General features: G+C 52.4%; 48 protein-coding genes and 1 pseudogene (1 of these 49 running past the window's edge). 21 read left to right on the plus strand and 28 right to left on the minus strand.

Annotated elements, in window-relative coordinates:
- The 8 genes from D6029_RS03035 to mdtH form a co-directional block, all read right to left on the minus strand.
- A partial coding sequence (locus D6029_RS03035; RefSeq protein WP_147365216.1) for a helix-turn-helix domain-containing protein occupies positions 1–324 on the minus strand: 324 nt, incomplete at its 3' end.
- A gap of 102 nt (positions 325–426) precedes the next feature.
- Positions 427–1,551 (minus strand): N-methyl-L-tryptophan oxidase, encoded by a 1,125-nt coding sequence (gene solA / locus D6029_RS03040; protein ID WP_120063355.1) that lies wholly within the window; start codon positions 1,549–1,551, stop codon positions 427–429.
- 144 nt (positions 1,552–1,695) lie between these two features.
- A complete protein-coding gene (gene bssS / locus D6029_RS03045; protein WP_120063356.1) occupies positions 1,696–1,950 on the minus strand; it encodes a biofilm formation regulator BssS in 255 nt (84 codons plus the stop codon).
- Positions 1,951–2,304: 354 nt separating this feature from the next.
- The gene (dinI, locus tag D6029_RS03050) at positions 2,305–2,550 is read right to left on the minus strand and encodes a DNA damage-inducible protein I (protein ID WP_120063357.1); all 246 of its coding nucleotides are present in this window, start codon (positions 2,548–2,550) and stop codon (positions 2,305–2,307) included.
- Between the two features lie 199 nt (positions 2,551–2,749).
- Entirely contained in the window at positions 2,750–3,796 is a 1,047-nt protein-coding gene (gene pyrC, locus D6029_RS03055) for a dihydroorotase (RefSeq protein WP_120063358.1), read from the minus strand.
- 136 nt (positions 3,797–3,932) lie between these two features.
- Complete coding sequence (locus D6029_RS03060; RefSeq protein WP_120063359.1) at positions 3,933–4,493, minus strand: lipoprotein; 561 nt, start codon at positions 4,491–4,493, stop codon at positions 3,933–3,935.
- A 169-nt stretch (positions 4,494–4,662) separates the two neighbouring features.
- Positions 4,663–5,310 (minus strand): glutaredoxin 2, encoded by a 648-nt coding sequence (gene grxB / locus D6029_RS03065; protein WP_120063360.1) that lies wholly within the window; start codon positions 5,308–5,310, stop codon positions 4,663–4,665.
- A 75-nt stretch (positions 5,311–5,385) separates the two neighbouring features.
- Positions 5,386–6,594, minus strand: a complete 1,209-nt coding sequence (gene mdtH, locus D6029_RS03070; RefSeq protein WP_120063361.1) for a multidrug efflux MFS transporter MdtH — start codon at positions 6,592–6,594, stop codon at positions 5,386–5,388.
- Between the two features lie 242 nt (positions 6,595–6,836).
- Between mdtH and rimJ the strand changes: the two genes are divergently transcribed.
- From rimJ to D6029_RS03100, 5 genes are all read left to right on the plus strand, one after another.
- Positions 6,837–7,421, plus strand: a complete 585-nt coding sequence (rimJ, locus tag D6029_RS03080) for a ribosomal protein S5-alanine N-acetyltransferase (RefSeq protein ID WP_115629602.1) — start codon at positions 6,837–6,839, stop codon at positions 7,419–7,421.
- A gap of 9 nt (positions 7,422–7,430) precedes the next feature.
- The gene (locus tag D6029_RS03085) at positions 7,431–8,081 is read left to right on the plus strand and encodes a YceH family protein (RefSeq protein WP_120063363.1); all 651 of its coding nucleotides are present in this window, start codon (positions 7,431–7,433) and stop codon (positions 8,079–8,081) included.
- A gap of 3 nt (positions 8,082–8,084) precedes the next feature.
- On the plus strand, positions 8,085–9,008 hold the full coding sequence (locus D6029_RS03090) for a Gfo/Idh/MocA family protein (protein WP_120063364.1): 924 nt from the start codon (positions 8,085–8,087) through the stop codon (positions 9,006–9,008).
- Positions 9,009–9,199: 191 nt separating this feature from the next.
- Positions 9,200–10,735, plus strand: coding sequence for a murein biosynthesis integral membrane protein MurJ (gene murJ / locus D6029_RS03095; RefSeq protein WP_120063365.1), 1,536 nt, complete (start codon positions 9,200–9,202; stop codon positions 10,733–10,735).
- 82 nt (positions 10,736–10,817) lie between these two features.
- Positions 10,818–11,306, plus strand: a complete 489-nt coding sequence (locus D6029_RS03100) for a cold shock domain-containing protein (RefSeq protein ID WP_120063366.1) — start codon at positions 10,818–10,820, stop codon at positions 11,304–11,306.
- A 69-nt stretch (positions 11,307–11,375) separates the two neighbouring features.
- Here D6029_RS03100 and D6029_RS03105 read toward each other — a convergent pair.
- Positions 11,376–12,698, minus strand: a pseudogene (locus tag D6029_RS03105) (nucleobase:cation symporter-2 family protein); the annotation flags it as partial.
- Positions 12,699–13,091: 393 nt separating this feature from the next.
- Here D6029_RS03105 and D6029_RS03110 point away from each other — a divergent pair.
- Together D6029_RS03110 and D6029_RS03115 are read left to right on the plus strand one after the other, a co-directional pair.
- Positions 13,092–15,035 carry an FAD-dependent oxidoreductase gene (locus tag D6029_RS03110; RefSeq protein WP_120063368.1) on the plus strand — a complete coding sequence of 648 codons (1,944 nt, stop codon included), beginning with the start codon at positions 13,092–13,094 and terminating at the stop codon, positions 15,033–15,035.
- A complete protein-coding gene (locus D6029_RS03115) occupies positions 15,035–15,535 on the plus strand; it encodes a 4Fe-4S dicluster domain-containing protein (RefSeq protein WP_120063369.1) in 501 nt (166 codons plus the stop codon). Before D6029_RS03110 ends, D6029_RS03115 begins: the two co-directional genes overlap by 1 nt.
- A 38-nt stretch (positions 15,536–15,573) precedes the next feature.
- Here the strand turns inward: D6029_RS03115 and D6029_RS03120 are convergent, their stop codons facing one another.
- From D6029_RS03120 to ygfK, 7 genes are all read right to left on the minus strand, one after another.
- Positions 15,574–16,941, minus strand: a complete 1,368-nt coding sequence (locus D6029_RS03120; RefSeq protein WP_120063370.1) for an NCS2 family permease — start codon at positions 16,939–16,941, stop codon at positions 15,574–15,576.
- A gap of 67 nt (positions 16,942–17,008) precedes the next feature.
- Positions 17,009–18,325 carry a guanine deaminase gene (gene guaD / locus D6029_RS03125; RefSeq protein WP_120063371.1) on the minus strand — a complete coding sequence of 439 codons (1,317 nt, stop codon included), beginning with the start codon at positions 18,323–18,325 and terminating at the stop codon, positions 17,009–17,011.
- A gap of 26 nt (positions 18,326–18,351) precedes the next feature.
- The gene (locus D6029_RS03130) at positions 18,352–19,746 is read right to left on the minus strand and encodes a nucleobase:cation symporter-2 family protein (RefSeq protein WP_120063372.1); all 1,395 of its coding nucleotides are present in this window, start codon (positions 19,744–19,746) and stop codon (positions 18,352–18,354) included.
- A gap of 113 nt (positions 19,747–19,859) precedes the next feature.
- Positions 19,860–22,727: a molybdopterin-dependent oxidoreductase Mo/Fe-S-binding subunit gene (locus tag D6029_RS03135; RefSeq protein WP_120063373.1), complete on the minus strand. Its 2,868-nt coding sequence runs from the start codon at positions 22,725–22,727 to the stop codon at positions 19,860–19,862.
- Positions 22,724–23,503, minus strand: a complete 780-nt coding sequence (gene ygfM, locus D6029_RS03140) for a molybdopterin-dependent oxidoreductase FAD-binding subunit (RefSeq protein ID WP_120063374.1) — start codon at positions 23,501–23,503, stop codon at positions 22,724–22,726. The genes D6029_RS03135 and ygfM overlap by 4 nt, the downstream gene beginning before the upstream one ends.
- Before the next feature lie 27 nt (positions 23,504–23,530).
- Positions 23,531–24,859 (minus strand): putative aminohydrolase SsnA, encoded by a 1,329-nt coding sequence (ssnA, locus tag D6029_RS03145; RefSeq protein WP_120063375.1) that lies wholly within the window; start codon positions 24,857–24,859, stop codon positions 23,531–23,533.
- A gap of 2 nt (positions 24,860–24,861) precedes the next feature.
- Positions 24,862–27,972: a putative selenate reductase subunit YgfK gene (gene ygfK / locus D6029_RS03150; RefSeq protein WP_120063376.1), complete on the minus strand. Its 3,111-nt coding sequence runs from the start codon at positions 27,970–27,972 to the stop codon at positions 24,862–24,864.
- Positions 27,973–28,336: 364 nt separating this feature from the next.
- Between ygfK and yqeC the strand changes: the two genes are divergently transcribed.
- A complete protein-coding gene (gene yqeC / locus D6029_RS03155) occupies positions 28,337–29,074 on the plus strand; it encodes a selenium cofactor biosynthesis protein YqeC (RefSeq protein ID WP_244212366.1) in 738 nt (245 codons plus the stop codon).
- Between the two features lie 2 nt (positions 29,075–29,076).
- The gene (yqeB, locus tag D6029_RS03160) at positions 29,077–30,714 is read left to right on the plus strand and encodes a selenium-dependent molybdenum cofactor biosynthesis protein YqeB (protein ID WP_120063378.1); all 1,638 of its coding nucleotides are present in this window, start codon (positions 29,077–29,079) and stop codon (positions 30,712–30,714) included.
- Between the two features lie 96 nt (positions 30,715–30,810).
- Here yqeB and arcC read toward each other — a convergent pair whose 3' ends face one another.
- The 5 genes from arcC to ygeW form a co-directional block, all read right to left on the minus strand.
- Entirely contained in the window at positions 30,811–31,743 is a 933-nt protein-coding gene (arcC, locus tag D6029_RS03165; protein WP_120063379.1) for a carbamate kinase, read from the minus strand.
- Positions 31,744–31,761: 18 nt separating this feature from the next.
- Entirely contained in the window at positions 31,762–33,153 is a 1,392-nt protein-coding gene (gene hydA / locus D6029_RS03170; RefSeq protein WP_120063380.1) for a dihydropyrimidinase, read from the minus strand.
- Between the two features lie 53 nt (positions 33,154–33,206).
- Positions 33,207–34,424, minus strand: coding sequence for a YgeY family selenium metabolism-linked hydrolase (locus tag D6029_RS03175; RefSeq protein ID WP_120063381.1), 1,218 nt, complete (start codon positions 34,422–34,424; stop codon positions 33,207–33,209).
- 44 nt (positions 34,425–34,468) lie between these two features.
- Positions 34,469–35,668: a diaminopropionate ammonia-lyase gene (gene dpaL / locus D6029_RS03180; protein WP_120063382.1), complete on the minus strand. Its 1,200-nt coding sequence runs from the start codon at positions 35,666–35,668 to the stop codon at positions 34,469–34,471.
- A gap of 67 nt (positions 35,669–35,735) precedes the next feature.
- Entirely contained in the window at positions 35,736–36,923 is a 1,188-nt protein-coding gene (ygeW, locus tag D6029_RS03185) for a knotted carbamoyltransferase YgeW (protein WP_147365217.1), read from the minus strand.
- Between the two features lie 497 nt (positions 36,924–37,420).
- Between ygeW and D6029_RS03190 the strand changes: the two genes are divergently transcribed.
- Positions 37,421–39,208: a sigma-54 interaction domain-containing protein gene (locus D6029_RS03190; RefSeq protein WP_120063384.1), complete on the plus strand. Its 1,788-nt coding sequence runs from the start codon at positions 37,421–37,423 to the stop codon at positions 39,206–39,208.
- A 63-nt stretch (positions 39,209–39,271) separates the two neighbouring features.
- On the opposite strand, the gene xdhC is transcribed toward D6029_RS03190, so the two are convergent.
- From xdhC to flgA, 6 genes are all read right to left on the minus strand, one after another.
- Positions 39,272–39,754, minus strand: coding sequence for a xanthine dehydrogenase iron sulfur-binding subunit XdhC (xdhC, locus tag D6029_RS03195; protein ID WP_244212367.1), 483 nt, complete (start codon positions 39,752–39,754; stop codon positions 39,272–39,274).
- Positions 39,751–40,629 carry a xanthine dehydrogenase FAD-binding subunit XdhB gene (gene xdhB, locus D6029_RS03200; protein ID WP_120063385.1) on the minus strand — a complete coding sequence of 293 codons (879 nt, stop codon included), beginning with the start codon at positions 40,627–40,629 and terminating at the stop codon, positions 39,751–39,753. Before xdhB ends, xdhC begins: the two co-directional genes overlap by 4 nt.
- 4 nt (positions 40,630–40,633) lie before the next feature.
- The gene (gene xdhA, locus D6029_RS03205; RefSeq protein WP_244212370.1) at positions 40,634–42,928 is read right to left on the minus strand and encodes a xanthine dehydrogenase molybdenum-binding subunit XdhA; all 2,295 of its coding nucleotides are present in this window, start codon (positions 42,926–42,928) and stop codon (positions 40,634–40,636) included.
- Positions 42,929–43,209: 281 nt separating this feature from the next.
- Positions 43,210–43,635, minus strand: coding sequence for a flagella biosynthesis chaperone FlgN (gene flgN, locus D6029_RS03210; protein ID WP_120063387.1), 426 nt, complete (start codon positions 43,633–43,635; stop codon positions 43,210–43,212).
- Positions 43,636–43,639: 4 nt separating this feature from the next.
- A complete protein-coding gene (gene flgM / locus D6029_RS03215) occupies positions 43,640–43,933 on the minus strand; it encodes a flagellar biosynthesis anti-sigma factor FlgM (protein ID WP_120063388.1) in 294 nt (97 codons plus the stop codon).
- A 98-nt stretch (positions 43,934–44,031) separates the two neighbouring features.
- Positions 44,032–44,691 carry a flagellar basal body P-ring formation chaperone FlgA gene (gene flgA / locus D6029_RS03220; RefSeq protein ID WP_120063389.1) on the minus strand — a complete coding sequence of 220 codons (660 nt, stop codon included), beginning with the start codon at positions 44,689–44,691 and terminating at the stop codon, positions 44,032–44,034.
- 152 nt (positions 44,692–44,843) lie between these two features.
- Here flgA and flgB point away from each other — a divergent pair, with 152 nt between their 5' ends.
- The 11 genes from flgB (at position 44,844) to flgL (ending at position 54,797) form a co-directional block, all read left to right on the plus strand.
- Complete coding sequence (flgB, locus tag D6029_RS03230; RefSeq protein WP_120063390.1) at positions 44,844–45,260, plus strand: flagellar basal body rod protein FlgB; 417 nt, start codon at positions 44,844–44,846, stop codon at positions 45,258–45,260.
- Between the two features lie 3 nt (positions 45,261–45,263).
- Positions 45,264–45,668, plus strand: coding sequence for a flagellar basal body rod protein FlgC (flgC, locus tag D6029_RS03235; protein ID WP_120063391.1), 405 nt, complete (start codon positions 45,264–45,266; stop codon positions 45,666–45,668).
- An 11-nt stretch (positions 45,669–45,679) separates the two neighbouring features.
- Positions 45,680–46,357, plus strand: coding sequence for a flagellar hook assembly protein FlgD (flgD, locus tag D6029_RS03240; protein WP_120063392.1), 678 nt, complete (start codon positions 45,680–45,682; stop codon positions 46,355–46,357).
- Positions 46,358–46,385: 28 nt separating this feature from the next.
- A complete protein-coding gene (flgE, locus tag D6029_RS03245; protein ID WP_120063393.1) occupies positions 46,386–47,639 on the plus strand; it encodes a flagellar hook protein FlgE in 1,254 nt (417 codons plus the stop codon).
- A 19-nt stretch (positions 47,640–47,658) separates the two neighbouring features.
- Complete coding sequence (locus tag D6029_RS03250; RefSeq protein ID WP_120063394.1) at positions 47,659–48,414, plus strand: flagellar basal body rod protein FlgF; 756 nt, start codon at positions 47,659–47,661, stop codon at positions 48,412–48,414.
- A gap of 78 nt (positions 48,415–48,492) precedes the next feature.
- Positions 48,493–49,275, plus strand: coding sequence for a flagellar basal-body rod protein FlgG (gene flgG / locus D6029_RS03255; RefSeq protein ID WP_034494519.1), 783 nt, complete (start codon positions 48,493–48,495; stop codon positions 49,273–49,275).
- A gap of 63 nt (positions 49,276–49,338) precedes the next feature.
- On the plus strand, positions 49,339–50,034 hold the full coding sequence (gene flgH / locus D6029_RS03260; RefSeq protein ID WP_120063747.1) for a flagellar basal body L-ring protein FlgH: 696 nt from the start codon (positions 49,339–49,341) through the stop codon (positions 50,032–50,034).
- A gap of 11 nt (positions 50,035–50,045) precedes the next feature.
- Positions 50,046–51,140, plus strand: a complete 1,095-nt coding sequence (locus D6029_RS03265) for a flagellar basal body P-ring protein FlgI (RefSeq protein WP_120063395.1) — start codon at positions 50,046–50,048, stop codon at positions 51,138–51,140.
- Positions 51,140–52,081 (plus strand): flagellar assembly peptidoglycan hydrolase FlgJ, encoded by a 942-nt coding sequence (flgJ, locus tag D6029_RS03270; protein ID WP_120063396.1) that lies wholly within the window; start codon positions 51,140–51,142, stop codon positions 52,079–52,081. The genes D6029_RS03265 and flgJ overlap by 1 nt, the downstream gene beginning before the upstream one ends.
- A gap of 84 nt (positions 52,082–52,165) precedes the next feature.
- On the plus strand, positions 52,166–53,830 hold the full coding sequence (gene flgK / locus D6029_RS03275; RefSeq protein WP_120063397.1) for a flagellar hook-associated protein FlgK: 1,665 nt from the start codon (positions 52,166–52,168) through the stop codon (positions 53,828–53,830).
- A 16-nt stretch (positions 53,831–53,846) separates the two neighbouring features.
- Positions 53,847–54,797 carry a flagellar hook-associated protein FlgL gene (gene flgL / locus D6029_RS03280; protein ID WP_120063398.1) on the plus strand — a complete coding sequence of 317 codons (951 nt, stop codon included), beginning with the start codon at positions 53,847–53,849 and terminating at the stop codon, positions 54,795–54,797.
- Between the two features lie 190 nt (positions 54,798–54,987).
- Here the strand turns inward: flgL and rne are convergent, their stop codons facing one another.
- Positions 54,988–57,671, minus strand: partial view of a ribonuclease E gene (rne, locus tag D6029_RS03285; RefSeq protein WP_120063399.1) — the 3' portion only. The gene runs 670 nt beyond the window's last position; the window shows 2,684 of its 3,354 coding nt (coding positions 671–3,354); its start codon lies off the right edge, out of view — the gene reads right to left on this strand; it ends in the stop codon at positions 54,988–54,990.

Below are 57,671 nucleotides of genomic sequence, written 5' to 3' on the forward strand. Positions count from 1 at the left end.
GCTGGCGGCCGGCACATCAAATGACGCCTGATGATTAATCAGCCAGGCGCGGATTTTTTTCGGCCCCCAGTCGGGGTGCTGTACGCGCATATCGATGAGCTGCTGAACAATCCCGGCAGGCAGGCGTTCATCATGCGTGAGGCGGGCGCGGGGCTGGTCAAAAAGAGAGGCCGGGTCGTCGGGGTTAAAGCGCTGCAGCCATTTATAACCGGTTTTGCGGCTGATACCGAAGTGGCGGCACAGTTCGGAAACAGGAGCCGTGCCTGCGTGGCAGGCACGGATGAAATCAAGACGTTGCATGGGTCGGGTCTCAGTCCAGGGCATAGTGAGTCTCCTCTGCTATGCCGTTTATAACTGTTACCCATGTGTCCGGTCTAAAGTGTTACCCATGTGTCCGGTTTGTACCGCAGCGTCATCCGACATCACTCAAGACTCGTTAAATCGTGAAAGCGAAAAAGGCGTCAGGTCGAAACTCGACTCTTTGCCGAGCGCAAACTGGCAGGCAATTTCCCCCAACACCGAAGCAAATTTAAAACCGTGTCCGCTTAAGCCGGTGATGACCATCGTGTTGTCATGGCCGAGCAGGGTATCAATAATAAAATCTTCATCTGGCGACATATCGTAAGTGCACGCCGCTCCATGCATACAAACTCCCACGCCGGGCATAATCTGGCGTAAGAAGCTGAACACTTCGCTGCCGTCGGTGGCGATTGCGCCAAACGGTTTACGTTGTTCTGGCTCGCTGATGACTTGCCCACCATCATGTTTGCCGAGTTTTAACTCGTTATCTTCGCCTGCCGGGAAGCCGTAATATTGGCTGCCGTCAGGCAACTCAGCGGTGAAAGCCGGGAAATGATTTTTTTCGCTATAACGCCCATCAGCCTGGTGCCAGCTAAAGATTTTACGCACTGGCGTAACAGGCAGCTCAGGCAGTAGTTTTGTGACCCAGGTTCCGGCACTGACCAGCAGTTTATCCGCAGTAAATGTGCCTTCAGGAGTTTCCACTTCCACGCCATCAGCGGTATGGCGAATATCTGTAACCGGGCAATTAAACAGTTGCCCGCAACCGCCCTGGTTTGCCAGGCGAATATAGGTTTCCACCGCCAGTTCACTGCGTAACACGCCTGAATCTGGCTCAAACAAGCCAAGGTAGTTTTCAGGAACGGTGATTTGCGGCCAACGCGTCATCACTTCTTCAGCCGTGAGTGTTTCGAGCGGCAGCGACCAGTTTTGCGCACTGCTTTGCACCGTAGAGATAAACGCTGAATCTGCCGGGCCGAGATTAATCACGCCTGTGCGGTGGAACACTTTCTCGCCACTGATTTCCTGCAACGCATCCCAAAGTTTTTGCGCACGTAACACCAGCGGGACATATTTTTCCCCTTCGCCATAAGCGTGGCGCATCAGGCGTGTATCGCCATGATGGCTACCTTGCTGGTGGGGAGGATGGTTGCTGTCAATCATGAGCACGTTCAAACCGGAGTGGGTGGCATAGCACCCGGCGGCGGCACCCACAGAGCCACTACCGACAATGATAAGGTCATAATGCATGGTGCTTTTCTTTCCCCTCTGGCTGGCAAAAATTAAATTATATAGCAGAGTAATTAAATCCCCGCTGGCTGACAATTAAGCGAGGCCTGAATAATAAAAAAGGCACCTCTACGGTGCCTTGCGTTATTTGGGCAGCATCGGCAATCAATGCTTACGATAATCGTTTACCTGGTAATCACTAGATTCAATCTTAGCAATGCCGGCTTCTAAAATGGATATAAATTGCCGGGCAACATCCGTGGTCAGCCATAAAGTTTGACCGATTTCAGTTTCGTCGTTCTTTTGCGTACTTGAGGTCAGGTAGTGCAGGCGAAGCATCAGCGCATCGTAGCTATCTACGGTGCTGATGTCCCATCCGACTAAGGGATGGGTCTGGATAACATCACTATTTTTTTCCATCATAACCCCTTTTATACGTGTATTTAAGACAACGGTTCGCGAGGTTTAATGCTTGTTTAATGTGAAGCCAGTTAAGTATATCAATGATTAAGCGATTTCGACGGAGAAATAAATACCCTGCAACACATTTTTCACATAAAGCCGCTTAATTGGGTGATTTTTAAACAGGTCGGGTTAATTAATATCAGTGAAATCTGAGTTATAAGATTAAAAGTGGAAAGATTAAAAGAGTGAAATTTAAACAATAAAAAAGCCGGATGGCGACACCCGGCATAAAAAACAACGAGGGAATTATTTTGGAGATATGAAAGGGATGGCGGCTGAATGAACCATCAGCCCTTTCATAATGAGTTTTTAATCCGCGGCAAACCAGTCGTCAGCGCTTTCCCAGGTCTCTTGCAAAATTTCGCTGATACGATCGCGAGTTTCTTTGCTGGCCCCTAATACCGAAAGGTTGTTAGCGGCGGCATAACGTACCTGAACGTGGCTTTCGTCTTCAGGATAATATTGAGTAATACGGCGTGAGAGTTCAGTGGCAAGCGCATCAACAGCGCCTGGCGGCAGAGATGTAGTTTTGGCAATAGTGACTTCAATACGCATAACAGCCCCCTGTAGAACCCGTCATACTTCAAGTTGCACCTTTGTTGGCTGCGTTCACTCACACGAATCACTTACTTATGTAAGCTCATCGTGATTCGTTCTCTTGCCGCCGTGATGCAACTCGAATTATTTAGGGTTAATAATATACTGGATATTTATACAGTCATGTTCTTAAGTATGCAACAGGGGGCGTGAAAAATTATGCTTTTACAGACCAGTTAACTTGCTCACCGGCAAGGAATGGCACGATGCTGTCGTCGCTGGTTTCGATGATTTCTGGCATTTGTACCGCAGTACGCACCAGTTCGATGGTTTTTTCGTTAACCGGCAAGCCGTAGAAACGTGGGCCGTTGAGCGAGGTAAAGGCTTCAAAGTGCTGCATCGCATTCAATTCTTCGAACACGGTCGCATAAGCGCCCAGTGCGGAAGGGGCGTTAAAGCAGCCTGCGCAGCCACAACTGGCTTCTTTACGATGGCGTGCATGTGGCGCGGAGTCGGTGCCGAGGAACACGCGGTCGCATCCGCTGGCAACCAGCTCACGTAACGCTTCCTGATGAACACTGCGCTTTAAAATCGGCAGGCAGTACAGGTGAGGGCGCACACCGCCAACCAGCATATGATTGCGGTTAAACATCAGGTGTTGTGGAGTGATGGTTGCACCTAACAGCGAGTTTCCTTCCTTCACATATTGCGCGGCATCTTTCGTCGTGATGTGTTCAAACACCACTTTCAGTTCCGGCAATTGCTGGCGCAAAGGTTCCATAACGGTTTCGATAAAACGCGCTTCGCGGTCGAAAATGTCGATGTCCGCATGAGTCACTTCGCCGTGAATAAGCAGCGGCATACCGATTTTTTGCATACGCTCAAGCACCGGTAAAATCGCGGCGGTGCTGGTCACGCCATGGCTTGAGTTGGTGGTCGCATTGGCTGGATAGAGTTTTGCTGCGGTGAACACACCTTCATTGAATCCGCGCTCAACTTCGTTTGGATCAAGTGAGTCGGTCAGGTAGCAGGTCATCAACGGCTCGAAATGATGCCCTTGTGGCACGGCATCCAGAATGCGCTGGCGATAAGCTACGGCGGCTTCAACCGTGGTGACTGGCGGTGCCAGGTTTGGCATCACAATCGCGCGACCATAAATTTCGCTGGTATAAGGCACAACCGTTTTTAACATGTCACCATCACGAAGATGAACATGCCAGTCGTCTGGGCGGCGAATTTTTAATACCTGAGGTAATACGGTCATGAAAGTGCTCCGGCGTAGGAAGGAAATAACGATGATTTATGCCGGGCACTAAGGATAAGCGCAAACGTTTCGCTTTGCACCATTTTCGTTGAGAATTTCATTCGGGGAGCGGGTGTTCTCCCCGAATGAAGCCAGATTACTCGGTGAGAGGAATCACGATTTCGCCAGGTTTAACTTCAATTCCTTTGGCATATCGCTTCGCCAGTTTTTCACCCGCGCTGTTGTCTTCGCTCAACACATAAGCAGGCTGCTGGTTAAAGTAATTACGCAGTGACTGGTTCAGATAAGGAATGATGGTCTGCACAATAGTCTTCATTTTTTCTGGCTCAACGGTGGCGTCCACCACTTCCATTTCCTGCAAATAAATCGCACCTTGCTCTTTATTGAAGGTCGGCAGAGCTTTCAGTTTCAGCTTAATGTTGGCTTTCTGATTACCGAAAAGCGAGGTCATATCCAGACTCGCATCGCCCGTTAGCGTGATTTTGTTCGGCTCTTCGCGGCCAATCGCACTGGCTAAATTTGTCAAAACAATATGAGCATCGGCAACGCCTGGCAGGCCAATGTCTTTAGAGAAATTATTGCGTTTATGCAGCGCCTGGTTGATTTCCTGCTCGCTGACGGTGTATTGCGTTAGCTGGTTACAACCCACCACTAATCCGCTCAGCATCAATGCTGCGGCTAACAATATCTTTTTCATGGAATTCCTTAACATGCGGCTTTGGTCACAGATCCTGACATAAAGCATGATGCTTCACCAGTGCAGGCTGTGCTACAGGAAAAGGCTTAAAGTTGTTCTTTGAACAGAATGATTTTTGATTCGGGAATAGCGACGGGCAACTCACCCGCCGCAGAACGATGAGCCGTTTTTAAATCGCGTGGGATGAAAGCAGATTAATTTGCGTCTGTTTAGCCATGTTATCGCGATAGGCCGCGACCCGGCTTGGCCAGTCAATTCCGGCCACCAGCGTCAAGTTACGCAGCAGCGGGAACAGATGAATATCATCTTCCGACAGCTCGCCGTTAACCGCATTAGGTTGCACAATCAGCTTATCGAGCTTGCGCAAGTCATCGCTGATTTTCTTAATAAGGCCCGGTGAATGCGCGAGATGATCGGCAAACGAACCAATCATCGCCTCTTTCTTATTAGTGAAATAAGCACGCGCCTCAGGCGTGGCAAACTCATCGAATGGCGCTTTGGCAATACGTGGGATCGTCAATTGCTGGACATAACTCTGCACGTGGCGCAGCCAGTCAGCAATAGCGGCGTTGGTGCTGCCAGTGATTAACGGTTCGCCATCGAGTTTATCGACGTAATGCACGATATCCATGCTTTCTGGTAGATAACGGCTATCGTCTTTTTGCAAGATTGGCGCCATTTTCTTGCCAATCATTTTCGTTGGGGTCGCTTCGTCGTCGTTGAGCAGGACAATAAGCTCGATAGGAATGTTCTTTAAGCCAAAAATCATGCGTGCTTTCAGGCAGAACGGGCAGTGATCGTAGATATAAAGCTTCACGTTACTCCTCCATATCAATCTTCGGGAAAAATCCGTCAATTTTTGAGTATGGAGGAGAATACCAGGGGCTGCAAACTAGTTACCCGGTTCAAGCATCGAGGGTTCAACGGGTTTAGCACTGAATTGCCACCACAGCGCGATAAGCGTGATCATGCCGACAATGCTTAACATTACCCATGGAAGTTCCGGCTGGTTAATGCTTTTCCCGGCGTCAAAAAGCCAACCGCCACCGGCGTAACCGAACGCGCCGCCAATCGCTAAACCTAAACGGCTGAATCCCATATAACTGCCGCGCGCACGGGAATCGGCAAGCGATGCGCCCAGTGTTTCACGGGCGGGTTCAGCAATAATTGAGCCGATATAAAACACGCAAATCAGAGTAAACAGTTGCTGGAGATTGTTGGTTAAGCCAATCGGGAACATCGCCAGCGTCATCAGGAACAAACCGGCCATCAGGCGCTGCTCAAGGCGAAAACGTTTTTCGCTCCAGCGGGCAATGGGGTACAGCAATGTTAACGACAGCGCCGCTTCAATGGCGTACATCCACTTCACGGCGGCAGGCGTACCGGCAATTTCGTTGACCATAATTGGTAGCATCAACATCACCTGCACCGCCAGCATGTAATAACCGGCAAGCGTGAGCACGTAGGTGACGAAGCGTTTATCGCGCAGCACGTGGCCCATACCTTCAAGCATCGGGGTGCGAATAGTAGAAAGTTTATAAGCCGGTAGCAGCCAGGCGTTGACCCCGGCGCAAATCACAAACATCACCGCCCCGGCACCACAAACCAGACGGAAATCATATTGCAGCAACCAACTGCCGAGCAGTGCGCCGATGACCGCGCCAGCACTGTCTTGCATCATTAATATCGAGAAGAAACGGCCACGTTGATGAGGGCGCACCAGTTTTACCACCAGCGCCGCACGTGGCGGGTCGAATAACGTGCCGCCGATGGCGGAAATAAAACACGACAGCCACAGAACCCAAGGCTCATGCGCGATGCCCATCAGCGCAAAACCGACGGCGCGCAGTAACATGCCGGTGACGATCATCGGCTTCGCGCCTAGCTTGTCAGCGATAGCGCCACCAAAAATCCCCAGCCCTTGCTGCGTAAGTTGGCGCAGGCCGAGCGCAATACCGACCATCAACGCCGCCCAACCCATCTGGTCGACAAAGCGAATGGAAATAAGAGGGAAAACCACGAAGAAGCCTAATACCACTAACATGTTATCGAGCAATAAGAAGTATTTACCCAGGCTCCTGGCCTGCGCGACCCGTGACATCTCCCCTCCAGGGAACTTTAAAAGTGTGACAAAGTTCTATTCTCTACTGCTCTCAGGGTTTTTCACAGGGTGCCACGCGACAATATTTTTTTATCAATCTGGCGCTTTGATTGAACTCATTAATCGAAAAAAGTATGACCTGATGAAAAATCTGCATGTTGTTGTTTTCCTTCCGCCGCCAGGCGCAGGTATAGTAATTACGAAGGCTCAGAAAAATATGGGATGTGAGGAGTAGGGTGAACATGTTTGGCTACCGCAGTAACCTGCCGAAAGTACGCTTAACCACCGACCGATTAGTCGTGCGTCTGGTGTATGAGCGAGATGCCTGGCGCCTGGCTGATTATTACGCCGAAAACCGCCAGTTCCTGAAACCGTGGGAGCCGATTCGTGACGACAGCCATTGCTACCCATCTGGCTGGCAGGCGCGGCTGGGCATGATCGGTGAAATGCACAAAACGGGTAGCGCCTATTACTTCGCGCTGCTGGATCCAGAAGAAAAAGAAATTCGTGGCGTGGCTAATTTCTCCAACGTGGTGCGCGGCTCTTTTCACGCCTGTTATCTCGGCTACTCGCTGGGCGAGAAATGGCAAGGGCAGGGCATGATGTTTGAAGCGCTGACCACCGCGATTCGTTACATGCAGCGCAGCCAGCATATTCACCGCATCATGGCGAACTATATGCCGCACAACCAGCGCAGCGGCGATCTCCTTGCCCGCCTTGGTTTTGAAAAAGAAGGCTATGCCAAAGAGTATTTACTGATTGATGGCGTCTGGCGCGATCACGTGTTGACCGCGCTGACCACCAAAGAATGGACCCCTGGCCGTTAAGGATAAGAAATGAAATATCAGTTAACTGCGGTTGAAGCGCGCGTGGTCGGTAGCCTGATGGAAAAGCAGGTGACCACGCCCGAACAATATCCGATGTCGGTCAATGGCGTCGTGACGGCATGTAACCAGAAAACCAACCGTGAACCGGTCATGGATCTGAAAGAGCACGACGTTCAGGACACGCTGGATTCCCTGGTCAAACGCCACTTTTTGCGCACGCTTAGCGGCTTTGGCAACCGAGTCACCAAATACGAGCAGCGTTTCTGCAATTCGGAATTTGGCAACCTCAAACTCTCCGCTGCCGAAGTCGCCGTGGTAACAACGCTGCTGCTGCGCGGGGCGCAAACGCCGGGCGAATTACGCACCCGCGCCGCCAGAATGTTTGAGTTCACCGACATGGCGCAGGTTGAAGCGACGCTTGAAACCCTGGCTAATCGCGAAGATGGCCCGTTTGTGGTGCGTTTACCGCGCGAGCCGGGCAAGCGTGAAAGCCGCTACATGCATCTTTTCAGTGGCGAGGTTGATGCTTCCGCATTGGCTGCGCCGCAAAATTCTGCGCCACCGGCAGAAGATTTAACCGCTCGCGTCGAACAGCTTGAAAACGAAGTTGCCGAGCTGAAGCAACGCCTGGATTCACTGCTCGCACATCTCGGGGATTAATTGATGACTAAACTTCGCGTCGGCGTGGTCGGTTTGGGGGGCATTGCGCAAAAAGCGTGGTTGCCGGTATTAACTGAAGCGCGTGACTGGACATTTCAGGGGGCTTTTTCCCCCACTCAGGCGAAAGCGCAAAAGGTTTGCGATGCGTATCGCATTCCTTACGTTTCCTCGATTGCGGAACTGGCCGCGCAGTGTGACGCAGTATTCGTTCATAGCGCCACCAGCAGCCATTACGCCGTGGTCAGCGAATTATTGCAGGCGGGTGTGAATGTTTGTGTTGATAAACCGCTGGCCGAAAATCTTTCTGATGCGGAACGTTTAGTCGAATTGGCGCACCGCCAAAAACGCACCTTGATGGTGGGTTTTAACCGCCGTTTCTCACCGCTGTATCAGGATTTGAAAGCGAAGCTCGTCAATGGCGCATCGTTGCGCATGGATAAACATCGTGCCGACAGCGTTGGGCCAAACGACCTGCGCTTCACTTTGCTGGATGATTATTTGCACGTCGTGGATACCGCGCTTTGGCTGGGCGGGGGCAAAGCACAGCTCGAGAGCGGAACCTTGCAAACCAACGACCAGGGGCAAATGTTGTTTGCTGAGCATCATTTTTCCGCGGGTAATCTGCAAATCACCACCAGCATGCATCGCCGCGCGGGAAGCCAACGCGAGTGGGTGCAAGCGGTGACAGACGGCGGTTTATTTGATGTGACCGATATGCGCGAATGGCGTGAAGAGTGCGGCAATGGCGTGGTAAATCGTCCGATTCCTGGCTGGCAAACCACCCTGGAACAGCGTGGGTTTGCCGGTTGTGCGCGCCATTTCCTTGATTGTGTGGCAAATCAGACGGTTCCTGAAACCTCCGGTGAGCAAGCCCTGATGGCGCAGCGCGTGGTTGAGAAACTGTGGCGCGATGCGATGAGCGAATAACAAAGTAGTAATTCAGCACTGAATCAGTAGACTAAGCGCCGCACCAGGCATAGATAGTTGGTGGATGACGCTTTGCTTAGGCTTTTCGTAGGTCGGATAAGCGAAGCGTCATCCGACATTTATTCGAAGTAATTGCTGTTAACATCAACGCCTGCCTTGCAGGCGTTGATGTTTGTGGAACCACATAATAAATGAATCTTTTAAAATCGCTGGCAGCCGTCAGCTCGATGACGATGTTTTCTCGCGTGCTCGGATTTGCACGTGACGCCATTGTGGCACGAGTTTTCGGGGCAGGAATGGCGACGGATGCCTTCTTTGTTGCCTTCAAATTACCGAACTTACTGCGTCGTATTTTTGCCGAAGGTGCATTCTCGCAAGCCTTTGTCCCAATTCTGGCTGAATACAAAAGTAAGCAGGGCGAAGATGCTACCCGCGTGTTTGTCTCTTACGTCTCCGGGTTACTGACGCTGGCGCTGGCTGTCGTCACCGTGATCGGCATGATTGCCGCGCCGTGGGTGATTCTTGTCACCGCACCGGGATTTGCCGACACCGCCGATAAATTTGCGCTGACCTCCAGCCTGCTGCGCATCACCTTCCCGTATATCTTCCTGATTTCGCTGGCATCGTTGTGCGGCGCGATCCTGAACACCTGGAACCGCTTCTCTGTTCCGGCGTTTGCACCGACCTTTTTAAACCTCAGCATGATCGGTTTTGCGCTGTTTGCCGCACCGCACTTTAACCCGCCAATTCTGGCGCTGGCCTGGGCGGTTACTGTTGGCGGTGTCTTGCAACTGGCGTATCAGCTACCGCATCTGAAAAAGATTGGCATGCTTGTGCTGCCGCGTGTGAATCTCAAAGACGCAGGCGCAATGCGCGTGATTAAGCAGATGGGGCCAGCCATTCTGGGTGTTTCCGTCAGCCAGATTTCATTAATCATCAACACCATTTTTGCCTCGTTCCTCGCGTCCGGTTCGGTTTCCTGGATGTACTACGCAGACCGTTTGATGGAGTTCCCATCCGGCGTGTTGGGCGTGGCGTTAGGCACCATTTTGCTGCCGTCACTGGCGAGAAGTTTTGCCAGCGGCAATCACGACGAATACTCGCGCCTGATGGATTGGGGTTTGCGTTTATGTTTCCTGCTGGCGCTGCCAAGCGCTGTGGCGCTGGGGATTCTGGCAAAACCGCTGACGGTTTCACTGTTCCAGTACGGTAAATTCACGGCGTTTGATGCGGCCATGACGCAACGTGCGCTGGTGGCGTATTCCGTCGGGTTGATGGGGCTGATCGTGGTGAAAGTGTTGGCTCCGGGTTTCTACTCGCGCCAGGACATCAAAACGCCAGTTAAAATTGCTATTGTGACGCTGATTATGACGCAGGTGATGAACCTCGCGTTTATCGGCCCGCTCAAGCATGCCGGGCTGTCGCTGTCGATTGGCCTCGGGGCTTGCCTGAATGCCAGCCTGCTATACTGGCAACTACGTAAACGCGATATTTTCCACCCGCAGCCGGGTTGGGCAGGATTCCTGTGGCGCTTGTTTGCCGGTGTAATTGTGATGGCGGCGGTGCTGGTTGGCATGATGCACATTATGCCTGCATGGGATATCGGCACGATGCCGTTCCGTTTACTGCGCTTAATGGCGGTGGTGGTTGGGGGCATTGCGGCGTATTTCGCCACCCTTACGGTGCTTGGGTTCCGGGTGAAAGATTTCGCCCGCCGAACCATTTAGTAAACGGGCTATGTAGCAAAGGCGTTCTGCATTAAACTGCGCGCTGCAAAATTTGACATATTGAACGATTAATTAGGCGGTAATAGCGATGCACGGAACAATCACAACCTGGTTTGAAGACAAAGGTTTCGGTTTTATCAAAGATGAAAATGGCGACAACCGTTATTTTCATGTGATTAAGGTCGCCAATCCAGATCTGATTAAGAAAGATGCTTCGGTGACTTTCGAGCCAACGACCAACAACAAAGGCCTGTCGGCGTTTGCGGTAAAAGTTGAGCCAGACAGCAAGTACATCTACATCGCGGGCGAGCGCATTAAAATCACCGCGATTAAATCTTTCCTGGTTTACAGCGAAGAAGTCCCGGCTGAAACCAAGATTGATAAAGAGAACGCGGTGCTTTCTGTTGGCGCACTGATGAACAGCATTCGCCCGAAGGCTGACCCTAAACCTGGTGAAATGCGTACGCTGAAAAAGCTGGCAGTCACCACGTTCCAGGGTTCGACGTTAATCTTCTCGGAAGATGAAATTGACGTTGAAGCCACCATGAAAGTCCTTAACGGGCTGAAATAAGCGTGTTGTAAAGCTCAGCCTGGCTGGGCTTTACACCGTTTTCTTCTCGGGAGTTTTATCAACCGCGTTGTAGCCATTAAAGAACAAATTCAAAATCACCGAACTCGCCGTCGCCAGCATGATGCCGCTATGCAGTAACGGCTGCAGCATCGCCGGGAACTGCGAAAAGAAACCATGAGACAGTGTCGGCGTCATGCCCATCCCAAGACTAATGGCGACGATATATAAGTTGTAGCGATTGGTGGTGTAGTTGGCGCGGGCCAGAATCCGAATCCCGGTTGCCAGCACCATTCCGAACATCACAAGCCCCGCACCACCCAATACAAACTGTGGAATTGAAGCCACCAGCACCGCCATTTTTGGCACCATTCCAAACACAATCAGAATGCCCCCAGCGGCGACACAAACCCAGCGGCTATGTACCCGCGTGACGCTAACCAGTCCGACGTTTTGTGAGAATGACGTATGCGGGAAACTGTTAAATAAGCCGCCAATAAACGTGCCAATGCCGTCGACGCGTAAGCCTCGAACAATGTCTTGTTGGGTCAGTTTCACCCCGACAATATCGCCGAGCGCAAGAAACATCCCCATCGATTCAATAAACACAATAATCAGCACGGCGGTGAGCGTCAGAATGGCTACCGGGTCAAAGGTGGGAGTGCCCAGAGCCATTGGCGTGACCACCGCAAACCACTTTGCCTCTCCAAGCCCGGAAAGGCTGACCTCGTTCATCATGTATGCCAGCAAAAAACCAAAAGCAATGCCCAGCAACACCGCTATGTTTGAAAAAAACCCCCTGGCGTAACGGGTGATTAGCAGAATAAAAAGCAACACCGCCGAGGCAATACAAATATAAATAGGATCGCCGTAGCGGGGATTCCCGGCGCCGCCCGCCGCCCAATCAATGCCGACCTGAATGATGCTCAAGCCAATCGACGTAATCACAATTCCGGTCACTAAAGGAGGAAACAGCGGCATCAGTCGGCTCACTAGCGGGGCGAGCAGGGTGGTTATCAGGCCCGCCACCATGGTTGCGCCGAAAATACCGGTCAGCCCTATTTCTGGATTGGAGCCAATCGCAATCATTGGCGTCACGGCAGCAAACGTCACCGACATAATCACCGGCAGTCGGATCCCAATAAATTTGCCAATTCCCAGACATTGAATCAGCGTCACGACGCCACAGCAGAAAAGATCGCAGCTAATCAAAAGCGAAACGACTTCTTTGCTCAGGCCAAGTCGGTCGCCAATCATCAGGGGCACGGCCACCGCACCGGCATACATCACCAGCACGTGTTGCAGGCCTAAAATCAGTAATTTCCCTGGCGGCAGCATTTTGTCGACTTCATTGGATGAGGTATCGGGTGAAATATCCGTAGCACTATTTTCCATGATTTCTTCCCCTGTATGGCGGCGGTTTGGCAATCTCTGTTTTGCCAATCACATAAGCATCAGTGAATGCATGCGTAACTGATGCCAGGTTCTGGAAGAGGGGGAATTTGATTGCATTAGTGTGAAAAACATCACGTAACTGATTGTAATGACTGCGGAGCGCTAAATATTTCCCCTGAGTCATTTTATCAGTTTGATGTTTATCGTCTCAGTTTGATAAGCCAGGCCTCACTTTGCGTAGCCTGGCGCAGGCAGGATGTTTGTGTCGCCTCAATCGTGGGCGACATTCTTTGCAGTCGATCACAAATTTAGATTTAGTCTGGTTTTCGCCAACAAAATGTCCCTGTTTTTGCATTGCTGCAGATGAGTTCTGGCTTTCAAAAAGGGATGTGAATGAATAAATTTATCGCTGTTGATGCACAGGAGTGCATTGGGTGCCACGTCTGTGAAATTGCTTGCGCCGTGGCACACAATTCGCAGAGCTGGCCAGAGTCGATTGCCGCTTTTCACCCACGCATTGACGTTATTTCCCACCAGCAAAATCATGTTGCTGTCACTTGCCATCATTGCAATAACGCTCCTTGTGTCAGCAGTTGCCCGGTTGGATCATTAACTTACAAAGACAGCCAGGTTCACCTGAACGCCGCGCGTTGCATTGGGTGTAAAAACTGCGTGCTGGCTTGCCCTTTTGGGGCAATAGAAATGGTGAACGCCGGCAATGACGCCATTTATCTGGCGCAAAAATGCGACTTGTGTGAACAAAGCGAAACCGGGCAACCCGCCTGCGTGGCTCATTGCCCGACGAATGCACTAAAACTAATGGATGATCGTGAACTAAAAGACCTGCGATTGCGCCGACAACATTTGACGGTAAGCGGGGGGGCGGCACCTGTTCGTCGCCAGAATCTGTTAGACAAACCCGCCCGTAAAGGGGCCGAAAAGCTCCCCGCTGCACAACGCAAAATACACTTCCAGGAAATTTATCAAGGGTTGTCCAACCTTGATGCCATTAACGAAAGCCAGCGTAGTCTCCATTGCGCGCAAAAAGCGCACTGCAACTGGACGTGTCCGCTGCATAACGCCATTCCTGAACTGTTGCGTTTAGTGGCAGAAGGCAAAATTATCGAAGCGGCGGAATTAAGCCATCAGAGCAGTTCGCTGCCAGAAATTTGCGGGCGAGTCTGCCCGCAAGAGCGGTTGTGCGAAGGAGCATGTACATTAAAGCCACACGCTGGAGCGGTCGCTATCGGCAATATCGAACGTTACATTACAGATACCGCGCTGGCTCAAGGCTGGTGGCCTAAAGTGTCATCAGAAATGAAGACACGTAAAGAGCGGGTGGCTGTGATTGGTGCGGGCCCGGCAGGATTAGGATGCGCCGATATTCTGGCGCGCAGTGGAATTCAGGTCGATGTCTATGACCGCTATCCTGAAATCGGCGGATTGCTCACCTTCGGCATTCCTCCTTTCAAGCTCGACAAACAGTTGCTCGCCACGCGGCGTGAAATCTTTAATTCGATGGGCATTGAGTTTCATCTCAACTGTGAAATAGGGCGCGACATTGCATTTAGCGAACTGCTGTCAAACTACCAGGCCGTGTTTTTAGGGGTTGGCACCTACGATTTAATGCGCGCCGGGCTTGAGCACGAAGATTCACCAGGCGTTGTGCAGGCGCTACCGTTACTGACCGCCAGCGCACGCAGAGTGATGGGGCTTGATGACGATGCCGCCACGCCGTGGATTGAGCTGGAAGGAATGCGGGTGGTGGTGCTCGGGGGTGGTGATACGGCGATGGACTGTTTGCGTACTTCGATACGCCTGTCGGCGGCGAGTGTGACTTGCGCTTATCGTCGCGATGAAGCCAGTATGCCAGGCTCGAAAAAAGAAGTGGTGAATGCCAGGGAAGAAGGCGTGGAGTTTTTGTTTAACGTGCAGCCGCAATTCATTCAACGTAATGACGCTGGTGAAGTGACCGGCATTGGGTTGATTCGCACGCAAATGGGCGAACCCGGTAGCGATGGGCGGCGTCGCCCACAGCCGGTTGCCGGTTCAGAATTTGTGCTTCCCGCCGATGTGCTGGTCATGGCATTTGGTTTCCAGCCACACGCGATGCCATGGCTACAGGCGCACCAGGTGACCTTCGATAAATATGGCCTGATTGAAACCGGACTGGCAGGGCGGTTACCCACTCAAACTCAGCACCCGAAAATATTCGCCGGTGGTGATGCGGTACACGGTGCTGATTTGGTCGTCACGGCTATGGTTGCCGGGCGGCAAGCGGCCCGGGATATTCTGACCACGCTTGAGGACTCTCCCGCCTGCCAGGAGCCATTGTGATGACACAGTTTATTCACGTTAAACCCGAGAGCTGCATTGGTTGCCGCACTTGCGAAATCGCCTGCGACCTGGCACACGGTGAACATCATTCATCGAATGAGCGCTATTTTCACCCCAGGTTACAAGTGATTAAGCTCAGTTCATCAACGCAACCGGTGATGTGCCACCAGTGTGAAAATGCTCCGTGTGTGGCGGTTTGCCCGGTGCGCGCTTTGGTTCAGGAGCAGGGATGCGTGGCCGCTCATGAGGCGTTATGTATCGGCTGTAAAAACTGTGTGATGGCGTGCCCGTTCGGCGCAATCGATATTTCCCTGACGCCTGAAGCAAAGATACACATTGTGAAATGTGATCTTTGCCAGCAGCGCGAAGGTGGCCCGGAATGTGTGAGGGTATGCCCGACGGCGGCACTGGAGAAAACAGATAGTCACGCGGTGGAACAGCAAGCCAGTGCGCGACGTCATGCGGTTGCGTTACAAAGTGCGTTCTTGTCATTGAAATAGCTAAACAAGCGGCCCGATTGCCGAGCCGCTTGTTTCATTCAGATTGCCCATCCACCCGCGTAGAAAATGACTAACACCAGTGCAATCACAACGGTGCCAATATTTAACCGACGCCACTCATTAGAGCACACGCGCCCAACGACCAACGTCACGAATCCCAGCATAATGCCGGTGACAATATTGCAGGTCAGCACGATAAACACGGCGCAAACCAACCCCGACATCGCATCCACAAAGTCATCGAAATCCAGTTTTGCCACATTGCTAAGCATCAACAATCCGACATACATCAGCGCGGGGGCGGTGGCATAGCCGGGGATCAAGAAAGCCAGTGGCGAAAGGAACAGGACGACTAAAAATAGTGCGCCAACCACCACGGCGGTTAGCCCTGTTTTCCCTCCCGCCGCGGTGCCTGCCGCAGATTCGATATAAACCGCCGCAGGAGATGCGCCCACCAACCCGGATAAAATTGAGCTGACGGAGTCTGCGGTTAACGCTTTGCCACCATTGATAATCTGGTTGTTTTCATCCAGCAGATTTGCCTGCCCGGCCACGGCGCGTATCGTCCCGGTGGCATCAAAAACAGCCGTCATCACCAACGCCAGTACGCTTGGCAACACCATCGGTTGTAACGCGCCCATAATGTCGAGGCTAAAAATGAGTGACTTGCCGTCCTCTCCGCTCAGGCTGGGTAACGCGACCAGACCGTGATATTGAACGGCGGGGTCAAAAATCAGGCCGATAATAGAAATGGCGATGATGACCAGTAAAATCCCGCCGGGAACACGCAGTTTTTCAAGCCCCAAAATAACGGCCAGACCGAGTAACGTCATAATGACAGGGAAGGTAGTGAACCCACCGAGTGCCACAGGCAGGCCTTCAATCGGGTTTTTGATCACCAGCCCCACGCCACTGGCGGCAATTAACAACAAAAACAGGCCAATCCCAATGCCTGTCCCGTGAGCAATCCCCATCGGTAGATTACGCAACAGCCAGGTTCGCACCCCCGTTACGGAAATGGCAGTAAACAGCACCCCCATCAGGAACACGGCACCCAAAGCAACGGGAACGCTAATGTGTTGCCCTAATACCAGACTGAATGCCGTAAAGGCGGTGAGTGAAATTGCACAGCCGATCGCCATCGGCAAATTGGCCCACAGCCCCATTAATAATGAGCCGAACCCCGCTATCAGGCAGGTTGCGACAAAGACCGCGCCTGGGGGAAACCCGGCTTTCCCCAACATGCCCGGGACGACTATCACTGAATAAACCATGGCTAAAAATGTAGTGGTGCCTGCCAGCAACTCCTGGCGAACACTGCTGCCGCGCTTTGAAATGCAGAAATAGCGGTCGAGTGCCCCTTTTTCCTGCATTGTTGCTGGTGCATCTGATGAATCGGTCGACATAATTCTTTCCTTATCAATGGTGTAGCAAATAGTTGGAAAGCGTTTCGCTGACGGTTTGTGCTGCTGGCTATGTTCGTTCGTATACCAGTTGACCATCGATGTAAGTGCGATAAATCGAGCGGTCATCGCCCAGCGTTATCATCACGAACAGTTTGTCCATCAGTGAGACGGAGTTGTCATAACGCAGTTGCTGCAACGGCGTGGCGGTTGGCTCGAGTACCACAAAGTCAGCCTCTTTGCCGATGTCGAAATTGCCAATATAACTATCAAGTCCTAATGAATGCGCCCCGCCCAGGGTGGCAAGATAGAAGGCTTCATATGCCGAAAGCCGGTAGCCTTGCAACTGCATCACTTTGTAGGCTTCATTGAGGGTTTGCAGCATATTGAAGGTGGTGCCAGCGCCAATATCGGTGCCAATACCCACCTTGATTTTCTTGCGCCAGGCTTTTTGCAGATTGAATAAACCGCTGCCGAGATACAGGTTGGAGGTTGGGCAGAAAGCAATGGTGGAATCCGTGTCATGCAGACAATCCCATTCCTCTTCCTCGAGGTGAATACAGTGGGCAAAGACGCTGTTTTTACCGGTCAAACCATAGTGATGGTAAACATCGAGGTAGTTTTTGCGCTCCGGGAACAGCTCTTTTACCCAGGCGATTTCGTCTTTGTTTTCACATAAATGGGTGTGAACCCAGGTATCGGGATATTCCTGGCGCAAACGCTGCGCCATCGCCAGTTGTTCAGGCGTTGAGGTCGGCGCAAAACGCGGTGTGATGGCGTACAGAAGGCGGCGATTTTTATGCCAGCGCTCGATTAACGCCTTACTTTCCAGATAGCTACTTTCTGCATCATCAAGCAACCATTCGGGCGCATTCCTGTCCATCATCACCTTACCGGCAATCATGCGCATGTTGATATTGCTTGCGGCTTCAAACAACGCATTGGCGGATTCCGGGTGAACGGTGCCAAACACCAGCGCGGTTGTCGTGCCATTACGCAGAAGTTGCTTAAGGAAAAACGAGGCCATCTCGCGTGCGTATTCCGGGTCTTTATAACGTCGTTCGGTAGGGAAAGTGTGCTTGTTGAGCCACTCAAGCAGTTGTTCGCCATAGGCGCCAACCATTTCACTTTGTGGGTAATGAATATGGGTGTCGATAAAGCCTGGTACGATAAGTTTGCCGCGATAATCACGCACGCGGATTGTTTCCGGGATGCGGGATTTCCCTTCTTCCCAGCTACCAAACCACACCACTTTACCTTCGCTGATTAACAGCAAACCATCTTCAATAAACCGCAGCGCTGACTCAATTTCTTCAGGGTGCGAAATGGTGCGTGTGACATCCAGGAAGTTCCCGCGCACGGCCTTCAGATTTTGTACACCAGTCATTTTTAATCCTTTGTCATTCATTGCAATTATTCCGATTCTTCGCTTACGACCGGGTTTGCATTGCTCTCTTTTTGTCTTAAAGGGATAAGCAAATTCAGGATGATGGCCGTCAGACCACCGGCGCAGATGGGGTTTTCTACCAGCACGAATAGCGATGGCGGCAAAATGCGGAAAACGTCTGGATCGTAGGAAACGCCAAGCCCCAGCCCCAGTGACGTGGCAACAATCAAGGTTTCACGCCGCCGTAGGCCGTTTGAAATGATGATGCGTATCCCGGCGATGGCGATCATCGAGAACATTAGCGTCATCGCACCACCCAATACGGGGGCTGGAATAGTGGTAAAAAAGCGCCCGATAACCGGGAAGAAACCCAGCACAATAAGGATGATGGCAATCACGCGCCCGACATATCGCGACGCGACGCCGGTCATTTGGATAACGCCATTATTTTGCGAAAAGGTGGTTAGCGGCAGTGAACCCAGTGCCGAGGCGATAACTGACACCAGGCCATCGGCCAGCACGCCACCTTTCAGGCGAGACTGGTATTCATCGCCTTCAATGGGCTGGTTTGAAACCATGGCGGTGGCGGTAATTGAGCCTACCGCCTCCAGCACACTGAGGAGGTAAATAGTCCCAACCACCAAAAACTGGGCGATATCAAAGGTAAAACCGAACTTGAAGGGGACAGGTACGGTAATCAGAGGCAGATTATGCATGTTGCTAAAATCCACCATTCCGAGGCACAGCGCGGTGACATACCCGACAATCAACCCAACCGCGATTCCGACCATCCGTAACAGCGGGCTTCGGCAACAGTTAAAGCCAATCACCACTACCAACACCAGCAACCCGACACCAATGTTTTTGTAGTTACCAAAAGTGCCGCTGTGCTTGGCCGAGAACCCGCCACCAAAATCAATAATGCCGACTTTGATCAGGCTTAGACCAATCATCAACACCACGATTCCGCTGACCGTAGGCGTGATGACGCGGCGCAAGGAAGGCAAAATAAATGACGAGCCGACGACCAGAAAGGCACCGACAAAAGAAACCGCCATCATTGAAGAAAGGATCAGCTCCTCATGAAAACCATCTTTCTTCATGGCGCTGCCGAGGGCAATCATGACGGTGACAAAAGAAAAATTAACTGACTGGATAGATAGCAAGCCCGAGCCAATCGGGCCATAGCGATTGACCTGAAGCCAGGTGCCAATACCTGAGGCGATCATTGCCATCGAAACCAGGTAAGTGGTGGTCGCGGTTGAAAGCTGCAATGAGGTGCCGACGATAAGCGCGGGCGTGACCATCGGCACAAAGATAGCTAGCAGGTGCGTGATGGCTCCCACAAAAGATTGGTAAAAGGGAGGTTTATCTTCCAGCGCATAAACCAGTTCAGAGTCGGTATTGCTGATATCAGACATCCGGACACTCCTGTCTCTACAGGTGATGGTGGATGTCGCTTGCGCGAGTCCACCTTTGAACATCAAAACCGAAAGTCGGATAAGCGCCAGCGCCATCCGACACAATGACTGGCTTACAGCCTCCCTAAGGCATGCAATATTTTCTCAGGGGTGAAATGCCATTCTCGTAGCCACACTTTGCAGGCATCGTGAATGGCTATCGCAATAGCGGGAGCGGCACCGTTGACGCCAATTTCTGAGATAGATTTGGCACCGTATGGCCCAACATGGTCCTCGCTCGGCACGAGGAACGCGCGGAAATCACGGGGGATATCGCCGATCATCGGCGCGCCATAAGTGCGAAGGTCGCGCGTCAGTGGGATACCGTTCCCATCATATTGAATCTCTTCAGTCAGGCTGTGCCCGATGGCGCGCATTGATGCGCCATAGATTTGCCCTAAAGCCAGGTCCGGGTTGATTGGCGTTCCACAATCGAGCAAGGCATAAAACTTGTTGAGTTTGATTTCACCGGTTCGCGTGTTGACGGCAACTTCCGCAAAGTTCGCCCCAAACGGGAAGGCGAAGTTAGGCGTGATGTAACTGGCGGTGGCGACCAATGTCCCAAACCCGGTTCCGGTTTCTGCTTTGTGGGCGATTTGCGCAAAACTGACTTCGCCCTGCTTACCTTTCACTATTCCCGGTGCAATCACTTGCACATCTTCCAGCGGTTCTCCCAACATCTGCGCGCCGTGGAAGAGTATTTTCTCGCGTAAATTTTCAGCGGCATTTTTCGCCGCATTACCGGAGAAACAGGTGCCCGAAGAGGCGTAAGCGCCTTTATCAAACAGGGAATGGTCGGTGTCGCCGGAAATAACGTGAACATCCGACAGCGGGCAACACAACACTTCAGCGGAAAGTTTACCGACAACGGTATCAAGCCCGGTTCCGATATCTGCGCCACCAGAGTGAACGATAAACGTCCCGTCCGATTCCAGTTTGATCATGCAGTTGGCCTGGTCAATATCTGGAATACCGGATTTCTGCATAATAATTGCCACGCCGCGCCCGGTGTGCCAGTCGCCGTTGACCGGTTTTGGTGAATCCCATTCGATGAGCTGGCGGCCTTTGCGTAAAATAGGTTCCAGTGCGCAACTGGCGGCGGTTGGAGTGGAAGTCGGCATTTTCCCTTCGCCAATTGCGCCGAGGATTTTCAGTTCCTGGCCTTCGCGTACCCGGTTAATTTCCACCATATCTAACTGGTCAATACCCAGTTTTTCAGCCAGTTCGGCCATCGCCATCGTCAGCGCAAAATTCCCTTTTGGTGCGCCATAGCCTTGATATGCCCCGGTTGGGCAAATATTGCTGTAGTAAGTGGTGACCTGGAAATCAACGTTGTCGCACGGATAGAGCGGCAGCGATAGCGCTGGCCCGTTACATGGCACTGTAAGCGCATGGTTGCCGTAAGGCCCTGTATTGGCTCTGAAATCCATCTTGATAGCGGTCAGGCGGCCATCTTTGGTCGCGCCCATTTTCACCGTAACTTTGGCGACGTGGCGTGAAGTGTTAGCGATGAACTCTTCTTCGCGGGTGTAGTGGAAATACACCGGACGCCCGGTGACGCAGGTCGCCCAGGCACAAACCTCTTCCAGTAAAATGTCCTGCTTAGACCCGAAGCCACCGCCGACGCGCTCTTTGATGACATGGACTTTATGTTGTTTTAACCCCACTAAACGCGCGACCTGGCGGCGCAAGTGCCACGGAACCTGGGTTGAGGCGTGGATAACCAGGCGGTCGCCCTCCATGTAGGTGTAGCAAACGTGGGTTTCTGTCGGGCACTGCTGCACCTGTTTTGACTCATAGGTGCGTTCGATAATCACGTCGGCATCGGCAAAGCCTTTTTCTACGTCACCAATGCGCCCGTGAATGCTGGCGGCGATGTTTTTTTCCGGGCGAGCACCAATAGGGAAATTGATAATCATGTGTTCGTCACGCCCGGCGGCCTGGCGGTTCTGCGCTTCCAGGTCTGCTGGCGCACCGTTCACGTAAACTACTTTTTCGTCATGAACACGTGGGGCATTTTCTGCCATCGCTTCGTCAATCGACATCACCGGTTTTAACACCTGGTATTCAACGTCAATTAACTTGAGGGCGGCGAGGGCTGTCTCTTCGTTTTCGGCGACCACCGCGGCAACGCGATCGCCAACGTGGCGCAGTTTCAGTCCAAACATTCTGCGGTCAAGCGGCGACGGTTCCGGCGCACTTTGCCCGCCAGGCGTGTAGTAAATATCCGGGCAGTTTTTGTGTGTGATGACATGAACCACACCCGGCAACGCCTCCGCTTTGCTGACATCCAGATGGGTAATTAACGCGTGCGGATGCGGGCTGCGCAGCATCTTCACCACACAGGCATTTTCAGGAACACGGTCTTCTACATAACAAGGTTTAGCTTGCACCATGTTTGCCGCATCTGTTTTAGGATGCCTTTTACCAATAACAGCGAGGTCATGGCGGAAGGTAGGAACGGCTGTTGATTGATGGGTGGGGTCAGTCAAACGTGCTTTTGCCAGCTCTATCACTTCATAGAATTGCTGGTAACCGGCATCCCGGCTGAAGAGTCCGGAGAGCGCATCATCAATATCTTCACGTGTGGGTGACGCAATACGTTCCAGTAAATCGGTCAGAATTAGCGCGGCGGCAGGATCGTTGTAGCCTGATTGCACAACGCCGGTATCCACCATCGCTTGTTGCACAAGGCTTAACTCATTCCAGCGGCCAAGAGATTCGGCGGTTTTTATCTCACAGCCTTCGAGTTGACCGGCAATCAATAGCGAGGCGTTAACAATGACCCCATTGCACAAAATGGCATCGGAACCGGCAAAGCCAAAACCGTCATCACTATTGCGCACCGAGTGCATACCCAGCCCGAACAATAGCTTCTGCACATTTTGCCCAACACATTCAATTTCGCGGGGTATTCCGTTGAGTGTAAAGTGAATCATCATTTCATTACCTCATCTTCCTGCTGGCAGTCGGTAAGCAGATCGGCGACCAAAACGCCGGCAATATGACGTTTAAACGCTTCGCTACCGGATAAATCTGCGCGTGGGTAAATTGCCTCGCTCACGGCTTTTTCCAGTGCATGACCTTCCAGTGCCAGCGATTCGACGTCGCGCAACCTGATGGGCTTTTCAGCCACGCCATCCAGGGCGATACGGATTTCTTCATTTTCAGTGATGGCAACGGCGGCGGTCACCACCGCCCAGCCACCGGCAGAACGGCTGAATTTACGTGTGGCGCAGCGACGGAAAGGATCGTGAATAATCACTTCGACCAATAAGCGATCGCCGGGCGTTTGCAAATACTCTTCCAGCGTTAAGAATTCGCCATCGGCAAACAGCAGCTCAGTCTCTAGCACCAGCAACAGCGGAATAAGCACCGATTCGGCCTGACGTGCGGCAATTTCGCCGCCCAACGTTGCCTGGTTACGAACGTGGCGGGAATAGACAAATCCCAGTGCGTCGTGCAGCGCTTGTGGAATAAACACGGTGTCGCGCAGTTTTTGCAGAGTGATCAGCGAGCCAATACGCAACGTGCCGTTGTCCCAGTCAACTTCGTCGAGCGGCAGACCCTGCAAGGAAATGGCCACGCAGCATTCTGTGCGCGTGGGCGTGGCATTAAGTTTGCTGCCGCCCGCCATCCATACCGCGTTCTCTTTATAGTGCTGCTTCAGTTCCATCGCTTGCTCAATGGACGTGACGCGGAAAAATTGCTTAATCATGTTTTCCTCTCTTTTCTCGAGCACTGATTAATTTTTAGAATCCATACGTCGCCACATTTTTGCCGCGACTTTTCTCGCTTCGGCATAAATCGGTTCACAGTCAAAGGCAAACTGACGGTCTTCATAAACCATCACGCCATCAATCATCACGCTATGAACGCTCGACGAGCCCATGCCGAACGCCAGGTGTCCACCGATGTTTTCGGCTTGTAGTGGCGTTGGCGATAAGTAATCACAAATGGTGAGGTCAGCTTTGTAGCCCGCAGCCAGACAGCCAAACTTCGCGTTAAAGTTGCGGGCTAACAGTGAATTGCCGTTCCACAAATAGCGGGTGAAGCTGTCTGGCCACAATGGGCCACCGGCGTCGCGGTGTTTGAAAAAGGCGAACTTCATCTCTTCAAACATATCTGAGCCAATACCGTCCGTACCGAGTGCCAGGTTGTGGTATTCGGCAAGCTGATGGTTGTAGCCAACATGGTTATTCATGTTGGATCGCGCGTTGTGAACCAGGAATCCGTCTTTTTCGTTGAGCAGGCGAATATCTTCTTTAGAAAGATAAAGACCGTGAGCGATCAGCGTCTTACTGTTGAGTAAGTCGAATTCATTGAGGCGCACCAGCAGATCTTTGCCGTATTTGTCATGGCTATGAGAGACATCGTATTTGTCTTCGGCGGCATGAATATGCAGGCCACGGCCAGTTAATTTAACCGCGCCTGAAAGCATCGCCAGCCCGGCATCCGGCACCGTAAATGGGGCATGCGCCCCAATATGAGCTTCAACCAGATAGCGTTCTTTTCCCGCGCTACGGGCGTTATCAATGAGCCGAGCAAAATTAACGTTTTCTTCGATGCCTGCTTCCAGCTCTTCCATTCCACCGTTGCGATCGGTTGTTTCAAAACAGGTCATGCCGCGTAGACCGGCTTTCAGGAAAGCGTTGCGCAAAGTGCTGAGCGAACCGGCGATGTAATGCGGCGACGCGTGGTGATCGATAACTGACGTACAGCCACTTTTAATGGCTTCGAGTGCGCAAATCAGCCCGCTGTAATACAGCGATTCTTCGTCGAGGGCGCGGTCTAGCCGCCACCACAGATTCTTCAGCGTTGAGATAAAGTCCGGGCAGGGCGGGATTTGCGCCATGATGCCGCGCGACAATCCCGAGTAAAAATGGTTATGCGCGCAGACGATACCGGGCATTACGATGCGCCCGTGCATTTCTTTCACCGCCGCCATGGGATATTGCCCGGTGAGTGCCGGGCCGACGCTCACTATCTCGCTACCTTCAATCGCAATATCAACATGCTCTTGCACTTGCGCCGGAGAAAACTGCACGGCAGTAACATTCTTCAGAATCAACATAATCAGGCCTCCACTTTCCCTAACAGGTAGCGATGATGTTTATGTACATGGCTGATAATTTTGCAGACATCGCCAAGCTCGTGTGGGATCTGGTGGAATTGACTGTCATCGTTGAGGGTTAACTGCCACTCCTGCTTATGCAGGCGAATGCTGATGTCATTGCCATCAACGTAGAAGCCAGGATTGCGGCTGTTGGAGAAGTCTTCCGGCAGGCTGAATACCGTTAATTTGTCGGTATATGGTTTGCCCTGCCACGGGCAGAATTGTGCGCAGTTGCCGCATTCATTGCAGAAAGCATCGAGGTGCAGCGTCTGGAAACGGTTCTGGAAACCAGGAACCGCAATAGAAACGTTGGCGCGGTTTGGGCAAACATCGACGCATTTACTACAGACGTAGTTGCATTCCAGGCAGCGTTCGGCCTCTTGTTTCACAAAGTTATTGCGGTCGTTTTTGCTCACCAGATTGACGGCAATCTTGCCTTTGCGCTGATACACCTGCTGCGGATCGACATTGCTGAAGTATTTGTCAGCGTGCCGTGAATGAATGTTCTCGCGATACAAAATGGCATCAGTCGCGCGCCGCGCGGTGCCGATAGCCGCCACAATTGAAGACGGGCCACTTTGCACATCACCAATCAGGAACAGGCCAGGTTTGGTGGTTTCGCCGGTGGCAGAGGCCACCGCAGGCCAGCCTTGTTCATCAAGCGGAACCCCCATCGCGGCCAGCGCTTCACAATCTTGCTGCTCGCCAATGGCGGTAATTAAGGCGGTGAAATGCAAGGTTTCGGTTTTATCAGAAGCCACCGGGCGGCGGCGGCCTGAGCTGTCGGCTTCGCCTAATTCCATCTTCCGTACGGTTAATGCGCCATCTTCGGCAAAGTGCTCCGGGTTCGTCAGGAACATAAATTTCACGCCATCTTCCAGCGCTTCTTCATACTCCTCGCGCCAGGCGGGCATTTCGCTGGCGGTGCGGCGATACAGCACGGTCACGTCTGTCACGCCCGGCACACGCAATGCAGCGCGCGCGCAGTCCATCGCAGTGTTGCCCGCGCCCACTACAGCAACGTGCTGACCGAGATTCAGTTTCACGCCGAGATTGTAGTCACGCAGGAAGGGGAGAGATTTGTAGACATTGCGGTTGTTTCCAGCCAGCTTCACGCCGCTGTTTTTATCCGTCCCGGTGCCGACCAGAACATAGTGGAAACCGTCATTTTGCAGTTGTTCAAAGGTCAAATCGGGCGAGCAGTTATATTCAAACTTCACGCCGTGGGCGGCGATAAAATCAATATCATGCTGGATAAGTTCACCCGGAATACGGAACTGTGGGATCACGTTTTTGACCACGCCGCCCGCATTAGCTTCACGTTCGAATATTGTGACCTGATGCCCGGCGCGAGCCAGGAAGTAGCCTGCGGAAAGCCCGGCAGGGCCTGCGCCAATCACAGCAACCGGGTGGCGATCGCCCGATCCGGCAGGTTTATGCCAGCGCTGTTTGTAACCTTCCCAACCTTTTTCCAGTGCGACCTTTTTGAGCTCACGGATATTCAGTGCGCTGTCATAATCCAGGCGCGTACAGTTGCTTTGGCACTGGTGGTCGCAAATATGGCCGGTGATAGCCGGGAGCGCATTGCGTTGGTAAATCACTTCCAGCGCATCGGTATAACGCCCTTCGCCCATCAGGCGGATGTACTCAGGAATATCTTGTTTTACGGCGCAGGCGGTGACGCAAGGTGCGACATAGCAATCGGTGAGGGGCAACGGGCCGCCCGCATCAATCTTATCTTCGGACTTCCAGTGTTTTTGCGTGTACTCCATGCTGATAGCGCGCTTTGCCAGCGCTTCAAGACGCTCAACGTCAACCTGCATCAGCGAAGCAGCATTGGATTTTTCCAGCTCCTGCATGCAGTCGAGCATCCGTAAATAGCCGCCTGGTTTGAGCAAATCAGTAGCCATCGTGATGGGGCGAATACCGGTTTCAAAAATATCGCGAACAGTGAATCGACTGGCCCCGCCGGAATAGGAAATGGGCAGCAGACCCTTAAAGGCTCGGGAAAGAACCGCCGCGACGTTTATCGACAGTGGGAACAGGGCGCGTCCCGACATGTACATTTCTTCGCCCGGTAACGCGCCTTTATTATTGATAGTGCCTAAGGTGTTGGTTAATTTAACCCCGAATCCGAGCTGCTTTTCTTTCGCCAGCGCCATGAGTCGTTCGAGCATTTCCAGCGCCTGCTGGAGTTTCAGATCATGGCCAAATGACTCTTCCTTCAGCCCGATATAGTCAAAGCCACAGGTGTCCAGAATCTCTCTGACGCGCTGATAACCGAGCAGCGTAGGGTTGAGTTTGACGAAGGTATTCAGGTTTTTTTCTTCAAGCATGTAGCGGCAAATGGCTTCGATTTCGTCTGGAGGACAGCCATGCATGGTCGAGAGGGTAACGCCTTTGACCAGCGTTGCGGGGATGGACTCCGCAAGCTTTGCCAGCTCAGATTGACGTTCCGCCAGTAACGCGAAGCGGTTAATGAAAGCATCGTTTTGTAGCCACTGTTGCAGAATTTTGCGGTAACGTGCGAAATCGGGATGCGCCGAGGAATCCATCATCGAATGTATAAATTGCTGCATTGGCGGCTGGCGTATTCCCTCGAGGTTGTAACCGACACTCATATTGAAGATAAATGACTTCTGCGCACCGGCTGGCTGGGGTGAGAAGACCTTTTCCAGCAAATGGAGAATGAACCAGGCTTTAAGATATTCGTCGTAGGCTTTTGGCAGGGTAAATTCAGTTGACCATTCGGTATTAAAGGCTTCGTCTTCGGCATCAATACACGGTTTTTCGAGCTCAAGCCGGTCAAGAATTTGCACGGTTTTCAGTTCGATAAAACGCCCACCGGTTAACCAGGAGACAACAATATTCTGGGCTAATTGCGTATGAGGGCCAGCAGCAGGGCCGATCGGCGTTTCACAGGTTTCACCAAAAACATGAAATGTGGATGGGGAGTTTGCCCGATAAAACTGTTGAGCCGGAATTCCAAAGATTGAATTGCTCTGCTGAAACTCATCGAAAATTCGCGTCAATAGTTCCTCGAACGGAACAGGACGCATAATATCTCCCATGACACTCTCCTTGCGACAATTTATAGAGGGGTAGCGCTTGTGGTCTGGCTACAGAAATAATTAGTTGGATTTGTGCAAATATCGCGCCAGAGAAAAGCATTGAGGTTATTAAGGATAATAATTGCGAGCTGCTTCTAATATTTATATTGCTTTGTGAAACACTTCACACACGTCTGGCTTGAGAATGGTTATCAATAATAAATCTTTGTTTAAGATGAATTTATTTGTCTTTTATTGATTCTCATAAATAGAAATAAAATATCATTTTGATAAACGCAGTGGAGAAAAAATGCTTAATTCCTGCATCCCCGAACCTTTAAATTCACTTTTGGAAAATAAGAATAAACCTGATCAGAAAACCGCAGTGGTCAGCATTGTCGGGGCTGGAGGGAAAACGAGTACCTTATTTTGGCTGGCACGTGAATGTATTCGCATTGGCCAGCGAGTGATTATTAGCACCACGACGCAGATGTATTTACCTGAAGAAAACATTCCCGTTCTGTTGTGCCACTCACCTGAAACGCTCCCTGATGCCGCTTTTTCTGCTCCCTGTGTTGCCTGCTTTGCAGGCTGGAACGCTGAAAAGGGGAAAGTGCTGGGTTTTGCGCCGCCACAAATCGACGCGTTGGCAAAGCGCAATATTGCCGATGTCCTTCTGATAGAAGCTGACGGGGCTCACGGTTTTCCGCTTAAAGCGCCAGCTTTGCACGAACCTTGCATAGCTGATAGCAGCGATTTCGTTATTGCTGTCATGGGTGGAGAAGCCATGGCGCAGCCTGTTGGGCCGCAAAATGTTCACCGCTGGCCTTTGTTTAGCGCAATAACGGGCTTGCAGGCGGGGGATCTTCTGGGCGCTGAAGCCTTGCAGCGTTTTATTAATCATTCGCAGGGGATGTTTAAACAGGCTCCACCGCAGGCGAAACGTATCTGGCTGATAAATAAAAGTTCTCATATTGAGAATCTCACCGACGTTCTGCCAGAACTTCTCAGCAGTGCCGGACTTGATGCGATCTGGCTTGGGTCCGTTAAAGAATTTCCACCGATAGCACACGTGTTACAGCGCGATGAATGCGCAGTTACGGATAAAAATCTGTTGAGGTAATCATGAAAATTTTCGCAGAAGCAGCAAAACTGGAGCAGCAAAATAGCCCTTTTGCGCTGGCTCAGATTGTTGATTGTCGAGGCTCGACACCTCGTCATTGTGCGCAAATGCTGGTGCGCAACGATGGCAGCGTGATGGGCACGATAGGCGGTGGCATGATGGAACGCCGGGTGATTGAAGAGGCGTTACTGGCGCTTGCCGAACGTAAACCCCGGTTATTTCATGGGCGTATGGCGCGTAACGGCGAGGATGCGGTGGGCTCTGACTGTGGCGGCGCGATGACCGTTTATATTGATATTCATGGTTACAGCCCGCGTCTGGTATTGGTGGGGGCGGGGCATGTTAACCAGGCGATTGCCAAAGCGGCTGCGGCGCTGGATTTTAATATTCATGTGGCGGATGTGTATGCCGAAAATCTAAACCCCGACAATTTCCCACCGGCGACCCGTTTACTTCACGCGGCGAGCTTCACCGAAGCCATTGAACAGTTGCAAATTGAACCGGAAGATTACGTGGTTATTGCTACCAACAGCCAGGATAAAGAAGCGCTGGACTGCCTTATTCAGCGCCCCGTGAAGTACCTGGGTTTGCTGGCAAGCCGCCGTAAAACTCAAACTTTCCTCCAGCAATTGCGCACCCATTGTGTCCCTGAAGCAAAACTTGCCCGTTTACATGCGCCGATTGGTTTCAATATTGGCGCGGAAACACCACAAGAAATCGCCATTAGTATCCTGGCGGAAATCGTGCAGCACCGTCATCAAGCACCAGGCGGCCCGATGAAAGAAAAAGCAGCAGAAAAAGTGGGGCGGCTGGTGGTGATTCGCGGTGCGGGAGATATCGCGACTGGCGTTGCATTACGCCTGTGGCACTCAGGTTTCCGCGTCGTGATGTTGGAAATGGCACAGCCTACCGTTATCCGCTGCTCGGTGGCTTTTGCGCAAGCTATGTTTGATGGTGAAGTGACGGTCGAAGGTGTAAAAGCGCGCTTTGTTGCGAATGTGGATGATGTCCCCGCGGTATTACAAGCCGGTGTTATTCCGGTATTAGCCGATGAACAGGCGAGTTTGCTGCCTGTGCTGCAACCCGATGGGCTGGTGGATGCCATTCTGGCGAAAGTTAACAAAGGGACGCATCGTGGAATGGCTCCGGTCACTGTGGCCCTCGGCCCAGGATTTGAGGCCGGGAAAGATTGTGACGCAGTAATTGAAACAAATCGTGGGCATTATCTGGGGCGGGTTATTTACCAGGGGCCAGCACAGGCCAACACCGGCATCCCGGGAAATATCAAGGGTGAAACCACTCGGCGCGTGATGCGTGCGCCCGTGGCCGGGAAAATACGTTGCTGCGTGAAGCTCGGCGATGTGGTGAATGAAGGGGATCTCGTGGCCTACATTGATGACACGCCGGTGATTGCGCCGTTGAGTGGCATGGTGCGCGGGTTGCTCAACGAGGGGTTGAGTGTCACCGTCGGTTTTAAAATTGGCGATATTGACCCGCGTGGACTGGAAGCTGATTTTACCACGGTGTCAGATAAAGCCCGCGCCATTGGCGGCGCGGTGCTGGAAGCGATGATGGCGTTACCGAGAAAACCGCAGCGAGTAAAGCAGGCAGTTGCCAGGGAAGTGGAGTTGGTGGATTAGGTTTGTCGGATGACGCTGCGCTTATCCGACCTACGAAAACCCATTGGCGGTATGGTTCCGTAGGGTGGATAAGCCGCAGGCGTCATCCACCATTTTCTACTGGCTAATCACCGTGCCGGTTTTCCCTTCGATACCTTCTTTGGCCTTTTCCAGCACGGTAATCAGCGTCTTACGACCAGGGCGGCTGGCGGCAAATTCCACCGCGGCTTCCACTTTTGGCAGCATAGAACCTTTGGCAAAATGCCCTTGTTGAATAAAACGCTCGGCATCGCTCACGCTAAGGTTATCCAGCCATTGCTCGCCAGGCTTGCCATAGTTAATGGCGACCTTTTCCACGGCGGTGAGGATAATCAACATATCGGCGTTGATCATCTCAGCGAGTTTGGCGCTGGCCCAGTCTTTATCAATAACCGCATTCGCCCCGCGTAGATGGTTGCCTTCACGGATAACCGGAATGCCGCCGCCACCGACGGTGATCACCAGTTGCCCTGCGGTGAGCATCGCTTTAACGGTTTCTTTTTCGATAATATCGACAGGTTTTGGCGAGGCGACCACACGTCGCCAGCCGCGTCCGGCATCTTCCATCATCTGATGACCATTAGCCATCATGACTCTGGCTTCTTCGTGGGTGAAGAACGAGCCAATAGGTTTGGTTGGGGAGAGGAATGCCGGGTCGTTTTTGTCGACTTCCACCTGGGTAATAATCGTCGCGACAGGGGTTGCCAGGCCGCGCAGATGAAGCTCTTCACGCAGGGCGTTTTGCAGGTCATAACCGATATAACCCTGACTTAACGCCACGCAAACAGACATCGGTAACATCGGGGTATGAGCTTCGGTTTTAGCGGCGGCCTCAAAGGCCCGGTTAATCATCCCCACTTGTGGGCCATTCCCGTGAGTCAGGACAACTTTATGTCCCTGTTCAACTAAATCGACAATGGCGCGAGCGGTGATTTTCACCGCCACCATCTGCTCTGCCAGGCCATCGCCCAGAGCGTTTCCTCCCAGAGCCAGTACGATTGTTTTTTTCATCCTTTCCTCATTTGCCTGTTAGTGATTAAAAGTTTTACAATCAAAAGGTTGGCGCCTAATAAAACGCCCATGACCCGCCGTCCCGACAAATTTTCCCTGGCTCCAGACCGTCTTGCCACGCGACAAGGTATGGCGTATTTGCCCCTGGCAAACCCGGCCTTCATACGGGCTGTAATCGGCATTGTCATGCAGTTCGCTGTGGTGAATGGTGGTGCTGGCTTTAGGGTCAATAATGACGACATCGGCGTCAAAACCTGGGGCGATGCTGCCTTTACGTGGCCACAGCCCAAACAATTTTGCCGGCAGGGTACTGGTGAGTGAGACAAAGCGTTCTGGTGAAATTCGCCCGCTCATCACGCCTGCGGAAAACAGCAGCAACAGGCGGTTTTCCACGCCCGGAAGCCCGTTCGGGCAGCGGCTGAAATCACCACCGGAGAGCGCGAGCCGTTGCTGGTAAGGGAAGGTGCAATGGTCGGTGGCGACGACATCTATCGAGCCGTCGTGTACTCCGCACCACAATGCATCTTGTTCGCTGGCCTCGCGCAGAGGCGGGCTGAGAATAAATTTCAATCCGTCTTCACGCAGATAAAGCCGCTCATCCAGCAGTAAATATTGCGGGCAGGTTTCCACCCAAACGGGCTGATGACGCGCTTTGGCTAGCCGCAGGTAATCCAGGCCGAGGCCGTTGGAAAGATGGACGATATACAGCGGGGCATTACCAGAAAGCCGGGCCAGATTAATCATGCGCGCAACGGCTTCTGCTTCACATTCAGACGGGCGACTGCGGGCGTGGTACAGCGGAGCGGTGAGCCCTGCGGCAAGATAATCAGCGCGCCGCTGGGTGATTACCGCATCATTTTCTGGATGCACAGTGGTGAGCGCGCCAGCGTCGTTAAGCCTCTGCAACGCGCGTAATACCTCACTGTCATTCAGTTTATAGAGATAGGTCAGGTAGAGTTTAAAACTGCTGATGCCTTCATCAACCAGAGAGGGGATTTCGTCGAGGATGGCATCGTCAATGTGCTGAATGACGCCATGAAAACTGTAGTCGATCACCGCTTTACCACGGGCGTAGCCGTGATAAACCTCTAATTGATGGTGAAGGTTGCAGCCTGCCGGGCCAAAACCCATGTGGTCAATAATGGTTGTTGTACCGCCACACGCAGCAGCGCGGGTGCCGGTAAAAAAATCATCACAGCTACGGGCTATTCCAACGTCAATATTGAAATGTGTGTGAACGTCAATGCCGCCGGGCATGACGTAGCAGCCTTGCGCGTCAATCACCTCGCAGCCATCCGGTAGGGGAATATTGATAGCCAGTTGTTCAATAATTCCGTCACTTACCAGCACATCAGCCATGACCTGGCTATCTGCGTTGACGACGCAGCCATTTTTGATAAGCACCTTCATGATATGAACTCCGTAACAACCCCGAAGGAAATCCTTCGGGGTTTTGGGTGAGGTTATTTCTTCAGTTCAGACAGGTAGGCCAACGGAATTGAGGCATACAGCGCGGCACAGGTGACCAGATGGTCTTTCCAGGTTTTTTCGTTCGGCGCGTGAGCTTCCGGTTCTTTGCCAGGGCCGAAACCGATAACAGGAATACCGTGACGACCCATAATGGAAACGCCATTGGTCGAGAACGTCCATTTATCCACCACCGGATCTTTGTGGAACAAACCCTGATAGGCGTGGCTGAGAGTTTTAACGGTGATATGGTCTTCTTCTACTTTCCAGGTAGGGAAATAACATTCGGTTGGATACACCAGGCCAGTCCACGATGGGCGGTCATATTGGTACATGGAAACGGTGGCGTTAACGGCTTTGACTGACTCGAGGGCGCGGATTTCTTCCAGCGCACCTTCCCAGGATTCACCCCAGGTTAAGCGGCGGTCGATAGAAACGGCACAACTGTCTGCCACGGCGCAGCGGCTTGGCGAGGTGAAGAAGATCTCTGAAACCGTTAGCGTGCCTTTGCCCAGGAAATCGTCATTGCCCAGACGGGTGGCCAGTTGTTGTAACTCGTTGAGGATTGGCCCCATTTTAAAGATGGCGTTATCGCCACGTTCTGGTGCCGAGCCGTGGCAACTTACGCCCTGAACATCAATGCGGATTTCCATACGGCCACGCTGGCCGCGATAAATCTGGCAATCTGTGGGTTCCGTGCTGACCACAAATTCCGGGCGAATCCCTGATTGTTCAATGATGTACTGCCAGCACAGGCCGTCACAGTCTTCTTCCTGAACGGTGCCGGTGACCAGCAGGGTGTACTGATCTTCCAGGCCTAAATCTTTGATAATTTTCCCGGCGTAAACCATAGAAGCCATCCCGCCTTCCTGGTCAGATGCTCCACGGCCACCAATTAACTCTTCGGTTTCCATGCCCTGATAAGGGTCGAAAGTCCAGTTTTTCATGTTGCCGACGCCGACGGTATCAATGTGGGCATCCATCGCAATCAGGTGCGGGCCGTGGCCGATATAACCGAGAATGTTGCCCATTGGGTCGATGTCGATTTTATCGAAACCGACTTTTTCCATCTCTTGTTTGATGCGATGCACGACGCGTTTTTCATCGCAGCTTTCGCTTGGAATGGCAATCATGTCGCGCAGGAAGCGGGTCATGTCGGCTTTGTAATGTTCAGCTTTTTCTAAAACCAGTTTAAATGGAACCTGCTTAGTCATTTCTCTAACTCCCTTAATGAAACGTATCAGTGAACCGCAGTGGTTCACGCAGTTGTGGGGTGAGCGCCTTCCCAGACCACTTCGCGGTAATGTTTCACGTCGGTATCTCCTTCAGTGCTGATGAGCAATACGACGGAATCGTGGTTAAGTCCCAGTTTGGCTTTGAGTGTTTCGCGTTGTGGGTGGTAATGAACGGCGGCAAGCACACCGAGGCCTACGGCACCGGACTCGCCAGAAATAATGCGTGGGTCTGCGCCTAATGGATTGCCCAGCACACGCATACCGAGAGCGGCAACGGAGTCCTGGCACGAGATAAATTGCGTGGCGCAATTGCGCAGCACTGTCCAACCGAGGGGATTAGGTTCACCACAGGCAAGACCGGCCATGATGGTCGGCATATCGCCACCGACGTTGACCATTTCACCTTTAACGCCTGAGCGGTAAATGCAGTCTGCCAGTTCTGGTTCAACCACCACGCAATGGAGGTTCTGCGCCCCGTAAACATCAGCCAGATAACCCAAAACTCCACCCGCCATCGCCCCCACACCGGCTTGTAAAAACACGTGCGTAGGCCGTTTGATGCCAAGCTCTTTCATTTGCTCAACGGCTTCATCGGCAAGCGTCGAATAGCCTTGCATGATCCAGGTCGGGATTTTGGTATAGCCTTCCCAGGCGGTGTCCTGCACGACTTCCCAGCCACGTTCTTTGGCGATTTTCATGGTCATGCGCACGGTGTCGTCGTAATTCATATCGGTGACGATGCATTCCGCGCCAAGATTGAGAATGTGATCCACACGTTCTTGCGCCGAGCCTTTCGGCATATAGACCACCGCATGCTGGCCTAATTGCCGCGCAGCCCACGCCACACCACGGCCATGATTGCCATCGGTGGTGGTGGCGAAGGTCATTTTTTCTTTGATGGTGTTTTTGATTTTCTCGAAGGAGAAATCGTTGATATCCATCTGGTATTTTTCGCACAGCAATTGCGCTATGGCGTAGGTGCCACCGAGCATTTTGAAGGCGTTAAGGCCAAAGCGTTGAGACTCATCTTTCACCAGAATCTTGCCGACACCGAACAAGTTGGCAAGCTCTGAGAGGTCACACAACGGAGTCGGTTGGTAACCGGCAATTTTCTGGTGGAAAGCACGGGCTTTGCGGGTTTGTTCGCTGGTGAATTGCGGGGATATTTCACCATTGAATAAACGGTTTTGTTCGATAGCTAACTTCAATGAGAAAACAGACATAACCCAACCTCATTTAGCAAAAGACGTTTTGCTGGAGGAGACTCTGGCCCGTAGGCCAGAGGCCATGTTATTTAACGCGCTTAACGGCATCTTTCAGCAGTTTTTCAAGGACCTGACCGGGTTTGGCGTATTTGCGCGATAAGATCATCGCGGCGATGATGTAGGGCTTCCAACTGGCTTCTTTGTAGGTTTCGATGCGGTATTTTTCAAATACACCTTCGGTGACTTCGCCTTCTTTACAAGACACGCCGGAAATATCAGCAGGCAAGCAGTGCATGTAAAGTGCTTCGCCGCCGCGAGTCAGCTTCATCATCTCTTCGGTGCAATGCCAGTTTTTGTGGTTTGCGTTTTGCGCCAGGCACTGTTGTTCCAGTGCTTTCAGGCCGTCGTGATCGTTGGCGCGCAGCAGAGTGGTGCGCTCTTCCATGACTTTATAAGGCGCCCAGGATTTTGGATAAACGATATCGGCATCTTTAAACGCCTCTTCCATCGAGTTGACCTGGCGGAAGCTGCCGCCGGAAGATTTGGCATTGTTTTTAGCGACTTCCACCACATCGGGTATCAACTCATAACCGTCTGGATGAGCCAGCGTGACGTCCATACCAAAGCGGGTCATCAAGCCGATGATGCCTTGTGGAACCGACAGCGGTTTGCCATAGCTTGGGGAGTAGGCCCAGGTCATGGCGATTTTTTTGCCTTTGAGGTTTTCCAGTGAGCCAAAATGCTCACGCAGCCAGGCGAGGTCAGCCATAGATTGCGTTGGGTGATCGATATCGCATTGCAGGTTTACCAGCGCAGGGCGCTGAGGCAGCACACCTTCTTCGTAACCTTCATCCAGAGCGGCACCCACTTCACGCATGTAAGCGTTACCCGCGCCGAGGAACATGTCATCGCGAATACCGATGGCGTCCGCACAGAAGGAGATCATGTTGGCGGTTTCGCGCACGGTTTCGCCGTGGGCAATTTGTGATTTGCCTTCGTCGAGGTCTTGTTGCGCCAGCCCCAGCATGTTCAGCGCGGAAGCATAGGAGAAACGAGTACGGGTCGAGTTATCACGGAAAACCGAGATCCCTAAACCGTTGGTAAATACGTTGGTAGCAATGTTATCGGCACGCATGGATTTCAGTGCAGCGGCGACGTCAAGGACTTGCTTGAGTTCATCCGGACTCTGTTCCCAGGTTAACAGGAAGTCCTTTTCATGAAGATGAGAGTTAAGTTTGCTGAGATCTTTAATTAAATCATTAATCGTTTTCATCAAAACACCCTTTGTTATGACTGGTCACAGGACTGTTGTTCTGTGCAGAATTAACCCACCGAATCTGTATGAGCTGTTTATTCATTAACAATAAGTATGCCAGGTACGAAAAAAGGTCCGATTGGCCTGCCTGGTAAATTAAAATTGTGAGCGCAATCGATAAACTTAGATTATTTAGGGGCTTTTAAAGGGCTGTGTTATAAGGCGGAGCGAATCAAAACCAATTAGTCTGTGCGAGGAAAGTCATACTTTTATGGATTATCAGAAGCTTGTTCTCAAAATTGATAACAACGTCGGGTCAATTATCAATTTGATAAGTAAGCTGTGAGGCTGCGGAATATTTATTTATAAGGGAATGACGTCAGGCAGGTTATTATCAATGTTTAGGATTGCCGGATTAGTATTATGAGACGTCTGTAAGAGATGGCCCGGCGTTCAGTAAGATATCGTTTCTATCAATAATTGTAATTGTTTAACTACAAAGGGAATTATCGATAATGATGGCTGTAAATTCTCAGTCGGTTCTGATGCAGATCCAACCGACAATCATCCGCTTCGCTAAGATGCTGGCAAGTGTACTGCAACTGGAAATCGAGATTGTTGATGTCAACCTGGTGCGCGTGGCAGGCACCGGCCCTTTTGCCAGATCCCTGGGCCGCAAGCTAAACACTAATTCACGTCTATTGAAGCATGTTATTGAATCAAAGAAAGAAAAGGTTGTCACTCAGTCAGGCGTTGATCCTATCTGTGAAGGATGTACAGATAAGCAAAATTGCCGTGAAAAAGCCTTCCTCGGTACACCGGTCATTTTTCAGAACTCTTGCGTCGGCGTGATTAGCCTTGTTGCCCTTAACGGTGAGCAGCAGGAACGAATAAAACACAACTTACGCGAATTTTCTGATTATGTTCAGCATATCTCTAATATCTTTATTTCCCGTCTTCTCGAAGATCAGAGCGGGGATAGTAACGCCAGCGGGATTCTGTTAAGTCTTATTGATAATATGGACCAAGGGGTATTGATTCTTGATAAAAATAATCAGTTAAAATTTGCGAACCCGGTCGCATTAAAAATACTAAAATCCACTCATGAGCAACTGATGGGGAAAACGATTTCTGCCCGGGCGCTGACTTTTCAGAATTCTTTTACCAGCGGCCATATGCAATATATTATTTCTATTGACGATCATAGCGAAATAATTATCGGGCAATTGCTGGCGGTGCAAGAAAACCAAATGTTTTTAATGGCCTTCCATCAATCGCATACCGTTATCAACACGGAACTGAGTCATGAAGTTCCGCAGATTGAACATATCATTGGTGAATGCCAGCCGATGCTGGCATTAAAGCGATTAATAACCCGCATCGCGCCAGGCCCATCGAGTGTGATGATTACCGGTGAAAGTGGCACCGGTAAAGAAGTCGTAGCATGGGCGATTCATAAGCTCAGTCACCGTAATGACAAACCCTTTATTGCGATTAACTGCGCGGCTATTCCGGAACAATTATTGGAAAGCGAACTGTTTGGTTACGTTAAAGGCGCTTTTACCGGGGCTTCGACCAATGGCAAGCAAGGGCTGATTCAGGCCGCCGACCACGGAACACTGTTTCTTGATGAAATTGGTGATATGCCGCTGGTTATTCAGGCCAAATTGCTCCGCGCCATTGAAGCGCGAGAGGTGCAGCCAATAGGTTCCAGTAGGCCCATTGCGGTCGATATTCGTATTATCTCTGCCACCAATCAGAACCTGGAAAAGTATGTTGCCGAGGGGAAATTTCGCGAAGACCTCTATTACCGTTTGAATGTCATTCCGGTCATATTGCCGCCCCTGCGGGAGCGCAAAGAGGATTTGTCTTTGCTGATTCATTATTTTCTCAATTTGCACACTAAGCGTATCGGGCTGGTTTATCCGGGTATCGCTCCTGATGTTATGGCGCTGCTGGCGGCGTATCAATGGCCGGGAAATCTGCGTGAGTTAAGTAACATGATGGAATACCTGGTCAATGTGGTTCCGTCCGGTGAAGTGATCACTACTTTGCTATTGCCGCCGAACATGGTTAATCAACGGCACAATGTGGTTGTTTTGAATAAAGAGCATGCCGAACAAGTTAACGACCACAGTGAACTCACGGAGCATGGCGTGCATGCCCTTGAAGAAATGGAAAAACAGCTTATTGCCGAAGCCCTGGTCCGCCACGGTAATAAGAAACTCGCTGCGGATGAACTGGGAATAGGGATTGCGACCCTGTATCGCAAAATAAAGAAGTATGAACTGCGCTCCGCCTGATTCTATTTCAGGCAGAGCGGGCAAGGGGAGTGGGTGCCAGATGAGCCTCTCTCCCCCTGCAATTTACGGCTTTTCGATTTCGCACTTCTGAACCGCATCCACAACCATCTGGTAACCCGTGCAGCGGCATAAATTCCCCGCCAGACCCTGGCGGATTTGCAGCACCGTCATGGGTTGGCTGCGCGGTTTTGCCAGCAACGCGGTGGCTGCCATGATGAAACCTGGCGTGCAAAATCCGCATTGTACTGCGCCACTTTCAGCAAAGGCTTGCTGAAGTGAGGAAGGTTTCCCCTTCACCCCTTCGCCTTCTACGGTACGAATAACTTTACCCTGCGCCCAAATGGCTAAGTAAAGGCAGCTATCAATCGCGGTGCCGTCAATTAATACCGTGCAGGCACCGCATTCGCCGACGCAGCAACCTTGTTTGATACTGAGAAAACCTAGCGCGCGTAATGCATCGGATAACGGCATGGCGGGGGAAGCGTTAAATTGAAAGTTTGCGCCGTTAATTTTGCAGTTGATGGTTTTGTTATTCATTGCGCTCATTGAATTTCCCCTCCAGCCTGTTTCACCGCCAATTCGATAACCCGCTTTGTCAGCGTACTAATCAGATGTAAACGGAAAGATTTTTCCGCACGCCAGGATGTTCTCGGTGAAACATCTTTTGCCACCGCCTCCGCGATAAAAGCCAGAGTATGTCGAGTTAACGGTTGCCCGAATGCGGCCTGTTCTGCATGAGTGCAGCGCACAGGCGTTGGTGCGGCGACACCGAAAGCCAGTTTGATTTCCCGGAAGCGGCCCGCGTCTATTTCACACAAGGCACTACAGCCAATGGTTGAAATGTCCATGGCATCGCGCATCGCGTATTTGAAACTTGCCGCTACTTTGTTGCGGTAATTTTCTGGCTTGAAATGGAAGGCCACCAGCACTTCACCGTGGGCTAACGCCACTTTGCCAGGCCCGGTATGAAAACCGTTAATCGAGGTAAAGCGGGTGCCTTGCGGCGTGGCAATTTCCAGTTCGGCATCGTAAATCAGCGACGGGCAGGCTGAGTCTGCGCTGGTGGCACCATTGCAGATGTTACCGCCATAGGTGGCGACATTACGGATTTGTGGCCCGGCGATAACGGACGCGGAGGCTGCCAGCGCAGGAAGGTGATTTTGCACTAGCGGATGCTCAATGAGTTCGCTAAATGTGGTGCCAGAGCCAATGCGAATATGACCGGTGTCACTGCATGTCACTCCGCGCAATTCGGGTAAATCATGGATATCTACAATATGGCGAAAACGGGCGTTGAGATGATGGAGTTGAATCAGTACATCGGTCCCTCCAGCGAGCAGGCGGGCCTGATCGTCTTCCATTAAAAGTGCAACGGCGTGCGCGACGCTCCCGGCATGGTAGTAACGTTCAATGTCATACATAGCATTATCCTTTTATCAGCCCGGCCTCGACGAACTCCTGAAACAGGCGTTTTGGCGTGAGAGGAAGCGTGTTGATGGCAACGCCCGTCGCCATGCGCACGGCATTACGAATGGCGGTGGCAGGGGAGATAATCGGCGGTTCGCCCAGCGCTTTATGGCCGTAAGCCGACTGCGGCTCATCAGTCTGAATAAAGGCACATTCCAGCGTCGGCAGATCGGGCATGGTCGGCATTTTGTAGTCCAGCAAGTTGGGGTTTCGCACCACGCCGCTTTGCTCATCAACGATGATTTCTTCAAAAAGTGCCCAGCCAATCCCCATACCCATCCCGCCATGAACCTGGCCTTCTGCCAGAATCGGGTTAAGAATTTGCCCCGAATCATGCAGGTTTAAGATGCGGTTGATGGTGACTTTACACAGCGGGATATCCACGGTGACGTCCACAAAGGTGCAGCCATAGGTTGGCGGATTAGTCTGGGTTTTAAAGGAAGATTCTGCCGAAAGTTGCCCGCCTTGTTCCGGGTGGTAGAACGTGTGCATGGCAAGGTCTGCCACGCTCAGCAAAGCGTGTTCCGGACGTGTTTCCAGCACGATATTGCCATCAATAATCGTCAGGTTCATTTCAGGAAGATGCAGCATTTGTGAGGCGTGATGGAGGATTTTTTGCCGTAATATTTGGGCCGCCTCACGCAAGGCCGGTGCGGTGACATAGCTTTGACGCGAGGCAAATGCCCCAGGGTCAAACGGGGTGATGTCTGTATCCTGAGTAGAGATGGTGTGGATCATTTCAAACGGCATGCCGATGGTCTGGGCGACCATTTGCGCAAAGACGGTATCGGCACCTTGCCCGACTTCCGTGGCTCCGCTTTGCAGATTGATGATTCCGTCCTGGTTGAGCACTAAACGCACGCTGGCAATTTCGACGCCAACCGGCCAGGTGTTCGAGGTATAGCTAAAACAGGCCACGCCAACGCCGCGCCGCACATCCCCCGAAGTTTGCAAACAGGCCGCTTTACGTTCATCCCATGCGAAGCGTTCACGCCCTTTTTGCAGGCATTCTATTAACCCGGCGCTGTAAATTGGCCTGTTGTATAGGGTGTTGATATCACCTTCGCGAGCGGCATTGAGAATACGGATATCTACCGGGTCGATGTTTAAGGCACACGCCGCATCGTCCAGTAATGATTCCAGAGCAAAGATGACCTGCGGCGCGCCATACCCGCGCATGGCCCCCGCAGCCGGAAGGTTGGTGTAGACGGTTGTAGCGTGGAAACCGTAGGCGCTGCGCGGATAAAGCCAGGAGATTTTACTGCCCGCCGCCGCTGCAATTGAATGCCCGTGGGAGGCGTAAGCGCCAGTGTTGGACAGAATATCTAATTCAAATCCTTTTAAAACGCCCTCGGTTGAGAGGCCCAATTGCGCATCAATATGGAAAGCATGACGGGTGCGAGAGGCAAAGAAACACTCTTCGCGGCTGATTAACACTTTGACTGGAATGCCGCCCAGTTTTAACGTCAGAAATGCCGCCATGGGCTCTTCCAGCACATCCTGTTTATTGCCAAAGCCGCCGCCAATATAAGGCTTTATCACGCGTATTTTTGACCACGACATGTTGAGTGACTGCGCGACAATGCGGCGCACGATATGCGGAATTTGGGTACTCGAGATAATCGTGATGCGGTCGGGCTGTTCCATCCAGGCAAAACAGGTGACGCCTTCCATATGGCAGTGTTGCACAACAGGAGTTTTAAAGCGGCCTGAGAACTTGTGATCCGCAGCCTGCATGGCGGCAGTAGGGTTGTTGGTTGCGGCTTCGCTGCGTTTGAGCAGATTGCCGCCAGCATGAATCGCGGTGGCATCGTCGGCCAGCGCCGCTTCGGGTGAGGTGATTACGGGCAATTCTTCCCAGGTGACTTCCACCGTTTCAGCCGCTTTTTGCGCCGTGAGTTCATCACGCGCCACGACAATAGCCACGGCATCGCCGAAATGCCGCACGTGTTGTGTCAGCAAACGGCGGTCGGCAATGTCCTGTTTGGCAGGGTCGAGCGTCCAGGCATGGCCCGCCGTGGCGAAGGCGATATCCGGCACATCTTCCCAGGTAAATACGGCAACGACACCGGGGATTTCAAGCGCTGCGCGGTAGTCAATGGCACGGGCATATCCGTGGGCGATGGGGCTGCGAACGTATTTGGCATAGCACATGCCGGTCATCGGGATATCGTCGGTGTATCTGGCTTGCCCGGTGACTTTGGCAAGCGCATCGACTCGCAAGCAGGGCAATCCTAATGGTGTATTACCCATTCTTTCTGACATGGTTTTGTCTCCATCCTCAGGAATAAGGTCACGCTTCGTTTAGTTCCTGAGTGAAGCAAGATGCACGCCAGTGATCGGCATTGGTCATTTTTAATGACAGCAATGTGATTTCCATTGGAAAACAAGGTTTTGTACAGGCAAAGGGAAGGGGCAATCAGAGGTTTTTTTTCTCACAATGATAGCGGGCGCTCATTATGATAAATCCGGAATCAGTTCAGTGAGGATTCACCATCATAAGGCTCATCCTCACTCGAGTTTTGACAGGCGTTTTAAATCGTTATTTTTTTATTCCCACCACGACTCACTGTTGTCGCTTGTCCGTCAGCACCGTAAAGATTCGGTTCCTGATGCGGCTTAAGCACGGCCAGCGCTTCTTCATTGCGCGTCAACTGGTCTTCTAATAACCAACCATTGTGCTGATTGATATCACGCAGGTGTTGCGTTTTTTGAGTAATCGTCTGCCAACGCTGGCTGATATCCGCGCTGTTTGCAGGTTGTGCATTTTGTTCGGCGCGGCGAAGCTGCTCGAGATAATCAAGCGTCGCTAATAATGAACTTTTATCTTCGGTTATGCGCTGCAATGCACTGCCATTCACATGGCCTGCGGATAATTGTTGCTGCTCGGCGTCCATCACCTCTTTAAGAGAGTTGAGCACCACAGTCATTTGATCCATCACTTCTAACAGACGACTCATGCAATTATTTACTCGATAAATAGCTTTGAGCTTCCTGGATTAATGCATCGGCGATTTTGCCGGTATCCATTTTTAGCTCACCATTGCGGATAGCAGTTTTGAGTGCTTCAACGCGTTCCATATTAATGTCACCGCTGCCTGGCTGAATTAACTTCGCCTGCGCATCGCTGAGTGTCACATTGGTGCTGTTTGGGGTAGTGCTCTTTTCCAGGCGGCTCTTTTGAACAGGTGCGTCGGAGGTTTCGCGTGGTTGTACGGTACTTACCGGTTTCAAAGGAGATGTGCGGTCAATACTCATTTTCTTTTCCTCTTTGAGGGGCAATTTCTATCATCTGTTAACACAATATCGGCAGTGATTGAGGAACCTTTATAGCCTTCTTTATCGCCAGTGGAATATTACAGGTTAATCAGAATATTCCCATCCGTGCTGACGACGCCGCTCACAATCTGACCCGAATCCATCCGCACTCGTGCATTTTGAGCCACCGCAGCATTATTCAGCGCTTTGCCTTCACTGTTTACGCTAAAACCTTCGCCCGCAGCCACCACTTGCACGCGTTGCCCGGCTTTGACTCGCCAGGACTGACGCACCATCGACAGCATAATCGGTTGATTAGGTGCGATATCACGCAGCGTCACCGCACTGTTGGCCTGGTTGATATCCAGCATGGCGCGCGGTGGCAGTTGATCCAATCGCCCACGCTTGAGTTGCACCTGGCTTTCATTGATCACCGTGCCACGCGGCAGAGCCTGAAGCGCCACCACGTAATTCCCGGTCGCCTGAACTTCCGCCTGAATATAGCGTTTGTCATTTCCGCATCGCGCCAGAACGCTCACGTTGCCCCACAAGCGCCCATTTCCCGGCATCGAAAAATCGGGTAGCGGACAGGAAGGTAATTGTGCGTCGGGGGTTTTTACAATTACCGACACCTCATCGCTAATTCCCACCAGACGTTGCTGAAAAAACTGGCTCAACGGCACATCCAGAATACTGGCAAAAGTCTGCGGGCAGGCCAGTAAAAGGGCAATCGTGCTCCAGGTTTTAAATCCCGCCATCTTGCTACTCCTTGTTCAGGTTGCAGTGATTTTAACCGTACTGCGAATTGATCAAGGCGATAAATAGCGACGCATTTTGTGTCTATTCCAACGATAACGCACGCGTAAGGGGATTTAAGCTGTCGGACAAATCCTAATTATGCGGAGGGAACATGCTCGACAAACTGGATGCCGCACTGCGATTTCAGCAAGAAGCGATAAATTTGCGTGCCCAGCGTCAGGAAATTCTGGCAGCCAATATCGCCAATGCGGACACGCCGGGCTATCAGGCTCGCGATATTGATTTCGCCAGTGAAATGAAAAAAGTGATGGAAAGAGGACGCGCGGAAGGCAGCGGCGTAACGCTTGCGCTCACCTCGGCTCGCCATATTCCGGCGGCGACCCACACCACACCTTCGCTTGATCTCCTCTACCGTGTTCCTGACCAGCCATCAATGGATGGTAATACCGTCGATATGGACCGCGAACGTACGCAATTTGCCGATAACAGCCTGAAATATCAGTCGGATCTGACGGTTCTCGGCGGCCAAATCAAGGGCATGATGTCCGTGCTGCAACAGGGTGGCTAATCCATGGCATTACTGAATATTTTTGATATTGCCGGTTCGGCGATGACGGCGCAGTCCAAGCGCATGAACGTCGCGGCGAGTAACCTGGCTAACGCCGATAGCGCCACCGGCCCGGATGGTCAACCGTATCGCGCTAAGCAGGTTATTTTCCAGGTTGATGCCGCTCCAGGTGCTGAAACCGGTGGCGTCAAAGTGACCGGCGTTGAAGAAAGCCAGGCACCGGACAAACTGGTGTTCCAGCCGGGCAACCCGCTGGCGGATGCCAAAGGTTACGTGAAAATGCCAAACGTGGATGTGGTCGGCGAAATGGTCAACAGCATGTCGGCATCGCGCAGCTACCAGGCCAACGTGGAAGTACTCAACACCGTGAAAAGCATGATGTTGAAAACCCTGACTTTGGGTCAGTAAAGGAGTGACTGATGGGCATCGCCGTTAATATGAATGACACCACCACCAGTGGTGTTAATAGTTTATCGGGTAGTAGCAATCTGACAGGTAACAGCGCGTCTGACCTGCAGAGTAGTTTTTTGACGCTGCTGGTTGCGCAGCTCAAAAACCAGGACCCGACCAACCCTCTGCAAAACAACGAATTAACCACCCAGCTGGCACAAATCAGCACCGTGAGCGGCATTGAAAAACTCAATACCACGCTCGGTTCAGTATCTGGCCAGTTGACCAATAACCAGTCGGTGCAGGCGAGCGCCTTGATTGGTCACGGTGTGATGATCCCCGGCAGCAAAATTCTGGCTGGCAGTGAAGCCACGACGCCGTTTGGTGTCGAGCTGCAACAGGCCGCCGATAAAGTCACCGCCACGATCACTGATAACACCGGCAAAGTGGTTCGGACGCTCGAGATTGGCGGGCTGACCGCAGGCGTTCATACCTTCACCTGGGATGGCACCGCCACCGACGGCACGACGGTACCGGACGGCGCTTATAACGTTGCCATTAACGCCAGCAACGGCGGCACGCAACTGGTTGCTCAACCGCTGAATTTTGCGTTGGTCAACGGTGTGACACTCAGTAACGGCAAGACCTTGCTCGACCTCGGTACGTACGGCACCTCCACACTCGACGATATCAGGCAGATTATCTAACGCCTCCAACCCTTTGCAGGAGTAAAACATGGGCTTTTCTCAAGCGGTCAGCGGCCTGAATGCTGCGGCCACCAACCTGGACGTGATTGGTAACAACATCGCCAACTCCGCGACCTACGGTTTTAAGTCCGGCAGCGTTTCGTTTGCCGATATGTTCGCAGGCTCGAAAGTGGGTCTGGGCGTCAAAGTTGCGGGCATCACCCAGGACTTTAACGACGGCACCACCACCAATACCGGGCGCGGCCTGGATGTGGCGATTAGCCAGAATGGTTTCTTCCGCCTGGTGGACACCAACGGTTCTGTTTATTACAGCCGTAACGGCCAGTTCAAACTGGATGAAAACCGTAATCTGGTGAACATGCAGGGGATGCAGTTGACGGGTTATCCGGCAACCGGCACGCCGCCAACCATTCAGGAAGGGGCAAACCCGGTAGGGCTTTCTGTTCCGAATACCCTGATGGCGGCGAAACTGACATCGCAAGCGTCGATGCAAATTAACCTGAACTCCTCAGACAAACTGCCTGAAGTGAGTCCTTTTGATGCCAGCAATTCTGCAACGTACAACAAGAAAGGCTCGATCACCGTTTTTGACTCATTGGGGAACACCCATGACATGAACGTGTTCTACGTGAAAACCGCCGATAACAAATGGGATATGTATACCCAGGATAGCAGCGTTGCAGGTTCCAAAGCTGTGCGTGCCGGGGCGATTAACTTCAACGCCAATGGCACGATTGATAACGTCACGATGCCAGATCCAGTCAACGCGGGCCAGGTTATCACCAGCACCACGCCACAGTTCAACATCAGCACGGGAGCTTTGAACGGCGCACCGGCAGTGAACTTCAACTTCAGCCTGCTGAACTCGATGCAACAGAACACCGGCTCCAACAACATCGTGGCGGCAAACCAGGATGGCTATAAGCCGGGCGATCTCGTGAGCTACCAGATTAACGAAGACGGCACCATCGTCGGTAACTACTCCAACGAACAAACCCAGCTGTTAGGCCAGATTGTTCTGTCCAACTTTGCTAACCCGGAAGGCTTGTCTTCTGAGGGTAACAACGTGTGGTCTGCGTCCAACGCATCTGGCGTGGCGCTGTTGGGTACGGCGGGTTCGGGCAACTTCGGTACGCTGACCAACGGTGCGCTGGAATCCTCGAACGTCGATCTGAGTAAAGAACTGGTCAACATGATTGTCGCGCAGCGTAACTATCAGTCCAACGCTCAGACCATCAAAACCCAGGACCAGATCCTCAACACCCTGGTTAACCTGCGCTAATCACTGACGGGATAGCTTAATGGATCACGCAATTTATACCGCCATGGGCGCGGCCAGTCAGACGCTGAATCAACAAGCGGTGACTGCCAGCAACCTGGCAAACGCTTCAACACCGGGCTTTCGTGCGCAGCTTACCGCGCTGCGAGCGGTGCCGGTGGAAGGGCTTTCTTTGCCGACGCGCACCCTGGTGACGGCTTCCACGCCGGGCGTGGATATGTCGCAAGGCCAGCTTGATTACACCCAACGCCCGCTGGATGTTGCCCTGCAACAAGACGGCTGGCTGGCGGTACAAAGTGCGGATGGGTCGGAAGCGTATACCCGCAACGGCAATATGCAGGTGAGTCCTGCCGGGCAACTGACCATCGGCGGGCAACCGGTGATGGGCGACGGTGGCCCGATTGCTGTGCCTCAGGGCGCGGAGCTGACTATCGCGGCGGACGGCACTATTTCGGCGCTTAACGCCGGTGACCAGCCCAACACCGTGGCACCGATTGGCCGCCTGAAACTGGTGAAAGCCACCGGCCTTGAAGTGGCGCGCGGTGATGACGGGTTTTTCCGCCCGAGTGCAGCCACTCAGGCCACGCGTGGCGCGACCTTGCAAGCCGATGCCTCAATCACATTGATGCCTGGCGTGCTGGAAGGCAGCAACGTGAAGCCGGTGGAAGCGATGGCCGACATGATTGCCAACGCGCGTCGTTTTGAGATGCAGATGAAGATTATTTCGAGCGTTGATGAAAACGAGCAGCGGGCCAATCAGCTGCTGTCGATGACGTGATAATCAAACGGTTTTTGTAGGTCGGATAAGCGAAGTGTCATCCGACAAACGAACCACAAGATCTAAAAGGAATCCAACATGATCAGTTCTTTATGGATCGCAAAAACCGGCCTTGATGCCCAACAAACCAATATGGATGTGATTGCCAACAACCTGGCAAACGTCTCCACCAATGGTTTTAAGCGTCAACGTGCGGTGTTTGAAGATCTTCTTTATCAAACGATTCGCCAGCCTGGCGCGCAATCGTCTGAACAGACGACGCTGCCATCCGGTTTGCAGATTGGTACGGGCGTGCGTCCGGTCGCCACCGAGCGTTTACACAGCCAGGGCAACCTGTCGCAAACCAATAACAGCAAAGACGTGGCGATTAAAGGCCAGGGATTCTTCCAGGTTCAGCTTCCGGATGGCACCAGCGCTTATACCCGCGATGGCTCCTTCCAGGTGGATCAAAACGGCCAGTTAGTCACAGCCGGTGGTTTCCAGGTTCAGCCGGCGATCACCATTCCTGCTAATGCGCTGACTATTACTATCGGGCGCGATGGCATTGTCAGCGTGACTCAGCAGGGGCAAGCGCAGCCGGTTCAGGTGGGGCAACTTAACTTGACCACCTTTATGAATGACACCGGTCTGGAAAGCCTGGGCGAAAACCTGTACGCCGAAACCCAGTCTTCCGGTACGCCGAACGAAAGCACGCCGGGCCTTAACGGCGCGGGCTTGCTGTATCAGGGGTATGTTGAAACCTCCAACGTCAACGTGGCTGAAGAACTGGTGAATATGATCCAGGTTCAGCGCGCTTACGAAATCAACTCGAAAGCCGTTTCTACAACCGATCAGATGCTGCAAAAACTGACGCAACTGTAAGGCGTTGGCCGGTGCGTGTTGCGCACCGGCTGTCTTTATCTGAATGACCTGAAGATGAAAGCAATGCAAAACCCAATGGTTCTTCGTCCTGTCTTGATGTGTCTGGTGCTCGCCACAAGTGGCTGTGCGCTGATACCAACTAAACCGCTGGTGGAAGGGGCGACGACTGCCCAGCCAGTGCCTGGCCCTGCACCGGTCATTAATGGTTCTATTTTCCAGACGGCGCAACCGGTGAACTATGGGTATCAACCGCTGTTTGAAGACCGCCGCCCACGTAACGTTGGCGACACGTTAACCATTGTGCTCCAGGAAAATGTCAGCGCCAGTAAGAGTTCCTCGGCGAATGCCAGCCGCGATGGCAAAACAAACTTTGGCTTTGACGTAACGCCTCGTTATCTCGAGGGGTTATTTGGTAACGATCGCGCGTCAGTGGATGCTTCTGGCGGCAACAGCTTTAACGGCAAAGGTGGGGCGAATGCCAGTAACACCTTTAGCGGAACCTTAACCGTGACGGTGGATCAGGTGCTGGCCAACGGCAACCTGCACGTCGTCGGCGAAAAACAGATAGCCATCAACCAGGGCACGGAATTTATCCGTTTCTCCGGCGTGGTGAATCCTCGCACCATCAGTGGCACCAACACCGTGTCATCAACCCAGGTGGCGGATGCGCGTATCGAGTATGTCGGCAACGGCTACATCAACGAAGCGCAAAACATGGGCTGGTTGCAACGCTTCTTCCTTAATTTATCGCCGATGTAAGCGAGGGACTTATGAGCAAATATTTATTCGGATTGCTGATGATGGTGGCAACGCTGGCGCAGGCCGACCGCATTCGCGACCTGACCACGGTTCAGGGCGTGCGCGAAAACTCCCTGATTGGTTACGGCCTGGTAGTCGGCCTTGATGGCACGGGCGACCAGACCACCCAAACGCCATTTACCACGCAGACGCTCAATAACATGCTTTCGCAGTTGGGGATTACCGTTCCGGCGGGGACCAATATGCAGCTCAAAAACGTTGCCGCCGTGATGGTGACGGCGAAATACCCGGCGTTTGCCCGCTCAGGGCAAAACATCGACGTGGTGGTTTCGTCGATGGGTAACGCTAAAAGTTTACGTGGCGGCACCTTGTTAATGACTCCGTTAAAAGGCGTCGATAACCAGGTTTATGCGCTGGCGCAGGGCAATATTTTAGTCGGCGGTGCCGGGGCTTCTGCGGGTGGCAGCAGTGTGCAGGTCAACCAACTTAACGGTGGGCGCATCACCAACGGTGCGGTCATCGAACGTGAATTACCGGGCACCTTTGGCACCGGTAATATCCTCAGCCTGCAACTGAATAATGACGATTTCACCCTGGCGCAGCAAATCACCGACACCATCAACCGTTCACGCGGCTTTGGCAGCGCGTCGGCGTTGGATGCGCGCACCATTCAAATTCGTGTGCCGAGCGGCAACAGCTCGCAAGTTCGCTTGCTGGCTGATATTCAGAATCTGGAAGTCAACATGCCAGCCCAGGATGCGAAAGTGATTATCAACTCGCGTACCGGTTCGGTGGTGATGAACCAGGAAGTGACGCTCGATACGTGCGCCGTGGCGCAGGGTAATTTGTCGGTAACGGTGAATCGCCAGGCACAGGTGAGCCAGCCGGATACGCCATTTGGTGGCGGCCAGACCGTGGTGACGCCGCAAACGCAAATCGACCTGCGTCAAAATGGCGGAGCGCTGCAACGGGTAAACGCCAGCGCCAACCTGAATAACGTGGTTCGCGCATTGAACACGCTGGGGGCGTCGCCAATGGAATTGATGTCGATCCTGCAATCAATGCAAACCGCAGGCTGCCTGCGCGCCAAAGTGGAAATCATCTGATGCTTAACGAAGCTCAATCGCTGGCGAATGCAGCATGGGATGCGAACTCTCTGAACGAGCTGAAAGCGAAAACCGGGCAAGATCCTAAGGGCAACATGAAATCCGTTGCCCGCCAGGTGGAAGGGATGTTCGTGCAGATGATGCTGAAAAGCATGCGAGAAGCGCTGCCAAAAGACGGGCTTTTTAGCAGCGAACAAACGCGCATGTACACCAGCATTTATGACCAGCAAATCGCCCAACAGCTCAGCGCCAAAGGCCTTGGGCTGGCGGACATGATGGTTGAGCAAATGGGCGGCAATGCGGATCCGACGGAAGATGCGGGCAAAGTGCCGATGAAGTTTGATCTGCAAACCACCACCAGTTTCCAGAACCAGACGTTAACGCAGATGGTGCGCCAGGCGATTCCGAAAGCGCCGTCTAACGAAGAGCCGCTGACGGGGGATAGCAAAGATTTCCTGGCGCAGCTTTCGCTACCGGCCCGACTCGCCAGCGAACAAAGCGGTATTCCCCATCACCTGATTCTGGCGCAGGCGGCGCTGGAGTCGGGCTGGGGCCAGCGTCAGATCCTGACGGAAAAAGGCGAACCGAGTTTTAACTTATTTGGCGTGAAGGCCAGTAGCAACTGGAAAGGCCCGACCACGGAAATCACCACCACCGAATATGAAAACGGTGAGGCGAAAAAGGTGAAAGCTAAATTCCGCGTCTACAGCTCTTATCTGGAAGCGCTTTCTGATTATGTCGGCTTACTGACACGCAACCCGCGCTACGCCGCCGTCACCAATGCCAACACCGCCGAGCAGGGCGCGCAAGCCTTGCAGAATGCCGGTTACGCGACCGATCCGAACTATGCCCGCAAACTGACCGGCATGATTCAGCAGATGAAAGCGATGGGCGAAAAAGTGGCGAAAGCGTACAGCAATGATTTATCAAATTTGTTCTGAATACCCTTCATTAAAGCCTCAAGTGTTGCAAGACGCTGCCGATACTTACCAACAGGAATCGTGATAAACGCGTAAGGAAATTTCATGTCCAGTAGCCTGATTAACAGTGCCATGAGTGGCCTGGGTGCTGCCCAGGCGGCACTGAATACCGTCAGTAATAACATTTCTAACTATAACGTCACAGGCTATACCCGCCAGACGACCGTGTTGTCGCAGTCGCAAAGTACACTGGGCGCGGGTGGCTGGATTGGGAATGGCGTGCAGGTGAGCGGTGTGCAGCGTGAATATGATGCGTTCATCACTAACCAACTGCGCGCGGCACAAACTCAAAGCAGTGGCCTGAATACTCAGTATCAGCAGATGTCGAAAATCGACAATATTCTGTCTGGCACCACCAATACGCTGGCGACCACCATGCAGAGTTTTTTCACCGGCTTGCAAACGCTGGTCAGTAACTCCGAAGACCCGGCGGCTCGTCAAGCGTTGCTCGGCAATGCCAGCGGCCTGGTAAACCAGTTTAAGGTGACGGATCAATATCTGCGCGACCAGGATAAGCAGGTAAATACCGCTATCCAGAGCAGCGTGGAACAAATCAATAACTACGCCAGCCAGATTGCGAATCTGAACAATCAGATTTCACGCCTGACGGGTGTAGGTGCGGGTGCGACGCCAAACGATCTGCTCGATCAGCGTGACCAGTTGGTCAGCGAACTGAACCAGATTGTCGGTGTGGAAGTCAGCGTTCAGGATGGCGGCACCTACAACGTTTCGTTCGCCAACGGTTTATCTCTGGTGCAGGGCGACAAAGCCAACAAACTGGCGGCAGTTTCTTCCAGCGCTGACCCTTCGCGCATTACTGTTGCGTATGTTGATTCTGTTTCCGGCACCACTGAAATTCCTGAAAGCCAGCTGAAAAACGGCACGCTGGGTGGCATGTTAACTTTCCGCTCGCAAGATCTGGACAGCGCACGTAACCGCCTGGGGCAATTGGCTCTGGCGTTTTCTGATGCGATTAACCAGCAGCATAAAGCTGGCTTTGATGCGGATGGCAATCCGGGTGACGCATTCTTCAAGGCAGGCGGCCCGTCGGTATTAAGCAATGCAAATAACACCACTAAAACCGAGCTGACCACTACGGTTGCCGATAGCAGCAAGGTTCAGGCCAGCGACTACAAAGTGGTGTTCGACGGCGCCAACTGGCAGGTGACGCGCTTATCCGATAACGCAAAAATCACCCCAACGACGACTGATGATGGTGCGGGCAATGTGACCGGTCTGTCTTTCGACGGCCTGGATATCGCAGTTAAAGGTGCGCCTAAGCCTGCGAAAAATGACTCTTTCACCGTCAAGCCTGTTTCCAACGTGGTGGTGAATATGGAAGTCGCGATTACTGACGAAAGCAAGTTGGCGTTGGCCGGTGAGAAAGGTGCAGGCGAAAGCGATAACCGTAATGCCCAGGCGCTGCTGGATTTGCAAAACAGCAAAGTCGTGAACGGCAACAAATCGTTTAACGATGCGTACGCAAGTCTGGTCAGCGATGTGGGTAACAAAACTAGTACGCTGAAAGTCACCAGCACCACGCAAAATAATGTGGTCATCCAGTTGAGTAACCAGCAGCAGTCTATCTCTGGCGTCAACCTTGACGAAGAGTACGGCAATTTGCAGCGTTTCCAACAATATTACCTGGCGAATGCTCAGGTGCTTCAGACGGCATCAACTCTGTTTGATGCGTTACTGTCCATCCGTTAATTAAGGAATCTGGCGTATGCGTATCAGTACCGCAATGATGTACCAGCAGAATATGCGTGGCGTGACTAACTCACAGAGTGAATGGTTGCGTTACGGCGAACAGATGTCGACCGGTAAGCGTGTGACGAAGCCTTCTGACGACCCGATTGCCGCATCGCAAGCCGTGGTGCTGTCTCAGGCTCAGGCGCAAAACAGCCAGTATGCTTTGGCGCGTACTTTTGCTACGCAAAAAGTCTCGCTGGAAGAAAATGTGCTGGGGCAGGTGACAACGGCGATTCAGTCGGCTCAGGAAAAAATAGTTTACGCCAATAACGGCACCTTAAGCGATGATGACCGAGCGTCACTGGCGAAAGACATTGAAGGTATCCGCAACCAAATATTGAACCTGGCCAACAGCACTGATGGCAACGGGCGCTATATTTTTGCCGGGTACAAAACAGAGTCGGCACCGTTTAGCGGTGATGCGGGTAATGTCACTTACAACGGTGGCGATAAAGCCGTTACACAATCTGTAGATGCATCACGCACCATGACCATCGGGCATTTGGGTTCACAGATTTTTGACAAAGTGACCAGCAATGCGGTGCCTGAGCCTGACGGTAGCGCATCAGAAACCAACCTGTTCGACATGCTGGATTCTGCAATTAAAGTGTTGAATACGCCTACAGCGGACTTAACTGATGCGGAAAAAGGCGCGATTGATAAAACCAGCCGTGGACTGAAAAACTCACTCAACAACGTGCTGACCGTTCGTGCCGAACTGGGTACGCAATTGAGCGAGCTGGATAAGCTCGATGAGCTAGGCAGCGACCGTGCATTGGGTCAGGCGCAGCAAATGAGTGACCTGGTGGATGTGGACTGGAACTCGGCGATATCTTCTTACGTTATGCAGCAGGCGGCGCTTCAGGCGTCTTATAAAGCCTTTAGTGATATGCAGGGTATGTCTCTGTTCCAACTCAATAAATAATACCCGTCGCCCTTCAAGATGCAGGGTATAAAGATTTACCTTTTTGGGCGTGCCTTGAAACTGAGTACGCTTATATGCCCACTTCCGCACCCCGGAGTGGGCTTTTTTTTGGCCTGAATTCAGGGGCTGGGAAATACCTAATAAAAAAGCCGACCTGTTTCCAGGTCGGCTTTTTAGCAACGCTTAGCGATTATTCAGCGCTTTGCGGGCGTGTAGCAGGTGCAGTTGCCTGATGAGTTGCGCTGTTACCGCCAGCAGAACCACGGCCACTGAACTCATACGATGGGCGAACCCAATCGCTCTCGCGCGGTGCTTCCGGGGTGTATTCCGGCGCAGGCGCTTTCGTCATTGGCGCAGTAGCATGTTTAATCGCATGCTTCACAACCGGCTGAGCTGGGGCTGTTTCCACTGGTGGCGCTGGCTGAACAGGTGCCAGTTTTGGCTCTGATGGCACATCCACAACTTCAATGGTCGGCTCTGGTTTAACCGCTTCCTGAACGACAGGCTGTTCAGCTTCAACCACAGCTTGTGGTTTCACTTCTTCAACCGGTGCTTCTGGCGCAGTTTCTTCAACCACTACCGGAGCAACCTGAGCCAGTTCTGCCGCTTGTTGCTGATGAGTTTCAACAACATCTTGTGCAGGAGCGACTTCGTCAATCACTTGTTCAGCAACAACTTCGTCTTCTGCGGCAATCAGATGTGGCTGCTCGGTCACTGGCGCGGCAATCACTTCAGGATGCGTAGTTTCAACGTGCGCTGTTTCGACCTGAACATTTTCTTGCACACGTTCAACAACAGGCTGCGCTGCAACAACTTGCTGAGCCACTGGCTGCGGGTTGTTAACGTAGGCAGTCTCTTGCTCGTGAGCAACAAACACTGGAGTCTGATCGGCGTTGTGTTCGTATTGTGAATCTTCCTGAGAACGAGCAACCGGATAACTAATCCACGCTTTACCCGAAGCCAGTTCTGGAGAAGCACAAGCCACGATTAACGGCATTGGCGACTGCGTTGGGTAACGCTCATCACGATAGCGACGACGACGCTGACCACTCACGCGCAGGTGGCGTGGGGAACGACGTGAACGACGTGGCATACCGTTAGAATCGTTACGTGAGTCGTTGTTGTCGTCTTGCTCAACATTCGACTTTTCAACTTTCTCAACTGGCTTCTCAATAACGGCTGGTAACGGGATAGTCGCCAGGTCGGTACGCGCAGCGGGCGCTTCAGTCACGTTTGGTGTAGCCGCAACTTCTGCTGTTGAATCTGCTGCAGATTCAAAACGGACTTTCTGGCTCAACTGGCGCTGCTTACGGCGCGGCATCACCTGGACGCGTTCTTCCTGCTCGGCATCAACTTCAACCGCTGGAACATCCTCACGCTGCAGAACTTTAACTTCCTGCTGCGCCTGGCGCTTATCATCGCTGCGGCGACGGTTGCGTTCGCGGCGTGGTTGCTGCTCGTCACGGGCTTTCGGCTTTTCAGCTTCTTCAACAGCAACATTCGGGCGAGTTTCACGCACTTCAGCATTTTGCGGCTGACCCTGGCGGCGATTACGACGGTTGTCATCGCGGTCACGGTTTTCACGTGGCTCACGATTGTCACGGTTTTCGCTGCGATTTTCACCACGACCTTCGCCACGATTATCACGGTCACGGTTGTTGCGATCGCCACGATCGTTACGGTCACGACGGTTGTTTGGACGACGGTTATTACGACGTTCCTGACCCTGACGCTGACCTTCAGTCTCAGCTGGTTTAGCTTCCTGAGTTTCTTTCTTCTCGGTGGTTGCTTCGCCTGCGAACAGGTTTTTCAGCGCGCCGAAGAAACGGCTCAGAAGACCAGGTTGCTCAGTGGTCGCTGTTTTGGCTACTGCCGCTTTAGCCGCTGGAGCCGGAGTAGTTGCAACTGGTGCAGACTCTGGCGGAGCAGGCGGCACATCTGGCATCACGAAGGTCGCGAGGGCAGGTTGCTCTGGACGTTTACGCTCGGCGTACTCTTCTTCAGACGGCATTGCCATCTCTTCTTCATGCAGCTTAGGCAGCATGTAGCTCAGAGTTTTAGTTTCTTCGCCTTTGCGCACGCGCAGTACAGAATAGTGCGGAGTTTCCATCTGATCGTTTGGCACGATGATGGCTTTCACGCCGCCCTGACGGGTTTCAATCGCGCTAACCGCATCACGTTTTTCGTTCAGCAGGTAGGAAGCAATTGGCACCGGAACAATCGCGTGAACTTCTTGCGTGTTCTCTTTCAGCGCTTCTTCTTCAATCAGACGTAGAATGGAGAGTGCCATGGATTCGTTATCACGCACCGTACCTGTTCCGCTACAGCGCGGGCAGACGTGGTGGCTGGACTCGCCCAGAGAAGGGGAAAGACGCTGACGAGACATTTCCAGCAGGCCAAAACGAGAGATATGGCTAATCTGGATACGCGCACGGTCTTGACGCACGGCTTCACGGAGACGGTTTTCAACAGCGCGCTGGTGGCGTACTGGCGTCATGTCGATGAAGTCGATAACAATCAAACCACCGAGGTCACGCAGACGCAGTTGGCGCGCGATTTCATCAGCAGCTTCAAGGTTGGTGTTAAACGCTGTTTCTTCGATATCGCCACCGCGAGTTGCGCGCGCGGAGTTGATGTCGATAGCGGTTAATGCTTCGGTCGAGTCGATAACAATCGAACCACCGGAAGGCAGACGGACTTCACGCTGGAAAGCGGATTCAATCTGCGATTCAATTTGATAGTGGCTAAACAGCGGGATTTCACCGGTGTAGAGCTTAATTTTGCTGCTGAAATCAGGGCGACCCAGAGCACCGATATGCTGGCGAGCCAGTTCGAGTACTTTCGGGTTATCGATAAGGATTTCGCCGATGTCCT

Origin of the sequence: Buttiauxella izardii, from assembly GCF_003601925.1 — a bacterium.
In the GTDB taxonomy this organism is placed as follows: domain Bacteria; phylum Pseudomonadota; class Gammaproteobacteria; order Enterobacterales; family Enterobacteriaceae; genus Buttiauxella; species Buttiauxella izardii.

What these genes read in the sequence shown, in the direction of transcription:
- solA (WP_120063355.1), bottom strand. Translation starts at nt 1,551, where the DNA reads ATGCATTATGACCTTATCATTGTCGGTAGTGGCTCTGTGGGTGCCGCC.
- bssS (WP_120063356.1), bottom strand. Translation starts at nt 1,950, where the DNA reads ATGGAAAAAAATAGTGATGTTATCCAGACCCATCCCTTAGTCGGATGG.
- dinI (WP_120063357.1), bottom strand. Translation starts at nt 2,550, where the DNA reads ATGCGTATTGAAGTCACTATTGCCAAAACTACATCTCTGCCGCCAGGC.
- pyrC (WP_120063358.1), bottom strand. Translation starts at nt 3,796, where the DNA reads ATGACCGTATTACCTCAGGTATTAAAAATTCGCCGCCCAGACGACTGG.
- D6029_RS03060 (WP_120063359.1), bottom strand. Translation starts at nt 4,493, where the DNA reads ATGAAAAAGATATTGTTAGCCGCAGCATTGATGCTGAGCGGATTAGTG.
- mdtH (WP_120063361.1), bottom strand. Translation starts at nt 6,594, where the DNA reads ATGTCACGGGTCGCGCAGGCCAGGAGCCTGGGTAAATACTTCTTATTG.
- rimJ (WP_115629602.1), top strand. Translation starts at nt 6,837, where the DNA reads ATGTTTGGCTACCGCAGTAACCTGCCGAAAGTACGCTTAACCACCGAC.
- D6029_RS03085 (WP_120063363.1), top strand. Translation starts at nt 7,431, where the DNA reads ATGAAATATCAGTTAACTGCGGTTGAAGCGCGCGTGGTCGGTAGCCTG.
- D6029_RS03090 (WP_120063364.1), top strand. Translation starts at nt 8,085, where the DNA reads ATGACTAAACTTCGCGTCGGCGTGGTCGGTTTGGGGGGCATTGCGCAA.
- murJ (WP_120063365.1), top strand. Translation starts at nt 9,200, where the DNA reads ATGAATCTTTTAAAATCGCTGGCAGCCGTCAGCTCGATGACGATGTTT.
- D6029_RS03110 (WP_120063368.1), top strand. Translation starts at nt 13,092, where the DNA reads ATGAATAAATTTATCGCTGTTGATGCACAGGAGTGCATTGGGTGCCAC.
- D6029_RS03115 (WP_120063369.1), top strand. Translation starts at nt 15,035, where the DNA reads ATGACACAGTTTATTCACGTTAAACCCGAGAGCTGCATTGGTTGCCGC.
- D6029_RS03120 (WP_120063370.1), bottom strand. Translation starts at nt 16,941, where the DNA reads ATGTCGACCGATTCATCAGATGCACCAGCAACAATGCAGGAAAAAGGG.
- guaD (WP_120063371.1), bottom strand. Translation starts at nt 18,325, where the DNA reads ATGACTGGTGTACAAAATCTGAAGGCCGTGCGCGGGAACTTCCTGGAT.
- D6029_RS03130 (WP_120063372.1), bottom strand. Translation starts at nt 19,746, where the DNA reads ATGTCTGATATCAGCAATACCGACTCTGAACTGGTTTATGCGCTGGAA.
- D6029_RS03135 (WP_120063373.1), bottom strand. Translation starts at nt 22,727, where the DNA reads ATGATGATTCACTTTACACTCAACGGAATACCCCGCGAAATTGAATGT.
- ygfM (WP_120063374.1), bottom strand. Translation starts at nt 23,503, where the DNA reads ATGATTAAGCAATTTTTCCGCGTCACGTCCATTGAGCAAGCGATGGAA.
- ssnA (WP_120063375.1), bottom strand. Translation starts at nt 24,859, where the DNA reads ATGTTGATTCTGAAGAATGTTACTGCCGTGCAGTTTTCTCCGGCGCAA.
- ygfK (WP_120063376.1), bottom strand. Translation starts at nt 27,972, where the DNA reads ATGGGAGATATTATGCGTCCTGTTCCGTTCGAGGAACTATTGACGCGA.
- yqeB (WP_120063378.1), top strand. Translation starts at nt 29,077, where the DNA reads ATGAAAATTTTCGCAGAAGCAGCAAAACTGGAGCAGCAAAATAGCCCT.
- arcC (WP_120063379.1), bottom strand. Translation starts at nt 31,743, where the DNA reads ATGAAAAAAACAATCGTACTGGCTCTGGGAGGAAACGCTCTGGGCGAT.
- hydA (WP_120063380.1), bottom strand. Translation starts at nt 33,153, where the DNA reads ATGAAGGTGCTTATCAAAAATGGCTGCGTCGTCAACGCAGATAGCCAG.
- D6029_RS03175 (WP_120063381.1), bottom strand. Translation starts at nt 34,424, where the DNA reads ATGACTAAGCAGGTTCCATTTAAACTGGTTTTAGAAAAAGCTGAACAT.
- dpaL (WP_120063382.1), bottom strand. Translation starts at nt 35,668, where the DNA reads ATGTCTGTTTTCTCATTGAAGTTAGCTATCGAACAAAACCGTTTATTC.
- ygeW (WP_147365217.1), bottom strand. Translation starts at nt 36,923, where the DNA reads ATGAAAACGATTAATGATTTAATTAAAGATCTCAGCAAACTTAACTCT.
- D6029_RS03190 (WP_120063384.1), top strand. Translation starts at nt 37,421, where the DNA reads ATGATGGCTGTAAATTCTCAGTCGGTTCTGATGCAGATCCAACCGACA.
- xdhC (WP_244212367.1), bottom strand. Translation starts at nt 39,754, where the DNA reads ATGAGCGCAATGAATAACAAAACCATCAACTGCAAAATTAACGGCGCA.
- xdhB (WP_120063385.1), bottom strand. Translation starts at nt 40,629, where the DNA reads ATGTATGACATTGAACGTTACTACCATGCCGGGAGCGTCGCGCACGCC.
- xdhA (WP_244212370.1), bottom strand. Translation starts at nt 42,928, where the DNA reads ATGGGTAATACACCATTAGGATTGCCCTGCTTGCGAGTCGATGCGCTT.
- flgN (WP_120063387.1), bottom strand. Translation starts at nt 43,635, where the DNA reads ATGAGTCGTCTGTTAGAAGTGATGGATCAAATGACTGTGGTGCTCAAC.
- flgM (WP_120063388.1), bottom strand. Translation starts at nt 43,933, where the DNA reads ATGAGTATTGACCGCACATCTCCTTTGAAACCGGTAAGTACCGTACAA.
- flgA (WP_120063389.1), bottom strand. Translation starts at nt 44,691, where the DNA reads ATGGCGGGATTTAAAACCTGGAGCACGATTGCCCTTTTACTGGCCTGC.
- flgB (WP_120063390.1), top strand. Translation starts at nt 44,844, where the DNA reads ATGCTCGACAAACTGGATGCCGCACTGCGATTTCAGCAAGAAGCGATA.
- flgC (WP_120063391.1), top strand. Translation starts at nt 45,264, where the DNA reads ATGGCATTACTGAATATTTTTGATATTGCCGGTTCGGCGATGACGGCG.
- flgD (WP_120063392.1), top strand. Translation starts at nt 45,680, where the DNA reads ATGGGCATCGCCGTTAATATGAATGACACCACCACCAGTGGTGTTAAT.
- flgE (WP_120063393.1), top strand. Translation starts at nt 46,386, where the DNA reads ATGGGCTTTTCTCAAGCGGTCAGCGGCCTGAATGCTGCGGCCACCAAC.
- D6029_RS03250 (WP_120063394.1), top strand. Translation starts at nt 47,659, where the DNA reads ATGGATCACGCAATTTATACCGCCATGGGCGCGGCCAGTCAGACGCTG.
- flgG (WP_034494519.1), top strand. Translation starts at nt 48,493, where the DNA reads ATGATCAGTTCTTTATGGATCGCAAAAACCGGCCTTGATGCCCAACAA.
- flgH (WP_120063747.1), top strand. Translation starts at nt 49,339, where the DNA reads ATGCAAAACCCAATGGTTCTTCGTCCTGTCTTGATGTGTCTGGTGCTC.
- D6029_RS03265 (WP_120063395.1), top strand. Translation starts at nt 50,046, where the DNA reads ATGAGCAAATATTTATTCGGATTGCTGATGATGGTGGCAACGCTGGCG.
- flgJ (WP_120063396.1), top strand. Translation starts at nt 51,140, where the DNA reads ATGCTTAACGAAGCTCAATCGCTGGCGAATGCAGCATGGGATGCGAAC.
- flgK (WP_120063397.1), top strand. Translation starts at nt 52,166, where the DNA reads ATGTCCAGTAGCCTGATTAACAGTGCCATGAGTGGCCTGGGTGCTGCC.
- flgL (WP_120063398.1), top strand. Translation starts at nt 53,847, where the DNA reads ATGCGTATCAGTACCGCAATGATGTACCAGCAGAATATGCGTGGCGTG.